The organism is Streptomyces sp. NPDC001056, from assembly GCF_053598955.1.
On record NZ_JBSFLI010000030.1, the window covers coordinates 1 to 57,671 of the forward strand.

Consider the following 57,671-nt stretch of genomic DNA (forward strand, 5'->3'; position numbering starts at 1 on the left):
GCACCCGAACGGAAGACCTCGATCAGCTGGTCCTCGTCGGTCGGGGTCGCGCCCGCCGCGGCACAGGCGCGGGCGCTGTCACGAGGGGCTCCGCCGCGCGGGCGCGAGCCGGGCGCGGCGAGGGCCCGTGAGCCTCCCCCGGCCTCACCACGCGTCGCCGGCGACGGCCGGCCGCTCCTCCTCCCCCAGTGCCGCCAGGACGGCGTCCACGACGGCCGGGTCGAGTGCCGTGCGCGCCGCCGTGTCCGCCGTACGACCGAATCCGGCGTCCTCCACGGCGACGGCGAGGGTGTAGCGGTCGCCGAGCGACGACGTGCGCAAGAGCCATCTGCCCATCGAGGCCGGGGTGCCGTCGGGGCGCAGCACGTCTTCGGGCGCCCGGTCCGGGGTGAAGCCGAAGTCGGTGAAGCGGAAGCGCAGGCCGAGCCCGCGGGCCTTGCTGTAGGCCTCCTTCAGGGTCCACAGGCGCAGTACGGCGGGGTTGCGTTCGGCGGGCGGGAGGGCCTCGATCCGGGCCAGCTCGTACGGGGTGCACACATGCCGGCCCAGTCCGGGCCCGTAGAGGGTCCGTGTGCCGGGCTCGGCGTCGACGCCGATCGCGCCGCCGGTGGCCAGACCGACCAGCAGCAGGCCGTCGGTGTGGCTGAGGCTGACGTGGACGCCGTCGTAGCCGCGCAGCTGGGGGCGCCCGCTGAGGCCGTAGCCGATCTCGACCGACTCGGGGCGCACGCCGAGCGCCGCCGCCGCCGCGAACCTGAGCAGGACGCGCGAGGCGGCGAAACGGCCGCGGACCTGCGGATGCGTCAGCTCCAGATAGCGCTCCCAGTCCCGGCCCAGGAGCACGCGCAGCCGCGGCAGGCCCGCCCGTTCCGGGCGCCACGCGTCCTGGTGGGCGAAGAGCACCGCGGCCCCGTGCCGGTCCAGGTCAGCGCGTACCCTGCCCCAGTCCCCCGACGGGCCGCGGATCTCGATCGGCTCCCCGAGCGTCCGCGCCGACGGCCGGCTCGTGGGTACCGGCCGTGCCGTCGCCGCCGTCATGGAAGGCCTCCATCGTGTCGTGGAGATCGGACAGCACATCGGCCGCGGTGGCGCCGTCGATCACCCGGTGGTCGAAGGTGAGGCCGAGCCGCATCACGGGCGCGGGCACCACGACGCCGTCGCGCACCACCGCGCGGTCCACGACCCGGCCCGCGCACAGGGTGACGGCGGTGCCGCCGGCCGAGTGGAAGCCGTCCACGCTGCGATGGCCGAGCGAGCTGACCGAGACGGTTCCGAACGTGGCGGCGCGTCGGCGCGGGTCGCGCAGCGCCGCGGCGAACGCGGCCCGGCCGACCGTGACCGGGAGCCTGCCCAGCATCCGTACACCCTTGAACTCGGGTAGTTCCGCGGCCTGTTCACCCCGGTAGCGGTCGACGCGCTGCTGGATCTCGCCGAGGGTGGCCGTCTCCAGGCCGGGCAGGAGCGCCGAGAGCACGGTGCGCTCGCCCTCGACGGGCCGGTCCAGGGCGAGCTTGGCGGTGACGCCCTCGTAGCGCACGGTCCTCGGGCGCCGCAGCGGTCCGGGCCAGCCGGGGGCCATGGCGGCGTTGGCCTCGGGGTGGCGGTCGAGGACCCGGCCGGTGGCGTACAGCAGATAGCTGACGATCGAGTAGCGCAGACCGTTCTCACGGGCGGCGGCGCGGTGCGCCAGGACGCGGGTCATGTCGATGTCCGTGTCCAGGTGCACGGGCCGCTGGGCCGCCGCCCACTCCAGGAAGTACAGGGTGTGGCGGCGGCGCCGTTCGGCGGTGACGGCGGGTGTCACCCGAGCACCGCCAGTTCGTAGATCTCCTTCAGGCTGCGGGCCTCCAGCACCTTGCCGACGGGGACCCGGCGGCCGATGGCGGGTTCCAGGGCGGTGACGAGCTTGAGGAGGTGCAGCGAGTCCCAGTCGGGGAGTTCGTCGAAGTCGGCGGCGACCTGCTCGGGCGCGAGCGGCATCCCGATCTCGTCGGTGACGAGCCGAACGTAGTCGTCGAGGGTGAAGCCGCCGGTGGCGGACACGGACGCGGGGGCGGTGCTGTCGGCAGTCATATCTTCTCCAGGGCGAAACCGGCCTTGATCCACTTGCTGGACTCGACGGCGACCGCGAGGGCCCGCTCGCCCGCGGACATCCGTTCCAGCAACTTCTCGATCTGCAGGAAGGGCAGGGCGTTTCCGTTGTTGCCCGTGTCCGCGACGCAGCTGACCTCCCGCGCGGTGGGCACGTCGAGTTCCTCGGTGATGCGGCGGGTCATGCGGCCGGACAGCTGGGGCGGCAGCAGGTAGTCCAACTGGTCGGTGTCCCAGTCGAGTTCGCCGAGCAACTCCCAGAGGATCTCGACGGCCATGACGGGCACGGACTCCTCGATGGCCTTGTAGTCCTCGACGAGGGCCTGGCGGTCGTCGTACCGGTCGGCGAGCCCGAACCACTCGATGACCTGGCCGGGCTTGCGGCCGAGACCGGTGAAGCGGTTGAGGACATGGCGCAGGGCGAGGCGCTCGCCGCGCGGCTCGTCGGTGACGACGGCCGCGCCGGCGCCGTCGCCGAACAGGACGTAGTTGACGAGGTCGCCGGGGGCGGCGCCGGCCACGTCCCGCTGGAGGTCGAGGTGCTTGCTGCACACGTCGCCGCCGATGACGAGTCCCGTCCGGTACTGACCGGAGGCGATCATCGTCTGTGCGACGCCCAGGGCCTGTACGGCACCGGCGCAGCCGGACTGGAGCTGGAAGGTCGGCACCTGGTCCAGGCCGAGCTGGTCGGCGACATGGTTGACGGTGGCGGGCATCAGGGTGTCGGGGGTCGCCGTGCCGAGGACGATGAAGTCGATCTCGGACGGGTCCACGTCGGGCGCCGCGAGTGCCCGCTGCGCGGCCTGGGCGCACAGGTCGGCGAGCGACCAGCGGACGACTCCGGTGCCGAGGTCCCGGGCGAAGTGCCGGGTCCTGGTGCCGATGAAGACCTCGATCCAGTCCTCGTTGATGCCCAGCACCTTGGACAGGGTGGCGTTGTCCACCGGCTCTCCGGGCAGAGCGGTACCGAGGGAGGCGAGGTAGGTGGTGGCGGCCGTCGGGGTGGTCATGCCGTCCTCTCTTCTTCCATGAGCGTCCGCTGATGTGCCTCTTCCCGCGGCGTCCGCTGGTGCGCGGCGTCGCCGAAGCCCGCGGAGGGGGGCGGCGCCGCACCGCTCTCGCGCAGGAAGGCGACGAGGTCGCCGACGGAGGAGAGGCGGGGCAGGAGGTCCTGCACCGAAAGGGTGGCGATGCCGGTGAGCCGGGACTCCAGCCGGTTCTTCAGCTCCATGATCATGACGGAGTCGAAGCCGAGATCCTCGTACAGCCGGTCGTGCGGGCCGACCTCGGCGTCGGTGTAGCCGCCGACCGTCCGGACGGCGCCGAGGACGGCGTCGGCGAGCGGGTCCGGCGGGCCGCCGGGCCGGTCCAGGGTGAGGACGGCGGCGGGTGCGGGCGTCTGTTCCACCGGTTCGGCGACCGTTCCCCGGCCGTGCACCGGATTCCTCGACCAGTAGCGGTGTTCCGTCGAGAAGGCGTAGGGCGGCAGCGGGTGCGGCACCCGGTCCTCGGGCGGGTGGACGGCGTCCCAGTCGGGATCGACGCCGCCCCGGTACAGCGCGGCGAGGGCCTCGGCGAGGTCCCGGCCGGCGGACTCGGGGCCGCGCACCGGCAGGACGTGCGCCGGGCCCGCGCCCGAGGCGGGGCCGGCGAGCCGGCGCACCATCCCGGAGAGCACCGGCTGGGGGCCGGTCTCCACCAGGTGGGTCGGGCCGTCGGCGAGCAGGGCGCCGGCCGCGTCGGCGAACAGCACGGGGGCGCTGACGTGTTCCACCCAGTACGCGGCGTCCATCGCCTCGCCGTCGAGCACCCGCCCGCGGACGGTCGAGTACAGCGGGATCTCGGGCGCCTTCCCGCCGACCTCTTCGGCGATCACGGCGAAGCGGTCCAGGACGGGCCGCATCAGCGGTGAGTGGAAGGCGTGCGAGACCTGGAGGCGGCGGGTGCCGATTCCCCGCTCCGCCAGCTCGGCGCCGATCTTCTCCAGGGTCTCCAGGTCGCCGGACAGGACCGTGGACGTGGGGCCGTTGACCGCCGCGACGCCGACCAGGGGTTCGTGTTCGATCCGTGCCTCCAGGACCGCCCGGGGGGCCCGGACGGCCAGCATGCCGCCGCCCTCGGGCAGTTCCTGCATCAGGGCGCCGCGGGCGGCGATCAGCCGGGCGGCCCCGTCCAGCGGGAGGGCGCGGGCGAGGACGGCGGCGGCGAACTCGCCGACGCTGTGCCCGAGGAGCAGGTCGGCACGCACGCCGAGTTCCGTCAGGGTCCGGCCGAGGGCGTAGCCGACGGCGAACAGGGCGGGCTGGGTCCACCGCGTGCTGTGGACCGCCTCGTCCCCGGCGAGGAGCAGATCGCGCACGGAGGCGCCCGTGTAGGGCAGCAGCGCGGCGTCGGCCTCGTCCAGGAAGTGCCGGTACAGCGGCGCCTGTGCGTACAGTCCGGCGGTCATCCTCGGGTACTGCGAGCCCTGCCCGGTGAACAGGAACGCGGTGCGGGGCCGCTGGGCGGGCCGCGCGGACAGCCGGTCCAGCAGCCCGGGGTCGGCAGCCGACTCCCGCAGTGCGGCGACGAGTTCACCGGTGTCGGTCGCGGCGGTCGCGAAGCGGTGGCGGTGTCCCGCCTTGACCCGGTTGCTCGACCTCGCCAGCGGGCCCAGCGGGACCCGGCGGGCCGCCGCCGCGTCCGCCTGGGCCAGCAGGTTGCGGCGCAGCGCGTCGGCGGTGGGCGCGGTGAGGGTGAAGACGGCGGCGCCGATGCCGGCCGGTGCGGCGGCGTCGGCTGCCGGTGCGGGGCGGGCCGCGGGCGCGGGCGCGGATTCCAGGACGGCGTGGGCGTTGGTGCCGCCCATGCCGAAGCTGCTGAGCCCGGCGACGGTGGGCCCCGCGGGCAGCCGCAGGGGTGCCTTGAGCAGCCGCAGCCCGTGCTCGCGCAGTTTGAGCTGCTTGTTCTCCTTGGCCGCGAAGCGGCTCGCGGGGACGACCCGGTGGTGCAGGGACAGGGCGACCTTGATGAGTCCGGCGATGCCGGCGGCCCCCTCGGCGTGGCCGAGGTTGCCCTTGACCGAGCCGATCGCCATGGGCTTCGCGGCGCGGTCGGCGTGGTGGTGGCCGAGCGCCCTGACCTCCATCATGTCCCCGAGCGCGGTACCGGTGCCGTGCGCCTCGGTGAAGGCGACGTCGGAGGGCTCGACGCCGGCCCGGTGGTAGGCGGCGGCGATCACCTCCTGCTGGGACCAGCGGTTGGGGGCGGTGATCCCGTTGCTGCGGCCGTCCTGGTTGACGGCGGTGCCGCGGATGACGGCGTACACGCGCTGGCCGTCCGCGACGGCGTCCCGCAGCCTGCGCAGCACGATCACGCCGACGCCCTCACCGCGGCCGATACCGTCGGCCGCGGCGCTGAAGGGCTTGCAGCGGCCGTCGGGGGCGGACAGCCCGGCCTGGGTGTAGAAGATCGACAGGGCCGGGGTGAGGGCCACGTTGACGCCGCCGACGAGCGCGGTGTCGCACTCCTCGGCCAGCAGCGCGTTCGCCGCGAGGTGCGCGGCGACCAGCGAGGACGAACAGGCGGTGTCGACGGCGAGGCTGGGGCCCTTGAGGTCGAGGTGGTACGAGATCCGGTTGGCGGTCATGCAGTAGCCGTTGCCGGAGCCGACCTGTGCCGTGACATGGGCGTAGTCGGTGAGGTGCAGGTGCGCCCACTCGTTGCCCATGATGCCGACGAAGACGCCCGTCCGGGTGCCGGCGAGGGTCCGGGGCGCGACGCCCGCGTCCTCGACCGCCCGCCACGCGCACTGGAGCAGCAGCCGCTGCTGGGGGTCCATGGCGGCCGCCTCGCGCGGCGAGATGGTGAAGAACTCGTTGTCGAAGGCGTCCGGGTCGGCGATGAAGCCGCCCTCCATGGTGTTGGAGTGCCCTTCCTCCCCGGCCGCCGAGTGGAACTCCTTGGCGTCCCACCGCTGCCGGGGCACCTCCCCCACCCCGTCCGCGCCGCGCATCAGCAGGTCCCAGTAGGCGCCGGTGTCGGGCGCCCCCGGGAATCTGCAGTCGATGCCGACGATGGCTATGGGCTCCATCAGGCGCCGCCCTCCTGCGCGGCCAGCTCCGCCACGAGGTGGTCGGCGAGCGCGTGGACGGTCGGGTAGTCCCAGGCGGCCGTCGGCTCGATCACGAGGTCGAAGTCGTCCTCGATGTCCCCGCACAGGCTGAGGGCGGCGACGGAGTCCAGGCCGTACTCGGCGAGGGGCACGTCCGGGTCGATCTCGGCGGGCCGCCGCTTGAGATAAAGGGCGATGCGTTCGGCCAGCCATGTGGTCAGCGACTCGGTGGTGTGTCCGGCGGTCGGAACGGTCATGGTGCACTCCTCGCGGGGGTGAGCGGTTGTCGCGTGCTGTCGTGGTGGGGGCCGGCCGTCGGCGCGGACGGGACGTTGGCCGCGCCGGCCGGCGCCGTCAGCCGGCGAGCGGGGTGTCGTACAGGTCGTAGCTGGTGCGTTCGTGGAATCGGCGCAGCACTTCCTCGTGCAGGCGCGCCGCCACGGACGGCGGGAGGTCGGCGGGCCGCCGGCCGAGGCGCCGGGCGAGCCGGTGCAGTACGGCGGCGAGCCAGGCGGGGTCGGCGAGGAACGCGTCGCCGCCGTCGCGGGCGGCCTGCTGCCACACGCCGGTCGCGGCGGCGGCCGCGAGCAGGACGGCGTACCGGTCGGCGAGGGCGAAGACGGCGGGTCCGGCGAGGGCCGTGCGGTCCTCGGGTGCGAGCGCGCGGCTCGCCTCCTGGACCTGCCGCAGCTCGTCCACCAGGTGGAGCGCGAGCCCCTGGACGGCCCGCTCCTCGGGCGAGGCGCCGGGCAACCGGTCCACGGCGGCGACCAGGGTGGCGCTGAGCGCGTCGCGCCCGCTCGCCAGGGTGAGCCGGTCGTAGGGGAGACCGGGCAGGCCGGTACGCGGCTGGAAGAGTTCCGCGGGGGCGGGCTCGTCGCTGAACCAGGAGCGCCGGGCGAGCCGGGACAGCTGCGGGATGATCGTGGCCTGGCAGGCGGCCGAGCCGGCGTGGCCGAGGCTGAGCACCGGCAGGTCGCGCAGGTGCTTCTGGAAGATGCCGTGCTCGCCGTCGCGGATGTAGAAGCGGGCCCCGAGCACGACGGACAGCTCGTGCATCGCCTCGGTGAGCACCTTGGGGACGAGGTACTTGGTGGCGGCGGCGAAGACGCTGGTCTGCTCGGGCAGCAGGTGCACCGCGCGGGTCGCGGCCAGCGAGAGGCTGTCGCAGGTCAGCAGGTCGGTGAAGGCACCGGACAGGGTGTCCCTGGCGTGCGGGATGTCCATGACGGACCTGCGGTAGAGCTGTCGGCCCAGCGCGAAGCGCACGACGGTCCGCAGCGCCGTGTCGGTGGTGCCGACGGCCATGCCGGGGAGCGCGGACCGGGTGATCTGGAAGGCGCGCAGGGCCGTCTCGACGCCCTTGCCGCGCTCGCCGACGAGGGCCGAGTCGGGTACGGGCGTGCCGTCGAACCGGAGGCCGGACAGATGGCAGCCGCGCACCCCGACGGCGTCGTAGCGGGGCAGTACCCGCCAGCTGTCCGGGTCCAGGCCGGCGCGCTCGACGAGGAGCACGGAGTGGCTGCGGCTGCCGGGTGCGGGGCTGGTGCGGCTGAACAGGACCCAGGCGTCGGCGCGTCCGGCGTTGTTGATGACCTGCTTGGCGCCGTGCAGCCGAAAGCCGCCGCCGTCGGCGGGGCGGGCCTCGAACTCGTTGCGCACGAAGTCGTTGCCGTGCGCGAGCTCGTGGTAGGCGACCGACACCTTGCCGCCGCCGGTGAGAATCCGCGCGAGCCTCTCGCGCTGCGCGTCGTCCCCGGAGGTCCACACGTTGACGGCGGCCATGAAAGAGGTCACGCCGTGGCCCAGGCCGAGGGCGACGTCGCGGCGGAACACCTGGCGCATCACCCGTACCAGGGTGTCGAGCCGCTCCAGGCGGCCGCCCTGGTCACGCGGCACGAAGTCGGCGCCCAGGCCCAGTTCGTCGAGGGCGCGTTCGCCGGCCGCGGACAGTTCACCGGCCTCGTCCGCCGCCAGCAGCCCGGCGTACGACAGCTCGTTGTTCTCGTCGGTGGGGTCGCCGAGCCGCCGCTCCAGCTCCGCGACGCGGGCCGCGGCCCGCGCTTCCTGTCCGGTGCCGTCCTCCACGGCGCCCCGGGGCTCTGTGCCGATCAGCATGACGTCCTCTCACTCCCCCCGGCGGCCCCGCCGGTCGTCGCGGGCTGCCGCTCCGGGGTCCGCTGGGGCAGCAGCGAGAACAGCCGGCCCTCGGCACGGGCCGCCCGCAGGGCGCCGAGCAGGTCTTCGTACGTCTCCTCGCCCGCCGCCGCCGGTTCGCCGAGGCGGAGCAGCAGCCGGTCGAGGACGGTGTGCAGCCACAGGCCGTCGCGCCACAGCCGCCCGGTGTCCGGGTCGTCGCGCATGTGGTCGGTGCTCTGCGTCCACAGGCCGAGGCAGGCCGCGCCCGCCCAGCACAAGGTGTAGCGGCGCGCGGTCTCGAAGGCGGCGGGCGGGACCTCGGTGAGGACGCCCTGGTACTCCTCCATCTCGGTGTGCACCGCGGTGGTGACGACGAGCAGCCGCCGCGCGGCCTCGGCCACCGGGGCCAGTGCCTGGTCCTGCGCCGCCCGCCGGGTGATCTCGTCGACGGAGGCGGACAGGGACGCCGTCATGCCGCTGCCGTGCCGGGCGACCAGCGACAGCCGCGACGGGTCGAGGGGAGGCAGGGACGCCGTCAGGTCGCAGGCCATGCCGGCGCCCGCCGTGTCGCCGGTGCCGCGCCGGAACCCGCGGACCAGGGAACGGAACTGGTTCACCAGGGAGTTGAGGTTGACCAGGGTGTTGCCGTCGAAGAGTCCGACGAGCCGGTGGTCGCGCACGAGTTTCTGGAACCGGCCGTCGGCGTGGACGCCCTTGAGGAAGGCGCGGGCGCCGAGCAGCCCGGTCAGGTCGGCGAGGACCCGGTCGGTGCCGGTGGGCAACAGGTACTTGGTGACGGCCGAGGTGACGCCGAGTTCGGCGGTCTGGGCCTGTACGGCGCGGGCGGCGACCAGCGCGACCGCCTCGTGCAGCAGGACGTCGGCGGCGGCACCCGCCAGCACGTGCCGGGCCTGCGGCAGGTCGATGAGCCGGCGGCCGTACAGCTCGCGCTCCTCGGCGAAGTCCAGGCCGAGCCGCAGCCCGTGGTCGCCGGCGCCGAGCGACAGTGCCGCGCACATGGTGCGGGTGAGCTGGAGCGCCTTGAGCACGATCTCCAGGCCGGCGCCCTCGGCCCCGACGAGGGCGCTCTTCGGCACCCGGGCGCCGTCGAAGGCGATGCCGGAGATGTCGGCGCCGCGGATGCCGAGGGTGCGGATCTTCGGGAGGTGGCGGTAGGTGTCCGCGTCGAGTTCCCGCTTGTCCACGAGGAGGACGCTGAAGCCGCGCGGGCCGCCGTCCGGGCGCGTGCGGGTCAGCAGCGACAGCACCGAGCCCCGTGTGGCGTTGTTGATCAGCCACTTCTCGCCGCTGACCAGCCAGTGGCCGGCGTCGTCCGGTGCCTTGTCGTCGGTGCGCACGTCACCGGCCAGCAGGTCGCTGCCGTGGGCGCGTTCGGTGAGCCCGAGGGAGACGGGGACCCCGGCGATGATGTCGGCGCCGAGCCGGGCGCCCTGCTCCGCCGAGCCCGCGACCCAGACGCAGACCCCGCCGAGGTAGGTCTTGCCGTGGCCGATGGCGCAGGTCAGATCGCGGCGGGCGACGGCGCGCACGAGCTGGAGCACCTGCTCGTAGTCGCGCAGCCGGCCGCCGTACTCGACCGGCACGTACTCCTCGGGCAGACCCCATTCCTCGAAGCGGCGGCAGATGGCGGCGGGAAACTCCTCCCTGTCGTCCAGGTCCGCGCAGCGCGCGTAGGAGAAGACCTCACCGGGGTCGTGGGGGTCGCCGAGGTAGTGGTCGAACTCCTCGGCGAGCCGGTAGGGCCGGTGTTCCATGTCAGACCACCGTTTCCAGGGACGGGGCCGCGTCGGCGGCGGGGGCGATCAGGTCGCGGACGGCGGGGTCCAGCACCTCGTGCAGCGCGGTGATCCCGCCCTCCAGGAAGAGCCGGCGCATCAGGGTCCGCTGGATCTTGCCGCTCGTGGTCTTCCGGACGGTGCCGGGCCGTACGAGCACGACGTTGCCGGCGGGGACCGCGAACTCCGCGCTGATGAACCGCTGGACCGCGGAGGCGAGGGTGGGCAGGTCGGTGGAGACGGCGCCGGGGCGGACCTCCTGGACCGCCACCAGCTGCTCGTGGTCGGTGTCGACGGCGAAGACGGCGCCCGCGCCGGTGCCGAAGGCCGGGTCGACCGACTGCACGGCGCGTTCGACGTCCTGCGGGTAGAGGTTGCGGCCCGCCAGGATGACCACCTCCTTGAGCCGGCCGGTGACGTAGAGTTCGCCGTCCTTCAGGACGCCCAGGTCGCCGGTGCGCAGCCAGCCGCCGTCGTCGTCCGCGCCGGTGCCGTCGCGGACCGCCGCGTCGAAGATCTCCTTGTTGGTCTCGGGCCGCTTCCAGTAGCCCCGGGCCACGCTGTCGCCCTTGAGCCAGATCTCGCCGACGTGTCCCTCGGGCTTCTCGGTGAGGGTCTCCGGGTCCACGACGCGGATCTCGAAGTCCCGTACGACTCCGCTGCTGACGAGGGAGCGGCTGGGGTCGTCGCCGCGCGGGCCGGCCAGTTCGCCGCGCTCCAGGGCCGCGGCGTCGACGTCGAGCACGCGGGGGCCCGCGGTCCGCGGGATGCCGGAGACCAGCAGGGTCGTCTCGGCCATGCCGTAGCACGGGAAGAACGCCTCGGGACGGAAGCCGGCGGGAGCGAAGCGCTCGGTGAAGGCGCGGATCGTCTCGGCCCGCACCGGTTCGGCACCGTTGTTGGCGGTCGTCCAGCTGGACAGGTCCAGCGTCGCCAGCTGTTCGTCGGTGACCCTGCGCACGCACAGGTCGTACGCGAAGTTGGGACCGCCGCCGGTGGTCACGCCGTAGTCGCCGATCATCTTCAGCCAGCGGTAGGGACGCTTGAGGAAGGTGAAGGGAGCCATCAGGACGGCGGGGGTGCCGAGGTAGAGCGGGTGGAGGATGTGCCCGATCAGGCCCATGTCGTGGTAGAAGGGCAGCCAGCCGCCGCAGACGGTGTCCGGGCCGGTGCCGATCGACCGCTGGATCGCCGCCTCGTTGGCGAGCAGGTTGCGGTGCGAGACCGCGACGCCCTTGGGTTCGCTGGTCGAGCCGGAGGTGTACTGGAGGAAGGCCAGGCTCTCGGGGGTGAGCGAGGGCGCGTGCCAGGCGTTCGCGTCGCCGTGGGCGGGGTCGTCGGTGGCCAGGCAGGGCACGTCCGTGCGGCCCTCCGCGGCCAGCCAGGCCGAGATCTCCGGGGCGCTCGCCGAGTCGGTGAGCACGGCGACCGCCTCGGCGTCGCGCAGGATGCCGGAGACCCGTGTGAACTTCCGGCCCTGTTCCGTGGGCACCGGCGCGGGCACGGCGACCGCACCGGCGTACAGGCAGGCGGTGAACGCCTTGATGAAGTCGAGGCTGGACGGGTAGAGCAGCAGGACCTGGCGGTTCGCCGCGCCGCGCGCCTGGAGCCAGGAGGCGATCCGGCGTGCCTCCTGGTCGAGCCCCGCGAAGGTGAGGTGTTGCGGCACCGAGCCGCGGGCGTCGTCGGGCAGGAAGATGAAGGCATCCGCGGCGCTGCGGGCTTCGGTGCGCTCCAGAACCAGTTGCGTGAAGGTCCGGAAGTTCGTCAACGTCTTTCTCCGACCTCTCCGAGATCCGCTGGCGTGGCGCCGGCACGGGTCGCTGTGACATCACGATCGTCGTCCGCGGCGCTAAGGAGACGCTTGTGCGTGTCCGCCCCGCGGCGGTGGGGGATGGGGTTGGGGACAGGGGGGTGCCCGCCCCGGGTGCGTGCAGGGGACGGGCCTTCGGTCAGCCGGCGTCGCGGCGGAAGTCCGTGTCGAGGGTGATGTGCCCGGGGACTTCGGGCAGTTCGGTGAGCGGGTGCCGGAACTCCACCGTGCCGTCGGCCGATTCGCCGGTCCGCTCGAAGCCGAGCGAGGGGTAGAGTCCTGCCACCTTGTGGTTCTTGGCGGTGGGCCGGTAGCTCGCGCGCACCTCGGCCGCGCCCGATTCCCGGGCGTGGTCCAACAGCGCGGCGAGCGTGGCCTGTTCGATGCCACGGGCGAAGACCCGGCAGCTGAGCAGCATGTTGTCGATGCGCAGCGCCTGATCCTCGCGGTGGGCGAAGAGAGCGCCCACGACCCCGTTGTCGCCGAAGCGGTCGCGGGAGCGCACGGCCAGCACCAGGTGGTCCGGGGAGTCGAGCCGTTCGCGGACGTCGGGCACCTGGAGCCGGCGGGTGGTGAGGTTGAACTGGTTGGTGCGCAGCGTGATCTGGGCGAGTCGGGCCACCTCGTGGTCGCGCACCGGGGTCACCTCGACGCGCACGCCGAGAGCGTCCAGGTACTCCTCCATCGAGCCGGTGGCCTGCTGGAGGTCCTGCCGCTTCGCCTCCTGGTGGTACTGCGCCGCGCGGCCCCGGTCCGCGGTGGTCAGTTCCCGTACGTCGAACCAGCCGTCGGCGAGCAGCCGTTCGATGTGCAGCGCCGGCTCCTCGTCGAGCGCGATCAGGGCGACCTCCGGGAGCGAGGAGGCGACGAGACCGCGTTCGAAGGGCGAGTCGTCGGCGAAGACGAAGCTGTCGGTCCCGAGATTGAGCCGGTCGGCGATGGCGCGCAGCCGGCCGTCCTTCGGCTCCCAGTCGGCGCTGATCCGCACGAAGTCGTCCTCGCGCAGGATCATGTCGGGGTGGGTGCGCAGCACGTCGAGGACCGGCTCGTGGTCGTTCTTGCTGCACGCCGCGAGCAGCACGCCCTGGCCGCCGATCTGCTTGACGACCCGCTGGAACCGGCCGAACGCCGCACCGCGGTAGGTGGTGGCGGCGGCGATGCCGTCGGGTCCGTCGTCGCCGAGGATGCCGTCCCACAGGGTGTTGTCGAGGTCCACGACGAGGACCTTCCTGGTCCGGCCGCGCAGCGTCCGCAGCAGATGACCCGCCTGCCGCGCGTACCGGCCGAGCAGTTCCTCGCCCAGGTGGACCTCGGCATAGGCGGCGAGCCGCGGGTCGCGGACGGGTCCGCCCTCGGCGATCAGCGGTTCCAGGTCGACGACGTGCAGCCTCGGGTGCGCGGCGGCGAGCCGCAGCAGGCCGATGTTGAACTCGCGCCACACGATGGACAGTTCGGTGCGGGAGCGGTGGTCGACCAGTTGCCGCGTGTGCTCGGGCAGCAGCGGCAGCGTGTTGAGCACGAGGGTGCCGGTGCCGTGTTCGTCGTAGCGGGCGGCGAGCGCGTCGAGGAGGTCGAGCTTCCCGGCGACGGCCTTGGCGACGTCCTCGGTGCCCCACGGCAGGGGCAGTTCACCGAAGACGACCTGGGCGTCGAGCAGGCACAGGGCGAGTTCGGTGCCGGGGGCGTACAGATGGCTGCCGGTGTCCTGGAGATCGCGCAGCCATGCGTCGTGGTCGCCGACGCTGACGCGCAACGGTACGCCGTGGCGGGCGAGTTCGGCGGTGAGCGGTGCGGTCAGCCCGTCGATCGTGCCGTGTCCGGTGACGGCGACGGCGGCGGGTTCGATGCCGGGGTGGCGCTCCGCGATGTCCTCGGGGGAGACCTTCGCGAGCAGCCGGCCCGCGCGGGACAGCTGCGCCGGACCGTCGTCCTGTCGCGCGAGTTCGGCGAGCAGCGCGGGCACCGCCGGGTAGGCGGCGGCGATCCTCTTCTCGCCGTACAGCGCGCGCAGCCGGTCGAGGGGGCCCTCGGGGCCGGTGGGCTCCGGGCCGGACGGCGTCGTCACTGCTGTGCTCACGGTTCGTTCGCCTCTCTGACAGGGCGGGCGGGCTCCTCAGAGGGTGCGCCCCGGCCCTAAAGACGGGCTTGCGCCGGGCGCCCGCCCGTTCGGCGGGCCGTTCCGCGCGCCGCGCGTGCGGGCCGCTCCGTGTCTGCCCGTGCGGGCCGCTTCGTGTGCCGTCCGAGCGGGCCGCTGTCGTCCGCAAGAGCTGCTTTAGGCGCGGTGTGGACCATCGGCGCAGGATGACTCCTTCTGAAAGGCAGCGTTGATGACGACAACTGAGCTGACCGCAGAGGTGTGTGTGGTCGGAGGAGGCCCGGCGGGACTCACGCTGGCCGTAGAGCTCGCCAAGCGTGACGTCTCCGTCGTGGTCCTGGAACAGAGCGGGCACTTCGACCGGTCGTTCCGGGGCGAGTCGGTCTCTCCCGACTCGGTGTGGTTGCTCGACGAGTTGGGCGTCCTCGACCGGCTGAACGGCGCCTACCAGCAGATGCACAGAATGGAGATCGTCGATTCCGGAAGCACCGTGCTGAGCGCCGACTTCCGCCGCTTCCGGTTCCCGCATCCCTACCCGGTGGAGATGCCCCAGCCGGCGCTGCTCTCGGCGCTGGCGGCCCTCGGTCAGGAGGAGCATCCGGAGCACTTCGTCCTGGTGCGCCGGGCGACGGCCACCCGGCTGTTGCGCTCGGCCGACGGCGGCGGGCCGGTCACCGGGGTGACGGCGCGCACCCCGGAGGGCGAGATCACGGTGCGGGCGGCGCTCACCGTGGCGGCGGACGGCCGGTTCAGCAAGGTCCGCGAGATGGCGGGGCTGCCGTACACGAAGCTGCCGCTGGACCGTGACGTGGTGTGGCTGAAGCTGCCGTTCCCGCCCGAGTGGGACGACCGCACGTACCGCATCCGCATCCGCGGCGACCAGCACGGGCTCTTCATCCCGACCCACCCGAACAGCGTCCGCGTCGGCTTCAACATCCCCAAGGGGGGTCTGAAGGCGCTGCGCGCCCAGGGGCTGCCCGCGCTGTACGAGCGTCTCGACCTGCTCGCGCCCGAGCTGTCCGGATCGGTGCGCAGCGAGATCCGTTCGTGGTCCGACACCTCGATGCTGGACATCTTCACCGCGCTGGTGCCGCGCTGGTCGATGCCCGGCCTGGTCCTGATCGGCGACGCGGCGCACACGCTGACACCGATCCTCGGGCAGGGCGTCAACCACGCGATCATCGACGCGGTGACCCTGGCTCCGCTGGTGCGCGAGGCGATCGACGCGGGCGGGGACGAGGCGGCGCTGCTGCGGGCGTGCGAGGAGTTCCAGCGGGCACGCGAGGAGGCGGTGGGCAGGTCGCGCGGGCTGCAACTGCGGCAGGAGCGGCTGTTCGCCCTGCACGGCGCCGGCGGGGTCCTCCGCCGTTCGCTGTACCGGGTGGTCGACCAGAGCCAGAAGCTGAAGGAGAAGGTGCTGGGAGGTGCGTACTTCCAGCTGCAGAAGCCGGGACCGCACGCCGTGGAGGCGCAGGTGCCCGCCACCCGGGTATGACGCCGCGGCCGGGTGAGGGCGGCGGACGGCACGAAGGCCCTGGACCGTACGGGAACGTACGGTCCAGGGCCTTCGTCGGGCTTGCCGGAACACCCCCCGGCCGCCGGCTGGTGACGGCGGGGTGGCGTTCCGGCGGGTCGGTCACCAGGTGACGGGCAGGCGGGTCAGGCCGTGCACCATCATGCCGGTGGTCAGTTCCAGGGACTCGACGTCCTCCGCGAGCCGCAGGCCGGGGAAGCGGCTCAGCAGCGAGCTGAGGACGATCTGCAGCTCCGCCCGGGCCAGCGCGGCGCCCAGGCAGAAGTGCGGGCCGTGGCCGAAGGCCACATGGTGGACGGCCTCGGGCCGCGCGGGGTCGAACTCGTCCGCCTTCGCGCCGGGGAACCGCGCGGGGTCCTGGTTGGCGGAGCAGACCGCCGCCAGGACCGCGCTGCCCTTGGGGATGACGGTGCCGCCGACCTCGACGTCCTCCAGGGTGATCCGCAGCGGGCCGCCGTCACCGATCGGGTTGACGCGCAGCAGTTCCTCGATGGCGTGCTCCATCAGCTCGGGACGTTCGCGCAGCGCGGCCATGTGCTCCGGGTGGCGCAGCAGGGTGAGCACCATCTTGCCGATCATGCTGACGGTGGTCTCGTGACCGGCGACGAGGATGGTCGCCGCCATGACGATCAGCTCGTACTCGTTGAGGCTTCCCTCCTCGTCGTGGGCGGCGACGAGCGCCCCCATCAGGTCGTCCGTCGGCTCCTCCCGCTTGCGCCCGACCAGGGCGGCCAGATACTCGATCATCTGCTGGCGCTGCGCGGCGGTCTCCTCCGCGGTGTGCGCGGTCAGCGAGACGAACGCGTCCGACCACTCGCGGAACCGGTCGCGGTCCTCGAAGGGCACACCGAGCAGTTCGCAGATCACCATCACGGGCAGCGGGAAGGCCAGCGCCGCGTTGAGGTCGACGGGCCCTTCGGCCTTCGCCATCTCGTCCAGGAGACCGTCCGTCAGCTCCTGGATGCGCGGACGCATGTTCTGCACACGGCGGGCGGTGAACTCGCGCGAGACGAGCCTGCGCAGCCGGGTGTGCTCGGGCGCGTCCGTGGTGAACAGGCTGCCCGGCACGGGAGGCGTGCCGGTGAGCTGCGGCGCGTCGGGCGCGATGGTGGCGGCCCGGCTGAACCTGGCGTCCGCGAGCACGGTGCGCACGTCGTCGTAACGGCTCACCACGTAACCCTCGTCGCCGCTGGGCAGCCGGACGTGGGCGACGGGGCACTTGGCCCGCAACTCCTCGTAGACGGGAGGGACTTCGACGGCCGAAGGACGGTGGAACGGGTAGGTGAGGAGGGACTGGTCCGTCTCCGGTCCGCTCCCCCGCGTCTCCGTCGCCTCCGTCGCCTCAGTCGTCTCCGTTGTCTCCGTCGTTTCCATACGCTTCCTCCGGCAACAGGTGGTCAGGGTCGCTGATATGCGGTGGTCCGTCTCCGGGAGGCCGCGAGGCCCGCGCGCCGGGGACCCGACGAGCCTCGCAGCAGGGGCTTGCGCGGGGGCAAAGCGCGCCCCCGCCTCCTCCGGGATCGCCCCGGGTCAGCGCTGCCAGCCGTCGGCCGTGCGCAGGCCGTAACCGAAGGCCCGGTCGGAGGCGATGTGCTGCAACCAGACCAGACCGAAGTTGAACAGGGGAACGGCGACGGCCGGCGAATCGGGGATCAGACAGGAGAGCATGACGAGGACGGCGACGACGGGCCGGTGCAGGAGGTTGTAGAGGGGGACGGCCTTGGGGGACAGCCGCCCGTGCTGCTGCGGCCCGGACAGGCCGGCCAGGAACGACAGGTCGGGTACGACGAGGCCGGCGACGACCGCCGCGATCACCCAACCGCCGTACTTCACCGCCTCGAACACGGCCCAGGTCAGCAGGAAGACGGACAACACCCCCCAGGCGATGCGGACCTGCCGGGAGGCCGAGCTCCTGATGGCGCCCTGCGTGGCGTCGTGGGTCACGGCGCTGGTTCCTTTCGCGATGGTTCCGTGAACACTCCGGGGCACCGCCGTGAGGGGCGTGACGGCACCTGCGGCGTGGCCCCGGTATGGCATGTCAATGGCAACGGAGCGGGAGCCTCACGCCCCGGCCGCGGCCGGCACCTGGTGCGCCGGGACCCGTTCCGTGGCGTACCGGCGGGTCAGGGAGGCCAGTTCGCGCAGGAACACGTCCTCGTCCGACCTGATGAAGAAGTGGCCGCCGGGCATCGTCCGCACCGCGCAGCCGGCGCCCGCGTGCCGCCGCCAGGAGAGCATCTCGTCGACGCCGACGAGCCGGTCCGCCACCCCCGCGAACAGGTGCAGCGGCACGCGCAGCGGCTCGGTGGGGACGGCGGTGCTGCCGAGGCACAGCCGGAGGTCGTCGCGGGCCACGGGGAGCAGCGCCAGGAGGATTTCGGGATGGTCGAGCAGCGTCCGCGGGATGCCGCCGAGCCCCACCAGGGCGGCGAGGAGTTCCTCGTCACCGGCGTCGGGATCGGCGATCGCCGGGGGCGGCAGGTGCGGGGCGCGGCAGGCGCTGAGCACGAGGGCCCGGGGCAGGGTCGCGCCGCGCCGCTGCCGGCGCCGGGCGAGCGTGTACGCGATGAGCGCGCCCATGCTGTGGCCGTAGAAGAGGTGGGGCTCGGACAGCTCGTCGTCGAGCTGCGCGTCCATGTCCTCGATGAGGGCGTCGAGATCCGTGAACCTGGGTTCGCCGAAGCGTTCTTCACGGCCGGGCAGTTGCACGGGCATCACCCGGACTCCGGCGTCCAGGGCGTCGAGGCCGCGCTGCCATCGCCTGTACGCCGACGCTCCGCCGCCCGCGTAGGGGAAGCAGAACAAGCGTGTCGCGGGGGCCGGTTCGTGATCCGGGCGCTTCCGGGACAGGTATCGCGTCATGGTGGTCCGTCTCGGTTCCGTCCAGGGGCGGGTGGGGGGTATCCCGGGTCCGGTCCAGACACCCGGGGTCGTGGGGCCGGGTCCGGCGGATGCCGGCCAGACTGTCCGGGAGTGCTAAAAGGCTGCCAAACTCGGTGTCGTGAGGTCGAGTTGGGGATCACCGGCAAGGATAGCCCGGTGTAAACGCTGGATGCGCAGGGAAGGTTCTATACCCAGCTCCTCGACGGTCGACGCGCGTAGCTTTCGGAAAATCTCAAGCGCCTGCCACGAACGACCGCTTCGGTAGAGCGCGAGCATCAACAGCGCGTGCAGATTCTCCTCAAGAGGCAACCGCTCGGTGAGCACCAGGAGTTCGCCGATCACCGCGGCGTGTCTGCCGAGCCGCAGGTCCGCGGTGATCCGCCCCTCCAGCGCGGAGCGCCGGGTCTCCTCCAGCCGGAGCGACTCGACGCGCAGGGCCGGTCCGATCCGCACGTCGGCGAGGACCGGCCCGCGCCACAGGGCGAGCGCCTCGCCCAGCACCCTCGACGCGGTCTCGTCGTCCCCGCCCGCCAGGGCCCGCAGCCCGCGCGCGGTGAGCTGCTGGAAGACCTCGGCGTCGATCGCGCAGGTGGGCATCTTCAGCACGTACCCGGCGTAGCTGCGGCTCAGGACCTCCTTCGGCGCGCACTCGTGTCCCGGTCCCAGAGCCAGGGCGATGGCCCGGCGCAACTGCTTGACATAGGTCTGTACGACGCCCGCGGGCCCCTTGGGGGGACTCGCGTCCCACAACTCCTCCGTCAGGGTCGTCACCTTCACGTCCCCGCCCGCGTTGACCGCCAGCACCGCCAGCATCTGGCGAGGCTTGGCCGCGCTCGGCACCACGGAGGTGCCGCAGATGTCCACCACGAGCGACCCCAGAACCCCGATCTTCATGCCAATCCTCCTTCCACTTGGCGGAACAGTGACACGTTGCCGCCTGCGACGACACTCAGCCGATCATGATCGCGTCTAGGAATCTGGCCGGGTCCGGGCATGAGATTTTCATGCCCCGTCGGCTTTAAGCGACGCTTCAGGCCGGCCGGTGACCATCAGGCCGGCGGGGTCGTCCCGCCACGGCCTCGGGACCGGATCGAAGGAGGGGCCTGTATGAGCTCGAAGGAGGGGCCCGCGTGAGACTGAGGATCTGGCTCGGCAGGACCGGCGCCGTCGCGGTGAGGGAACTGCTCGTCCAGCTCCGCGGCCTCGGCATCTTCTTCACCGGCCCCCTGCCGGGGGTGCACTACGACGACCTCGGCGGCGACGCCGGCCATGCTCGCCGTGAAGCCCTGCCGGGCCCTCCGCCCGGCCACCCGGAGCGGTACTGCGCGACCCCGCCGAGCCGGCAGGAGCGGGAGCTGTGGGCGTCACTCGGCATCGACACGGAGCGAACCGGAAGCTGACACCGGGGACCCCGCCGTGGACCGGCGTCCGGGCCCGGCGTACCGTCCAGCCATGGACAGAGCACTGCGCCGGGACCTGGCCCTCGTCGCCATGGGCGTCGTCGCCGCGGCCGTGGCCAAGGAGCTGCGCAAGCCGCCGGGGGCCCGCACCTGGACGGGGACCGTCCTGGGGCTCCCGTACGACTTCCGGTGGCCCACCGCGCGACGGATCGCCCGCGAGTTCTGGGATCCCGGGAACGACGCCTTCTTCACGCCGCACACCTTCGGCGTCGGATACGGGGTGAACCTGGCCCGGGTGGTGCGTGAACTGCGCCGTGCACCGTGAGGAGCGGCACCCGGGTCGGCGGTCGCCCGAGTGCGCCCGCCGTCCACCGGTTGCCCGGCGCACGGGTTTTGGGACACTTTTTGCACGGCACCCGCAACTGTGGCCCGCCTTCTTCCTGTCTGGCAGGGAGTCGGGGCCGACAGGGCCGAAGAGCGAGAGAGCGGGGCAGGCAGTGGGACGGCGCAAGGGCGGCATAGCGATCGCACTGGTCACGGGCGCGTTGCTGATGGGAGCGAGTGCCTGCGGCGGGGGCGGGGGCGCCAAGGCGGGCGGGGACGACGCGAAGGCACCGGGCAGCTCGACCGCGAGCGCCTCCGCGTCGCCGACGAAGCCCGCGGGGCCGCCGATGCTGCTCGACACGATCACCCCGCAGACCGGGGCCACCGTGGGCGTGGCCATGCCGATCTCGGTGGTCTTCACCGACCCCGTGGCGGCCAAGGCACGCGCCACGGTGGAGAAGCACATGAAGGTGAGCGCCTCCCAGCCGGTGGCCGGCGCCTGGCACTGGTTCGGCGACAGGCGGGCCGACTGGCGGCCGAAGACCTACTGGCCCTCGGGTACGAAGGTGAGGATCGACGCCGACATGAAGGGCGTCGGCAACGGCGCCGGACGCTACGGCGTGCACGACTACACGCACACCTTCACCGTCGGCGACGACGTGCGCGCGGACGTCTCGGTGACCGGCCACACCATGAGGGTGACCCGCAACGGCAAGCTGGAACGCACCCTGTCCATCAACGCGGGCAGCGCCCAGTACCCGACGTGGAACGGCACGATGGCCGTCATCGACAAGCAGGAGAAGGTCCACATGACCTCCTGCAGCGTCGGCATCAGCTGTGACAAGGGCAGCCCCAACTACTACGACCTCACCCTGCCCTGGGACGTGCACCTGACCCAGAGCGGCACCTACGTGCACTACTCGACCGGCGACCCCAGTCCGGGCAGCGGCAGCGCCCGCGGCTCGCACGGCTGCGTCCACCTGTCCCTGTCGGACGCCAAGTGGTTCTACGGCCAGGTCGAACAGGGCGACCCCGTCACCATCACCGGCTCGCCCCGTGCCAAGGCGGCGCCCGACAACGGCTACGCGGCCTTCAACCTGAGCTGGGACCAGTGGCTCGCGGGCAGCTCCTCCGGAGAGGCGACGACCGGGACCCTGTGACCGCGGCCGGAAAGCGGCGCCGCGGTCGCGTCGGCCGAGGATCGTCCGGAGGAGGCGCGGGCGGCGTCGACGCCGTGCCGGCCGGGAACGCCGCGCACTGGTCGGCCACGGCCCTCGGGTGACCCTCGATCGTCCCGGGCCCTCGCGCCCGGCGGCGTCACGGCCGACGGCATCGCGGCGGGCGGCGTCACGGCCGGCGGTGAACGCCAGGGACGACGGGGCCGAGCGGGTCTCCGGGCTCGCCCGCCCCGCTCACGGCGCCGGCCGCCGCGGGCCGTCGGCCGTCGTCGAGACGGCCTTCTCCGCCCGGCAGGAGGGGCCGGGCTCCCGTCATTCACCCAGCCCTCCGTCGCCCCCCGTGCGGCTCGCGCGGGCGGCGAGTGTCCGATAACAGATCTTGCCCGTGGGGCCGAGGGGCATCTCGTCCAGCAGCAGGAGCCGTTCGGGGTGCTTGCGGCGGCCCAGGCCGCGGGCCAGCAGGTGGGTGGTGAGGTCGGTCAGCGTGGGGGCGGGGGTGCCGGGGGCCGGGCGGACGCAGGCGCACAGGCGTTCCCCGAGGTCCGGGTCGGGCACCGGGACGCACACCGCCTCCGCGACGGACGGATGGCCGCCCAGTTCGTGTTCGACCTCGGCGAGGCTGATGTTGAGGCCGCCGCGTACGACGACGCGCTTGAGCCGGCCCAGGACGTGCAGCCTGCCGTGCTCGTCCAGCCGGCCCAGGTCACCCGTGCGCACCCAGCCGCCGGGGGCGCGGTAACGGGCGTTCAGCTCGGGCGAGTCGACGTAGCACATCGGCGTCATGGGGCCCAGGGCCTCGATCTGGCCGCCGTGCCCGGCGGGCAGCGGTGTGCCGTCGGGGCCGGTGATCCGGATGCGGGCGACCGCGGGGTCGGGGGTGCCGACGCTGTCGCCCGGAGGGTGACTCTCTCCCGCGGTATGGCAGTTGACGCCGTCCGAGGAGCCGTAGACGGTCACCACCGGGCGGCCGAAGCGCCGGCGGCAGGCCTGTGCCACGGCGGGCGGCAGGGCGGCGCCGCTGGAGACGACGGCGCGCAACGACGAGGTGTCCTCGCCCGGTCGGGGCGGCAGTTCGGCGATGCGCCGGAGCATGGTGGGCACCGCGAACAGGTGGGTGGGCCGGTGCTCGGCGACCAGCCGCAGCGCGCCCGCCGGGTCGAACCGCGACGCCACGATCAGGGTCCCGCCGAGGACGGCGAGGGTGACCGGGGTGCCGAGGGAGCCGAAGGAGGAGGCCAGCGGGACGAGGACGAGGTGGCGTGGCGGCGCGGCGGGGTCCGGGTGCAGGGAACGGACATAGCGGGCCCGGCCGCCGGCGAGGGCGACCGCCGCTCCTGTCGGGCAGCGGTCGCGCTCGTACCGGTCCGTCTCCGAAGCGGACGGTGAGGTCAGTGCTGGACCGGCGGGCAGTAGCCGGTCTGCTCGCCGATGGAGTTGATCTCGGCGTTGGACCGCGGGTCGCCCGCGTAGTCGATCTGGTTGGTGCAGCTCACACCCGGCTTCTTCGGGGTGCCCGCCGGCTTGGTGCCCTTCTCCGGCGCGGGGCAGTGACCCGTCCGCTCCCCGATGCTGTTGATCTCCGCGTTCGACCGCGGGTCGCCCGCGTAGTCGATCTGGTTGGTGCAGCTCACACCCGGCTTCTTCGGGGTGCCCGCCGGCTTGGTGCCCTTCTCCGGCGCGGGGCAGTGACCCGTCCGCTCCCCGATGCTGTTGATCTCCGCGTTCGACCGCGGGTCGCCCGCGTAGTCGATCTGGTTGGTGCAGCTCACACCCGGCTTCTTCGCGGTGCCCGCCGGCTTGGTGTGGGTCGGGCCCTGGGCGGACTTGGAGGCGGAGGGCGCGGGCTGTGCGGTGCTCGTGGACGTGGACGATGCGGTCGAGGAGGGCGAGGCGCCGTCGGAGCCGCTGCCGCCGCCACAGGCCGTGAGCGAGAGGCCGAGAGCCACACCCGCGACAGCGAGCACCGAGATCTTCTGAACGCGCATCAATTCCCCCTGAGGTCGGGCCCCGCTCCTGGTGAGCGGGCCTTGCGACTATCGAGACAGAACCCCCGTCCCCCCGGTTGCCCCGCACCCGCCCCTGAGACATTCCTGTGACACGAATGGCCAATACACATATCAACTGACTGAATCCTGAGCGAGGTTGAAGTACCGTCAGCACTTCTCGGACACCCCGCCGGCGGCGGATTCCCGTCCTGCTATGGTGCGCCGATGTCATCGATCAAGCAGTTCCAGGTCACCTTCGACTGCGCCGAACCCGAGCGCGTCGCCCGCTTCTGGTGTGAGGTGTTGGGGTACGTCGTGCCGCCGCCACCGAAGGGGTTCGCCACGTGGGACGATTTCGATCGCTCGCTGCCGCCCGAGCGGCAGGGTTCGTCGTTCGCCTGCGGTGACCCCTCGGGCGTGGGCCCGCGGCTGTACTTCCAGCGCGTTCCCGAAGGGAAGGTCGTCAAGAACCGGGTGCATCTCGACGTGCGGGTCGGCACCGGGCTCATAGGCCGGGAACGCCTCGCCGCACTCGAAGCCGAGTGCGCACGGCTGGTCGCGCTCGGCGCGACACACGTGCAGACGCTGTTCGCCGACGAGCACAACGAGTCGTGCATCGTGATGCAGGACATCGAGGGCAACGAGTTCTGTCTCGACTGAGCACCCTCCCGGCGGATGCGGAGCGCCGCGGCGGGGCTCCGCACCGCGGAAATTCGATGGCGTGCGCGAAAAGGTGTGACCACTCTGGTCCCCGTGACAGAACCCGAATACCGAATCCGAGCCGTGTACACCGACTCCACGGTGACCGTCTACCAGGCGTACACCCCGGAGATCGGCCTGCCGGCGGCCCGGGACGGCCGTTTTCCGGCGGTGTGGAAACGGGACCGGATGACCTGGGTCAAGCCCTCGTTCCTGTGGATGATGTACCGCTGCGGTTGGGGCACCAAGGAAGGGCAGGAGACCGTCCTCGCCATCGAGATATCCCGTGCGGGCTTCGAGTGGGCGCTGGAACACGCCTGCCTGTCCCACTACGAGCAGGGGCTCCACGCCGACCGCGCCACGTGGAAGAACGGGCTGAAGCGGGCTCCGGCCCGGGTCCAGTGGGACCCGGAACGCGACCTGCGCCTTCAGCCGCTCGCCCACCGGTCGCTCCAGCTCGGCCTCGCCGGTGAAGCCGCGCGTCTCTACGCCGACGAGTGGACCGTCTCCATCACCGACGTCACCCCGCTCGCCCACACCGTCCACGCGCGGGTACGGGACGGAGATCTCGACGCGGCGCGGCGACTCCTGCCTCCTGAACGTCCCTACCCCGTGGAGGAAGGGGTCCTGGCTCATCTCCACCGATGAGCCTCGGCCTCACCAAGCACTCCCCCGCGAGACCCGCGTGACGCCCGCACGACCGGCGTGGCTCAAATCCTTCGGACACGTCGGCGATTTCCGGCTCGGCGGGTTCAATTGGGTCCGCACACGTCGTGATCAAGAAGGAGTGCCATGACCACCGCGTCGACCCCTGATGTCGACCTCGTACGCCGACTCGACTCCCTCGGGAAGTACTTCCGGCCCCTGGAGGTGCCGGACCCGGAAGAGCTTCCGAAGGTGCGGGAGTTGTGCGGCGTCTCCGACCCGTTTCGCGCCGATGAGGCCGCCGACGAGTTGTTCGTCGCGGCCATGCGGGAGATCAATGCGTGGCATGCGCTGCGCAACCCGCTCTACGGGTCCGTGTGGAAGGAGGCGGGGGCACCGGATATGGACAGTATCGGGCGGATCACCGACCTTCCCTATATACATGTGAACTTGTTCAAGCGGCATGCGCTGAGTTCGATCGCGGACGATGCCGTGGCCCTGCGGCTGACGTCGTCGGGGACGGGTGGTGAGAAGACGGAGATCGGTTTCGACGCCTGGTCGATCGGGGCGGCGCAGCGGATGGACGCCTGGACGATGAAGGCGCTGGGGCTGATCGACGTGGAACGTCCCGCCAACTACCTCGTCCTCGGCTACGAGCCGGACCCGCGGCTCACCGTCGGTGCCGCGCACGGCCTCAGCGAGCTGTGCGACTTCGCGCCCGTGGCCTCCGTGGTGCACGCGCTGCGGAACACCGGTGACGGGCACGAGTTCGATCCCATGGGCTGTGTCGACGCCCTGCTCGATTTCGCGGCGCGTGCGGAGCCGGTGAGGATCGTCGGGTTCCCGGCGCTGTTGCACGCCGTGCTCGAACGGATGGCGACGATGGGGGTGCCGCCGCTGCGACTGCCCGAGGGATCGCTCGTGCTGACCGGGGGCGGCTGGAAGAGCCATGCCGATCGGGCCATCGGACGCGTGGAGTTCCGGGAGGCGATCGAGCGGCGGCTGGGCATCGCGGGCGAGCGGGTCCGGGACTGTTACGGCTCGGTCGAGCACTGCCTGCCGTACATCGAGTGCGCGGAGCATCACTTCCATGTGCCGGTGTGGGCGCGCTGTGTGGTGCGGGACGTGCGCACCCTGGAGCCGGTGGGCCACGGCGCCCGCGGCTATCTGCAGTTCGTGTCGCCGTTCGTCACGGCGCTGCCCGCCCACAGCATCCTGATGGCCGACCTGGGCACCCTGCGTCCGCCGGGCGACTGCGGGATCGCCACGCCGTGGTTCGAGGTCCACGGGCGGGCCGGGGTCCGCCGCAACCGTACCTGCGCCGTCGCCGCGGCGGAGCTTCTGGAGGTCCGATGAAGGCCGTCGCGCAGACCACGCCCTACTTCTGGCAGGGTGAATGGGTCGACGAGGAGGAGGCCGGACGCCGGCTCGACGGGCTCGGGGACGTGCTTCCCGCCCTGTCCGGGCCGCTGGACGTCGAGCATGTCCTCGCCGCGTGCGGGAAGTTGGCGGCGGTCCTCGGCGACCCGGACGGTGCCGGGTACCGCCGGCTGTTCGCCGACCTGACCGACCCCGCCACGACGGCGCTCCCCGCCGAGGACGCGGAGTCCGCCCTCGCGGGGCTGGCCGCCGCCCTCGACCCCAAGCCGCTGTCCGCCCAGCTGACCGCCGAACTCGGTGGCACCGCGCCCTACCAGCCCGTCCCGTCGGCCTTCGGGGAGGGCGCGGCCGAACTGTGGCAGCCGATCGGGACGTTGGTCCACATCGCCCCGCGGAACGTGGCCGTCGCCGGTGTGCTCAGCGTCGTCGAGGGGCTGCTCGCCGGGAACGTCAACGTTGTCAAGACCAGCGGTACGGAAGGCATGTTCACCCAGCACGCGCTGGCGGCGCTGGCCGATGCCGATCCGTCGGGGCAGGTGCGCGAGCGGCTGGTGGTGCTGCGGTTCTCCTCCCGGAACACCGAGTGGCTGCGCCGGTTGTGCCGCCCGGCCGACGCGGTGGCGGTCTGGGGCACCGAGGAGGCGGTCGAGGGGGTCGCGCGGTTCCTCCCGTCCGGGTGCCGGCTGGTCGAGTGGGGGCCCAAGATCTCCCTCGCCTATCTCGACCGTACGGGCGACCGGCGGGACGGGCGGGCGCTGCGGGCGCTGGCGCGAGACATCCTGCGGAACGGCCAGCGCACGTGCACCAGCCCGCAGGTCGTGTACGTCGACACGGACGACACGGAGAACGCTGAGGCGCTGTTCACCGAGGCCCGCGCCCTCGCCGACGCGTTGTCGGCCGAGGCGGGCGGTTTCCCCGAGTTTCCACGGGAGTTGGCCGAACAGGCGGAGGTCACGAACGTCGTCGCGGTCGCGCGGCTCGAAGAACACCTGGGCCTCACCCGGACCTTCAGCGGACCCGGAGGCCGCTGGCACGTCCTCGCGGACAAGCGTCCCGGGCTCACCGCCTCTCCCCTGTTCGGGACCGTCTGGGTCAAGCCGCTGCCGCGCGAGGACATCGTGCGGGTCCTCCACCCGATGCGCCGCTATCTGCAGACCGTGGGCCTGCACGCCGCCGACGACCGCGTCGTACCGCTCGCCACCGAGTTCTTCCGGGCGGGCGCGCTGCGGGTCACACGGCTGGGGTCCATGCTGGACGGCTACCCGGGTGAGCCGCACGACGGGCAGCTGGCGCTGCAGCGGTACAGCCGCAGGGTCAGCATCGCCGCGGTGGGGGCCGGGGCGGGAGCGTGACGGCCGCGGGCGTCCGGACGCCGTACGCCGGGCCGCCGGGTCCCGGAGCCCCGCCGACCCTTCCCGCGGGCGAGGTGCTCGGCGTGGACGGCGGTCCTCCACGCGTGCCGCTTCGTTGCCCGGTCCCTGGCCTACGAGGTCGGCGCGGCGCCTGAGGTCGCCGACGGCAGGCCGGACGCGCGGAGTCGGCCGGTCGACGCCGGGACCGGTGTGGCGCCGGCGCCCGCCCGTGGTGCGCCGGACCGGCCCGGCGAGGAGGCCCTTACACACGTGGAAGCGCGGCGCGCGCACGCCGAGGCCGGTCCGGTGCGACCGCCGTCGTGACCCGGGCCGCCGCGGACCCGGTCCGGAGACCGCCCTTCGCCCGGCGGACGCGGGGGCCGGGTCGTCGAGCCGGCCGACCGTCCCGGCCCACCGGCACGCCCTCGCCGCGCACCTCGTGCGGGCCGGACGCGTCGACGAGGCCGTGGCCCGGTTCCGCCGGCCGCCGGAACGCGGGGCGGCACATCCGTGGCGCAACGAGCGGTGACACGGGGATTCAACGATCGATTGACCAGCCGAAAACGATCGTTGACAGTGCGTGTCCGTCCGTAGCACGATCATGCGGTGGGGCGGCGGCTACGGGGGTACCGCCGCCCCTGCCCCGATACCGGCGAAGCCCCGGTGCCCTGGCTCGGTGCGGTTCCGCCGCCTCCGACACTCAGTCGTCCGCGATGCCGAGCGCGGAACGGATCACGCCCGCCAGTCGCGCGTCCAGGCCCGGCACGGTCATGCGGTTCTTGACCAGTGCGAAGGAGAACCGGTGCGCGGGGTCGGCGAAGGCCGTGCTGCCGCCCGACCCGCTGTGCCCGAAGGCGCCCGGCGGGCGCACCGGCTTCGCCCCGCTGTCCCCGATCACGAATCCGCCGCCCATCGTGCAGGTGGTGCCCATCATCCTGTCCACCCCGCTCACCCACCCCCTCGTCGCCTCCTTCAGGGTCGCCGCCGACAGCAGCCGCACGCCCGCCGACTCACCGCCGCAGGCCAGCACCGCGTACAGCCGGGCGGCCCCGCGCGCGGTCATGATCCCGTTGGCCGGCAGGGCCGTGCGCCGGAAGTCGTCGCGGTTGCCCAACTCCGCCACCGGCAGCACTCCCCGGGGAACGCACGTGAAGAACGGCGCCCCGGGCGGCATCCGTTCAAGGCGGGCCGCCCAACCGCCGTCGTCACAGGTGGCCACCCGGGACGCCAGGTGCCCGGGGACGTGGAAGAGCAGTTCGTCACCGATCCCGAGCGGGCCGGCCAGTTCCTCGCGCAGCAGCCGGTCGCAGGTCCGGCCGGTGGCCCGGCGAAAGATCTCGGCCAGCAGCACCCCGTAGGTCCAGGCGTGGTAGCCGAACGCGCTGCCGGGCTCCCACCGCGGCCGCTGCCCGGCGATCCAGTCGGCCATCGCGGGCAGGTCGAGCAGCCGCTCCGGCGTCACGTCCGCCGGCAGGTGGGGCAGCCCGGCCGTGTGACCGAGCACCTGCCCCACGGTGATCCGCGCCTTCCCCGCCGTGGCGAACCGCGGCCAGTACCGTGCCACCGGTGTGTCGTACGCCAGCACTCCCTGGTCCACCAGGACGGCGACCAGGGCGGCCGCCACACCCTTCCCGGTCGACCAGGCCGGCACCAGGGTGTCCGGCCGCATCGGCCGGCCCTCGGCGGCGTCGGCCGTCCCGGCCCAGGCGTCGACCACCGCCTCGCCGTCGTGCCAGGCCGCCACCTGCACGCCGGCCTCCACTCCCGATCCCGTCAGCTCCGCCAGGATCTCCTCGACGCGCCGCTGCGCCGGGGTGTCCGGCGCCGTGCCGGGGTGCACGGCGCCGCTGTCGTCCGCGACGTGCCCAGGGGCCGGGTGGGCGGCTTCGGGGGGCGTTTCCATGGTGGGGGCACCTTCCCGGTCAGTTGTCGGCTGCCGTGATCCGGGCGATCCCGGCCGCGAGTTCGCGCACCGTGGAGTAGTCGAAGAGCAGCTCGACGTCGAAGTCGGTGCCCAGTTCGGCCTGGATGCGCGCGGCCATGCGCATGGCGCGCAGTGAGTCGCCGCCCAGGTCGAAGAAGTCGTCGTCGGGCCCGACTTCGGGCAGCGCGAGCACCTCCCGGAAGAGGCGGGCGACCAGTTCCTCCAGGTCGTGCGGGGTGCTCGGGTCCGCGGGGGCGGCGGGGGCGGGCTCGTGGGCGGGGACCGCGAGCGCGAGGAGGTCGGTCTTGCCCGCCGGGGTCAGGGGCAACTCGTCCAGTGTGACGAGGACTTCGGGGATCATGTAGGACGGCAGGCGCAGCCGCAGCCGTTCGCGCAGCTCCGCCGGGGTGGCCGGGGCCGCGCGGTCGGCGGGCACCGTCCAGGCGACGAGGCGGTCGTCGCGGGCGTCGACGACGGCGGCCGCGATGCCGGGCACGTCGAGCAGCACCTGTTCGATCTCGCCGGGCTCGATGCGGTAGCCGCGGAGCTTGAGCTGGCGGTCGATGCGGCCGAGGACCTCGATCCGGCCGTCCGGCAGCACCCGGGCGTGGTCGCCGGTGCGGAACATCCGGGAGCCGGGGGCGTAGGGGTCGGTGACGAACCGTTCGGCGGTGAGGTCGGGGAGGTTCCAGTAGCCCTCGGCGACGCCGTCGCCGCCGATGCACAGTTCGCCGACGCAGCCGACGGGCACCAGCGCGTCGTCGCGGTCCAGGACGCGCAGGGTGGTGCGGGAGATGGGCCGCCCGACGGTGACCCGGGTGGTACCGGCGTGGATCTCCTCGACGCTGGAGTAGACGGTGGTCTCGGTCGGGCCGTACATGTTCCAGACGGACCGGCCGCGCTTGGCGAGCGGTTCGGCCAGGTCCGGCGGGAACGCCTCCCCGCAGCTGTACAGGCGGGGGCTGCCCTGGCCCTGCCAGCCGGAGTCGAGCAGGGCCCGGTAGCGCGAGGGGGTGGCCTGGAGGGCGGTGATGCCGTGCCGGGCGAGGTAGGCGTCCACGTCGCGGCCGCTGAGTCCGAGGGTGCCGCCGCCGATGTGGACGGTCGCCCCGACGGCGAGCGGGACGAGGAGTTCGGCGAGGGAGGTGTCGAAGGTGAGCGTGGTCAGGGCCAGGAACCGGTCCTCGGGGGTGAGGCCGGGGTGGCGCAGGGCCAGGCTGTCCACGAGGTTGGCGAGCGCGCGGTGGCTCACGGCGACGCCCTTGGGGCGGCCGGTGGAGCCGGAGGTGTGGATGACGTAGGCGAGCCGGTCGGGTGCGCAGCCGGGCAGTGTGGCGGCCGCCGCCGGGTCGGCGGGCGTGAGGGGCTCGTCCGCGAGGTCGAGGACGGTGCCCTCCCAGCCGTCGGGGCGCAGGGCCACCGTGGCGTCGGTGAGCAGCAGGGCGGGGGCCGCGTCGGCGAGGACGTAGGCGATCCGGTCGGCGGGGTGCGCGGGGTCGAGGGGGACGAACGCGGCGCCGGCCCGGGCGATCGCCAGCAGGGCGGTGACCAGGTCGGTGCCGCGGCTGAGGCAGACGGCCACCCGGTCGCCGGTGCCCACTCCGTGTGCGGTCAGGCGAAGGGCCAACGCCGTGGCGCGGTCGTCCAGTTGCCGGTAGGTGTGGGTGGCGTCGTCGCCGACGACTGCGGGGTGCCCGGGGCGGGTGCGGACCGCTTCGGCGATCAGGTCCGCGAGCAGGGCGCGCGGCGGGGTGCGGTCGATGTCCGTGCCGTTCCAGCGGTCGAGGAGCAGGGCGCGCGTCTCCTCGGGCACGGCGAGGAGTTCACGGACGGGCCGGGCCGGGCGGTCGGCGAGGCGTTCCAGTACGGCGGTGAAGTGGCGGAGCACGCCCTGGGCCTCGTCCTCGTCGAACGCGGCCGAGTCCACGATCAGTTGGACGCGCAGATCACCGGCGGCGCGGACCACGAGGGTGGCACGGTAGTTGGTGCGGGTCTCGTAGCGCACGTCGGTGGTGCGCAGCGCCCCGTCGGCGAGGACGGCCTGGGAGGCGTCCGGGTAGTTCTCGAACACCACCACGGTGTCGAAGAGTCGGGCCCCGCGTTCGGTGCCCGCCCAGCGCTGGACTTCGGTGAGCGGGGTGTGCTGGTGCTCCAGGACGGGGTGGCGGGAGGAGGCGTAGCGGGTCAGCCACTCCTCGGCGGGCAGGTCGTGCTCGACACGGGCGCGCACGGGCACGGTGTTGATGAACATGCCGATCATGGCGTCGGCGCCCGGCAGCGGGGGGCGTCCCGCGACGGTGACGCCGAAGACCACGTCGTCGCGGCCGCAGTAGCGGGCGACCGTGCCGGCCCAGGCGGCCTCCACCAGGCTGCCGAGGGTGGTGGAGCGGGCCGCGGCGAGGGTGCGCAGCCGTCCCGCGGCCTCGGCGGGCAGGGTGGCGTGGACGGTGCGGAACTCCCCCGACGGCTTCGCGCCCGGCCGTACCCGCGGCAGGGTGAACACGGCCGGCTCGTCGTAGCCGTCCAGGTAGGAGGTCCAGAACGCGCGGTCCCGCGCCGGGTCCTGGCGCCGCAGCCAGGCGATGTGCTCCCGGAAGGCGGGCGGCGGGGGCGGGATGGCGGCGTCGGGTCGGGCGAGGCGGGCGGTGACGTCCGCCAGCAGCAGGGCCGCCGACCAGCCGTCGAGGATCATGTGGTGGTACGTCCACACCATCAGGTGCTCGTCGGGGCCCAGCCGCAGGGCGAGCAGTCGCATCAGCGGCGCCCGGGTCAGGTCGAACGGCTCGGCGCGGCGGCGGGCGATCTCCGCGTCCACGGCCCGGTCGCGGGCCGCGCCGTCCAGGTCGGTGAGGTCGCGGACGTCGATACGGACCTCGGCGCTCGGCAGGACGACCTGGCGCGGGGCGCTGATGCGTTCGTGGACGAAGGCGGTGCGCAGCACGGGGTGCCGGGCGACCGCCGACCGCCAGGCCGCCGTCAGCGCGTCGAGGTCGAGGGCGCCGAGGAGGCGGAAGGTGGTGGTCTCGACGTAGAGGCCCTGGTCCGGGGAGGTGGTGGTGTGGAAGAGCATCCCTTCCTGGGCGGGCGAGAGGGGGTAGATGTCCTCGATGTCGTTCACTGGGTGTCCTCTCCGGACCGGAACAGGTTCATGACCTGGGCCAGGTCCTCGGTGCTGAGATCCGCGTCCGGGAAGGGATCCGGGTCGGGGGCGGTGGTGGTGGCGGAGGCGGTGGGCGCTTCGGGGGCGGCGGACGGGTCCGGCTCGTTCGCCGCGAGCCGGGCGGCGAGGGCGCCGGGGGTGGGGTGGGCGAAGATGTCGCCGGGTGAGACGGGCAGGCCGGCCCCGCTCATCTCGCCGGCGATCTGCACGATGGTCAGCGAGTCGGCGCCCAGCTCGAACAGGTTGTCGTCCGCGGTCACGGCGGGCAGTCCGAGCATGTGGGCCCAGATCCCCGCGATCCGGGAGGGGATGTCGTCCGGGCCCTGGCTGCCGTCGGAACGGTGCCCTGGTGCGGGGCGCGTGGGAGCGGCGGCGGGCCGGGGCCGGGTCGCGCGAGGGGTGACCAGGACGTGGGCCAGGTGCGGGTTGTCCAGGACGCGTTCCAGGGCGTGCAGGCCCTCGCGGGTGGGGATGCCCTCCGCGGGGTGCTCGGCGGCGGGCCGCGCGCCCGGGGCGTGGCGTGGCGCGGACGCGGCGGGGCGCAGGACGAAGCCCTCGACGGTCACGGTGGGGTGCCCGTCCGGGTCGGTGAGCGTCACGTCGGCCACGAGGGTGTCGTTCTCGGCGGCGGGGTCGCCCGAGCGCAGCACGATCCGGGCGTACGCCTGCGCACCGATGTCCTGATGCACCATCACCTTCCGGTAGGCGACGGGTAGGTGGCGTCCGGTGGTCTGGGCGACGGCGCCGGTGGCCGCGTCCAGGAGCGCCGGGTGCAGGGGGTGGGCCCCGGTGTCGTCGTGGTAGCGCTCGGGCAGGCGCAGGGCCAGCAGCAGGTCCGGCCGGCCCTGCTCCCGGCCGCCGGGTACGGCCCGTTCCACGCACGCCCAGCGGGGGCCCGTCTCCAGGAGTCCCCCGGCCTCGCGCACCGGCGCCACGGTGTCCTGGCCGGGTGCGCCGAGGGGGGTGAGGTCGAGGCGCTCGGGGCGCGGGGCGCCGTCGTACCGGATGCGGCCCTGGGCGTGGGGCCGGGTGGGCGCGGTGGAGGACCGCACCTCCCAGTCGTGGCCGCCGTCCGGGTGCGGGCGCAGCCGTACGACGACGTGTTCCGCCGGCATGTGCAGGGGGCCGGTGAACACGGCGTCGAGGACGACGGGTCCGGGGCCGGTGCCCCCCGTGTCCGGCAGGAGGCGGTGGGCGGCCACGGCCAGGTCGAGGAGGGCCGTGCCGGGCAGCACCGGTTCGCCGGACAGGCGGTGTTCGTCGGCGGGCCAGGAGGTCTGGGGGCCGTACCGGAGCAGGAGTTCGTGCCAGCCGTCGGAGGTGTCGCGGCGGGCCGCGAACAGCGGGTGGTCCAGCGGTTCGCCCGCGTCGGCCGTCCAGCCGAGGGTCGTACCGCGTACGGCCATTCCGGTCTCGGACCAGCGGTCCCAGCCGATCGAGACGGCCGTGTCGGTGGTGTGGGCGTAGCTGTCGAGGAAGGCGTTGGCCGCGGCGTAGTCCGCCTGGCCGGGGCCTCCTGCGACGGCGAGCACCGAGGAGCACAGCACCATGACCGGGCGGTCCGGTGCGGTCAGCCGGTGCAGCAGCACGGTACCGCGGACCTTCGGTTCCAGGACGCGGGCGATGTCCTCGGGGGCGCGCAGCGCCATGACGGAGCCGCCCGGGACGCCCGCGGCGTGGACGACACCGGCGATCCGGCCGTGGCGTGCGCGGACCTCGGCCAGGGCGGCGGCGAGGCCCTGTTCGTCGGAGACGTCGCACTGGACGACGCAGACCGCCGCGCCCTGGTCGGCGAGCCGGGTCAGGGAGTCGGCGAGGGCGGGCGGGCACTCCGGCGCGGGGCCGCCCCCGGCCCGGATCACGTGCCAGGCCGGTCCGTCCGGCACGGGGCGGCGGGTCAGCAGGACGAGGGTGCGGCCCGGTGCGGCCAGCCGGTTGGCGACGGCGGCGCCGATGCCGCCCAGACCTCCGGTGATCAGCCAGGTGCCGGTGGGGAGTTGGGCAGCCGGCGGGTGTCCGTCGCCGTGGGGGGTGAGGACGGGGCGGGTCGGCTCGGGGACGAGTCGGGTGCGTCCGCGCAGGGCGACGACGGGGGCGGCGGGGCCGGGGTCGGTGCCGCCGAGCGCGGACAGTTCGGCGACGACGGCTTCGGCCGTCCGGGTGAGTCCGGGGCCGGAGCGGGGGAAGCGGTCCAGGTCGAGGACGCGGACCGCGCAGCCGGGCAGTTCCTGGGGCAGGACGCGGGCGGGGCCGGTGGCCGCGGCGGCAGCCGGGGTGCGGGGGCGTTGCCCGCCGACGGCCAGGGCCTCCTCGCTGACCAGGAGCAGGCGCGGCGGCCGGCCGGGGAACCGGTCGCCGAGGGCCCGGCCCAGCGCGGCGGGGACGGTCACGGCCCTCAGCGCGGACCGCGCCATGTCGTCGGGGCTCGCCTGGTCGACGCAGGAGTCGTCCAGCGCCCAGCAGGAGACGACGGCTTCGGGCGCCGCACCGGCGGCCGCGAGCGCGGCGGCCAGGGCGGGGAACGACGCGGGGTCGTCCGGGTCGATCCGGTGGCCGTCGTCCTCGGCCACCAGGCCGGACCCCGGGTCGCCGGGGCTCACCCGGTGGACGCGGGCGCCGGCACCGGTGAGGCGTGCCGCGATCTCGTCGGCGAGGCCGGAACGGTCGGCGAGGAGGAGGACCGTTCCGGGTACGGAGGCGGGAGCGGGGGGCAGGGTGGGCGACCAGGTGAGGACGTGGAGCCAGTCGTCGATCCGGGTCGTGGCGGCCGGTTCGCTCGTGTCCGGTGCGGTGCGGAAGGGGCTGGGCGGCGCCGCGGCGGGGAAGACGGTTCCGGGTCCCGCGGCCGAGTCGGGCCGCGTCGGCCCGGGGGCGGCCGTCGGCGTGGCGGCCGGTTCGAACCAGTGGCGGGTCCGGGCGAACGGATACGTCGGCAGGGGAATCCGGCGGCGGCCGGTCCGCTCCCCCAGTGCCGTCCAGTCGAGGCCGGCGCCGTGTTCCCACAGCCGGGCCACGGTGGCCAGGCGGGTCGGGGGTTCGGCGCCGGGGCGGCCGAGGCCCGGGAGGGCGGTCCGGCCGGTCCCGAGGGTGCGGCGGGCGAAGCCGGTGAGGGCGGTGCCGGGTCCGGCCTCCAGCAGGACCACGCCGTCGGGCAGGGCGCGCAGGGCGTCGGCGAAGCGGACCGGTTCCCGCAGCTGCCGGGCCCAGTACCGCGGTGACGTCGCCTCCTCGGCGCTGAGGGGCCGCCCGGAGACAGCGGAGATCAGGGGGATGACGGGCGGGCGCATCGGCGTGGCGGCGACCAGGGCGGCGAAGTCGTCGAGCAGGCCGTCGGCGTGGCGGGTGTGGAAGGCGTGCCGCACGGACAACAAACGGGCCGGCACGCCCGCGTCGGCGAGCATGTCCGCGAGGCGGGCGATCGCGGCGGGGTCTCCGGCCGCCACGCAGCGGTCGGGCGCGTTGACCGCGGCGATCCCGGGCGCGGCCGCCCCGTCCTCCTTCCAGTCCGCGAGGAGGGCGCGCAGTTCCGTCTCGGGCAGCGGTACGGCGAGCATGGCTCCCTCGGGCATCGTGCCCATCAGGGCGCCGCGCCGGGCGACGAGCCGGGCCGCGTCCGGCAGCGTGAACACCCCCGCGGCGCAGGCCGCGACGAGTTCGCCGACGCTGTGCCCGGCCAGCGCGGTCGGCCGCAGGCCGAGCGCGGTCCACCACTCGGTCAGCGCGTATCCGAGCGCGAACAGGGCCGGCTGGGCCGCCTCGGTGCGCTCGATGCCGTCCACGTGCGCCGGATTCAGCAGGAGTTCGCGGAGCGAGTCGTCGGCCCAGGGCCGCAGGGCGTCCAGGCAGCGGTCGAGGGCGGCGCGGAAGACGGGCTCGTGCGCGTACGGTTCGGCGGCCATGCCGGGGCTCCCGGCGCCCTGGCCGGGGTAGAGCAGGGCCACGCCGGGGAAGGTGTCCGCCGCACGCACGGGCGCTTGGGACGGGTCGGCGCCGAGGGCTTCCGGCCGGCCGGGCCCCACCACGACCGCCCGGCGCCACGGATGGGGCTCGCGGCCCGTCTGCACGGTGTGAGCGGCATCGGCCAGGTCCGGGGCGTCGGGGCCGGCCAGCGTCTCGCGGAATCGTTCGGTGAGGCGGTCCAGTGCCTCGGGGGCACGGGCGGACAGGGGCAGTACCTGCCAGGTGCCCGCGCCGCCGGCGCGGGGAGCGGGACGGGCGGCGGGCGGGGCGTCCTGGAGCACCACATGCGCGTTGGTGCCGCCGATGCCGAAGGAGCTGACGCCCGCCACGCGGGTGCCGTCCGCGCCGGGCCACGCTTCGGGGGCGGTGAGGACGCGGAAGCGTCGCGGATCCAGGTCCTGGGACGGCGTCTCGAAGTGCGCGGTGGGCGGCAGCGTGCGGTGGTGGAGGGCGAGCACGGTCTTGATGAGCCCGGCCATGCCCGCGCAGGTGTCCAGGTGGCCGACGTTGGACTTGACCGCGCCGAGGACCCTGCGGTCGTCCGGGGCGTTCTGGAACACCCGGTTGAGTGCGGTGAGTTCGATGCGGTCGCCGAGGGCGGTTCCGGTGCCGTGCGCCTCGATGAGGGAGATGTCGGCGGGTTCGACCCCGGCGACGGCCTGGGCCGCGGTGATGACCCGGACCTGCCCGTCCAGGCCGGGTGCGGTGAAGCCGACCTTGCGGTCGCCGTCGTTGCTCAGCGCGGAGCCGAGCAGTACGGCCCGTACCGTGTCGCCGTCCCGCACCGCGTCCGCGAGCCGCTTGAGGACGACGACGCCGACCCCGCTGCCGAAGACGGTGCCGGTCGCGTCGGCGTCGAAGGGCCGGCAGCGGCCGTCGGCCGACAGGATGCCGCCCTCGGCGTGCAGATAGCCGAGCCCCTGGGCGACGCCCGCGGACACCGCTCCCGCGAGGGCGACGTCGCACTCCCCGCTGAGCAGCGCCTCCCCGGCGAGATGGACCGCCACCAGCGCGGAGGAGCAGGCGGTCTGCACGCTGAGGCTCGGACCGGTCAGACCGAGCCGGTACGACGTCTGCGTGGCCAGATAGTCCTTGTCGCCGCCGGCCAGCCACTGCACGTCGGCACGGTGGCCGAGCTGCGCGGCGTGCGGCAGCAGATGGTGGGTCAGGTACGAGTTGAAGCCGGCCGACGCGTAGACCGCGACGTCGCCCGCCGTGTTCCGGGTGCGCTGCCCGGCGTCCTCCAGCGCGGTCACCGCGCACTGGAGGAACAGCCGCTGCTGGGGGTCCATCAGCGCGGCGTCGGCGGGGGTGATGCCGAAGTACTCGGCGTCGAACTCGTCGATGCCCTCCAGCACTCCCCCGGCGGGCACGAACCGGGGGTCCGCGAGGCGGTCGGCGGGCACGCCGAGGGCGGCCAGCTCGTCGCGGTCGCGGACGGTGATGCTGTCGCGGCCGGCCAGCAGACCGGCCCAGAAGGCCGTGGCGTCGGGCGCGCCGGGGAACCGGCAGGCGAGTCCGGTCACGGCGATCGCGTCCGGCAGGTCCGCCGAGGTGTCGGGACCGTACCCGGTGTCCTGACTGGTCATCGAAGTCTTTCTCCTATCGGGGCGGTACGGGCCGCGTGCCATGGCGGTGCGGGCCGCGGTCGAGGGCCGCGCGGGCGGGCGGCGGTGCCGTCCCGCCCGCGCGGTGGGCCTCAGTCGGCGGACGGGGCTTCTGGTCCGCCCGGGCGGCGTACGGCGCGCCGCCGTTCGTGGTGCCTGCGCCGGCCGGCGGCCGGTTCCGTGTCCTGGGCCTGCGGGTTCGCGGCCGGGGTGACCGGAGCGGCCGGGGCTGCCGGGGCGGGGACGGTGTTCTCCAGCAGCTCGGCGAGAAGCCGTACCGTCGGGCGGTCGAACATGTCCACGACGGACAGTTCGACGCCGAACCCCTCGGTGACGCGCCGCTGGACGCGCACGAGGTGGAGTGAAGTGGCGCCCGCGTCGAAGAAGTTCGTGTCGATCGCGAGTTCCTGGCCCTCCATCACCTCCCGCCAGAGGGCGGTGAGCCGTTCCACCGCGGAGCCGGACCGGACCGTCGGGGCGGACGCGGGAGCGGCAACGGGCGTGGGAGGCAAGGCCGTTGCCGGTGCCGGTGCCTGTGCGGGGGCGGCCGGGACCGGGTCGCCCAGCCGGGCCAGCGCCTTGCGGTCCACCTTGCCGTTGGCCGACAGGGGCAGCGCGTCGGCGATCCGGATGTGCCGGGGGACCATGTAGGCGGGGAGCTGCCGGGCCAGTCCGGCACGGAGCGTCTCCTCCCACGGCGTCGCGTCGGCGGCGGTGACCGCGCCCGCGAGGGGGCCGCCCAGGAGGGTGTGCAGGACCGTCTGGTCGTCCTCCAGGCGCAGTACCTCGTGCAGCGGCTCGGCGTACACGTCCCCGATCGGGCACAGGCCGATCCGGCAGTCACCGGCGCGCTGCCGCAGCAGCTGCGCCATGGCGCCGGCCTCCAGCAGTCCGAACCTCCCCGCGAGTCCGCCGTAGACCGGGGTCACGGCGGCATTGCGGGCCACGAGGTAGACGGCGAAGCCCGCCGCGCCCGCCAGGGCCCGGTTGGACTCGTCGAACAGCAGGGGTTCCAGGGCGCGGCCGGCGCCGTCGGGGCCGTCCAGCGCGACCAGGGCGGGGCCCGCCGGGTCCAGGTAGTAGGTGCCGGCGGGGATGCCGTCGATGCCGCCCGGCGCGACCGCGACGTACGTCTGGACGGGGTACAGGCCCCCGGCCGAGCCGTAGGCGTAGCGGGGCACTCCGTCGGCGTCCTGGCGGGCGAGCACGGTGAGCAGCGCGTACAGGTCGGCGGCGGAGACCGTTCCCGTGCCGAAGCCGGTCGCGGCGCTCCACGCGGCGGAGGCGGCGCGCAGCTGTCCGGTGTCGGCGGGCAGGGCGACGGGGACGATCTCCCGCCCGGCCAGGTCCTCGCGGCGGCCCGGCTGGCGGAGCCGGGTCTCCAGCCGGCGCACGCGGGTGGCGTCGAGGGCGGTGGGTGCCGCGGCGCCCATGGGCCGCGGCACCTGAGCCTCGGGCACACCGGTCGGCCGCGGCACGTCCCGCACCACGTACGCCGCCAGCTGCGCCGTCATGCCCGCCCCTTCGACCAGCGCGGCCGCCGCGCGGACCCCCTCGGCCCGCAGCAGCGCCGACTCGATCTCGCCCAGTTCGATGCGCATGCCGCGCACCTTGACCTGGGAGTCGGCGCGGCCCAGGAACTCCAGGTCGCCGTCGGGCAGCAGGCGGGCCAGGTCGCCGGTGCGGTAGAGGCGTTCGCCGGTGACGGGGTGGACCGGGAAGGCGCGGTCGGTGAGGTCCGGCGCGTTGCGGTAGCCGACGGCGAGGCCCACTCCCCCGATGAACAGGGCGCCGGGCACGCCGGTGGGGCGCAGCCGGAGGGCGTCGTCGAGGACGTACATGCGCTGGTTGCGCATGGGGCGGCCGTACGGGATACTCGGCCGCTCCGCGTCGACGGTGCCGACCGGGTGCAGCACCGACCAGATCGACGCCTCGGTGGCGCCGCCGAGGCTGATCACCTCGGCCTTCGGGGCGACCGCGCGGATGCGGTCGGGCAGGCTGACGGGTATCCAGTCGCCGCTGAGCATGACCAGGCGCAGCCCGCTCACGTCCACGGCCGGGTTGCCGGCGGCGTGCACGAGGAGCATCTCCATCAGGGCCGGCACGGAGTTCCACACGGTGACCCCGTGGTCGGCGAGGAGCCGGGCCCAGCGGACCGGGTCGCGCTCCTCGCCCGGACCGGGCAGCACGAGCGCGGCGCCGGCGGCGAGGGTGCCGAAGATGTCGTACACGGACAGGTCGAAGCCGAGCGAGGAGAGGGCGAACACCCGGTCCTCGGCGCGGACTTCGAAGCGTTCGTTGATGTCGGCGACGGTGTTCAGGGCGCCCCGGTGGTCGGTCATCACACCCTTGGGGTCGCCGGTGGAGCCGGAGGTGTAGATGACGTACGCCAGGTCGCCCGGGGCGGTGGCGGGGCGCGGGTCGTGGTCCGCGCCGAGGGCGGTGCCGCGGGCGACGGCCTCGGCGAACCGCAGGACGGTGACGCCCTCGGGCGCCGCGTCCTCGACCGCCGTCCGCTCGGGCGCGAGCAGGGCGACCGCCCCGGCGTGTTCGAGGGAGCGGCTCACCCGGGCGGGCGGCAGGCCGCTGTCGAGGGGCAGGTAGGCGGCGCCGGCGCGCAGGACGCCGAGGGCGGAGGCGACCTGTTCCCAGCCGCGGTGCGCGAGGACGCCGACGAGGTCGCCGTCCTCGACGCCGGACGCGCGCAGGGTGCGGGCGACGGCCAGGGAGACCCGGTCCAGTTCGCCGTAGGTGACGGTGCCGGTCGCGGAGACGACGGCGGTGCTGTCCGGGGTGCGCCGGGCGCGCTCCAGGAACGGCTCGTGCAGCAGTCCGCCCGGGAGCGGTCCCTCGGTGGCGTTGAGGGCGGTGTAGCGCGCGGCCTGCTCCGGCGGCAGGATCTCGCGGTGCGGGTCGGACCAGGCGACGGGTTCCCGGGCCAGTGCGGTGAGGAGCGCCGTGTACGCGCCGAACATGTCGTCCAGCGTGCCGGGCGCGAAGAGCGCCTCCACGGCGTCCCAGGTGAGCCGGAGCCTGCCGCCGTCCTCGGCGATCTGGTGGTCGAGCCAGACCTGGGGTGTCTGGGTGATGGTGTACGCGACCCGCGCGCCCAGCCCGGCCGGGGGCGTCGCACCGGCGTCGGCGGCGCCGAGTTCGCTGGTGAAGACGACCGGCATGACGGCCTCGGCGACGCCGCGACGGCGGGCGAGTTCACCGGCGACCCATACGCCGCTGACGAGTTGGTGGTCGAGGTCGTTCCAGAGCCGGTCCTGGATGCGACGGGCCCGTGCCTCGAACGCGTCCTCGGTGGCGCCGTCGATCTCCAGCATGGTCAGCGCGGTGAAGTCACCGACGAGGTAGGGGAGTTCGGGGTGGTCGCCGACGCGGTTGAAGAGGGTGAGGTTGAGGGTGAAGCGGTCGGTGCCGGACCAGGTGCCGAGGACGGTGGCGTAGGCGGCCAGGGCGAGCGCGGACGGGGTGATGCGGGCCGCGGCGGCCCGTTCCTTCAGCCGGGCCCACAGGTCGGCGTCGAGATGGGCCTCGCGGCGCCGGAAGCGGGTCTCGGTGAGCTGCTCGGGGCGCTGGGCCAGGGGCAGTGGCGGAGCGGGCGGCAGGGTGTCGAGGCGGTCGCGCCAGTAGGCGAGGTCGCGTGCGCGTTCCGGTCCCTCGCGGCGGGCGCGCTCGGCGACGACGTAGTCCCGGAACGACAACTCCATCGGCCGTGGGTCGAGTTCGCCCCGGTAGACGGCGAGGAGTTCGCGCAGCAGGATCTGGACGCTGCCGCCGTCGGCGATCAGGGTGTCGATGCCGAGGTGGAGGCGGACGGCGCTGCCGGTGGTGCGGCTGGCGCGGATGTCGAACAGGGGCCAGGTGTCGGAGGGCAGTACCTGGTGCGACATGGCCTGCCGGGTCGCCTCCAGGCGCCGTTCCCGGTCGGCCGCGTCGAGGTCGCGCAGGTCCTCGGCGCCGATCCGGTAGTCGGGCACGTCGGCGAGGACACGCTGTTCGCCGTCCTCGTCCACGACGATGCGCAGCGCGTCGTGGCGCCGCACGAGCGACTGCCAGGAGGTCTCCAGGCGCTTCACGTCGACGTCGTCGATGTCGAGTTCGACGTACAGGTGGCAGGAGACGTCGCCGCCGACGGCGCCGCTGCGCCCGATCCAGTAGGCCCGCTGCACGTCGGTGAGCGGGAACGGGTCGTGGCGGTGCCCGGGGTCCGGCTGGAGTCCGGCCGGGGCAGCGGTGTCCTGCTGTCCGGCGGCGGTCCCGGTGTCGGTGTCGTCCACGGCGCGGGCGAGGGCCGCGACGGTGGGGGCCTCGAAGAGGGTGCGCAGCGGCAGCCGTACCCCGAGGGCGCGGCGGATGCCGGCGACGACCTGGGTGGCGAGCAGCGAGTGCCCGCCCAGTTCGAAGAAGTCGTCGTGGACGCCCACGCGTTCGGCACCCAGGGCCTCGCGCCACACCCGCGCGATCGCCTCCTCGGTGGGGGTGGTGGGTGCCGTGAACGCCGTGCCGTCCTCGCGGCCCAGCGGGCCGGGCGCGGGCAGCGCGGCGCGGTCGATCTTGCCGTTTCCGGTCAGCAGCAGCGCGTCGAGCAGCACGTAGTGCGAGGGCACGAGGAACCCGGGCAGACGGCGGGCCAGTTCGGCGCGCAACTCGGCCGGGGCGGGCGGCTGTTCGGGGGTGGTGGGTACGACGTAGGCGGCGAGCGCGGCCCGGGAGGTGCCCGGCGCGTGGGCGGTGACGACGCACTGGCGCACGGACGGCAGGGCGGTGAGCGCGGCCTCGACCTCGCCGGCCTCGATGCGGAAGCCGCGGATCTTGAGCTGGTTGTCGTTGCGGGAGAGGTACTGGAGCCGGCCGTCGGCGCGGACGCGCACGACGTCGCCGGTGCGGTAGAGGAGTCCGCCTTCGCCGGTGGTGACGAAGCGTTCGGCGGTGAGTTCGGGGCGGCCGAGGTATCCGGCGGTCACCCCGGCGCCGCCGATGTGCAGTTCACCGGGGACGCCGAGGGGGACGCGGCGCCCGTGCGGGTCCAGGACGCGGACCGCGGTGCCGGTGATGGGCCGCCCGATGGTGACGGTGCCCTCCGCCGGGTCGACGGTGTCGGTCGTGGACCACACCGTGGTCTCGGTCGGCCCGTACATGTTGCGCAGCGTCCCGCGCAGGTGTCCGGCGAGGGCGCGGACGAGGTCGGCGTCGAGGGGTTCGCCGCCGAGGAGCAGTTCGCGCAGGGTGCCGAGGGCGGCGGTGTCCTCCTCGTCGAGGAGGGTGCGGGCCTGGGAGGGGGTGCACTGGAGGTGGGTGACGCCGTGCGCGCGGATCAGGGCGGTGAGATCCGCCCCCGCCGCGGCGGGTTCCGCCCCCGCCGGGGTGCCGGGGTCCGACGCCGCGGCCGTGGCGGCGCGGGACCTCAGCTCCGCCAGCGCGGGCCAGGCCGCCGCGGCGGCGCCCGCGTCGACGCCGAAGTCGACCAGGCAGGCGATCTCGTCCACGCCCGCCCCGGTCAGCCGCCGTACGAGCGGCAGCCGGTCCTCGACCGTGCCGATGAGGGAGCTGTCGGCCAGGTAGCGGGCGCAGGCGTGGTCGAGCAGGGCCTCCTGGTCGTCGTCCGTGAAGTCGTCCGCGGTGATGTCGACGCCGAGGGCCCGGGCCATGTTCTCGATCAGGCCGACCGAGGACCGCAGATACTCGCGGAACGGCCCCCAGGCGTGCGCCCGGACGTCGTCGGCGTCGGCGCCCACGAAGGTGTGCAGCATGAGCGTGACGTGCGGTTCGCCCGCGTGGCCCGCGCTCCGCCAGGCGTCCCGGTAGACCGCGATGCGCTCGGCGAGGTCCTCGACGCTCTGCCCGAGCAGGTGCGTCAGCAGCCGGGCGCCCGTCTCGCCGGCCCTGCGGCAGGTCTCCGGGCTGCCCGACGAGGTGAGCCAGACGGGCAGTTCACCCTGGACGGGCCGGGGAAGGACGCCGACCTCGACGGTGCGTCCGGCGGGTCCCTCGAAGGGCACGCGTTCGCCGCGCCACAGTCGGCGGACCGTGTCCAGGCCCTCGACGGTACGGCGCTGGCGGTCGTCGTAGGCGTCCTTGGCGAGGACGAAGTCGTCCGTGTGCCAGCCGGACGCGAAGGACAGGCCCACCCTGCCGCCGGACAGGTTGTCGACCACGGCCCACTCCTCGGCCACCCGGACGGGGTGGTGCAGGGGCATGACGACGCTGCCGGCGCGGATGCCGATCCGGCGGGTCGCGGTGGCCACCGCCGCGGCCAGGACGGAGGGCGCGGGGAACGGGCCGCCGAACGCGTGGAAGTGCCGCTCCGGCAGCCACACGGCGCTGAGCCCGTGCTCGTCGGCGAAGCGCGCGCCGTCCATGAGGAGCCGGTACTGGTCGGGTCCGGGGAGGGTGTGGCCGGTGTCGCTGGCGAAGTAGAACAGGCTGAACTCGGGGGCGGAGTCCGCGGCGGCCGGGGTGGTCCCCGTGGCGGCCGGGGTGGTCTCCGTGGCGGCCGGGGTGGTCTCCGTCGTGACCGGTACGGCGGTGGCGGCGTCCTTGTCGGGGCTGATCACCACCCGGTGTCCCCGGCTGACGGTCCACAGCAGTTCGAGGACGGAGATGTCGAAGGAGACGCTGGTCACCGCGAGCCAGGTCACCGGCTCGCCACCGGTCACCACGACCCTGTCCATCGCGGCGAGGAAGGCCGTGAGGTTGCGGTGCAGGACCACCACACCCTTCGGCCTGCCCGTGGAGCCGGAGGTGTGGATGACGTACGCGGGGGCCTCGGGATCGACCGCCGCGTGCGCGGGCGCGTTCCCGGCGGCGTCCGGCGGCCCCGCGTCGATGTCGACGTCCACCAGCGCGACCCCGTCGGGGACGACGCCCGAGACGAACGCCTCCCGGGTCGGGGTGTGCACCAGTACGGCGGCGGGGGTGGCGTCGTCGCACACGTAGCGCAGTCGCTCCGCCGGGTAGTCCGGGTCGAGCGGCACATAGGCGGCGCCGCTCATGAGCACCGCGAGCAGCGCGGCGGGCAGATCGGCGCCGCGCCGCAGCCCGACGCCGACGCGGTCGCCGGGGCGGACGCCCGCGGTGTGCAGGTGGGCGGCGATGCGCCGGGCGCGCTCGTGCAGGGCGCGGAAGGTGAGGGTGGCGCCGCCGGAGACGACCGCCTCGGCGTCGGGGCGGGTGCGCACGGCCTCGGCGAACGAGGCGAGCACGTCCGGCGTGCCGTCCGGTAGGGGCCCGCCGTCCCCGGCCGCGTCGAGGACGGCCTGCTCGGCGGGGGTGAGGGCGAGGAGTTCGGACAGGCGCAGCCCCGGGTCGGCGGTGGCGCGCCGCAGCACGCGTTCGAGCGCCCCGGTCAGGGTCTTCGCGGTGGTCGCGTCGAACAGGTCGCGGCTGAACTCGCAGATGCCCTCGGTGACTTCGCCGCTGCGGGCCAGTTCGAGGCTGAGGTCGGTGCGGCACAGGCCGTTGTCGAGGTCGACCGGCTCGACACGGACGCCGGGCAGGGACAGCTCACGCTCCGGCACGTTCCGGTAGCCGAACTGCACCTGGTACAGCGGGGCGTGGCCGAGGGCCCGGTCGGGGCTCAGTTCGCGCACGAGCCGTTCGAACGGCACCTCGGCGTGGGCGAACGCGCCGAGGGACGTCTCGCGCACCTGGGCGAGCAGTTCCTCGAAGGTGGGGTCGCCGGACAGGTCGGCGCGCAGCACCAGGCTGTTGACGAACATCCCGGCGAGGCCCGCGAGTTCCGGCCGGTCGCGGCCGGCGGTGGGCACGCCGACGACGACGTCCTCCTGCCCGGAGTGCCGCATGAGGACGGCCTGCCAGGCGGCGAGGGTCACCATGAACGGGGTGGCGCGGGCCTGCCGCGCGGCGCTCTCCACGGCCTCGGTGAGCCGTGCGTCCAGGGTGAACCGGGTGCGGCCGCCCCGGTGGGTGGGTACGGCGGGACGCGGCCGGTCGGTGACCAGGTCGAGCAGCGGCGGTGTGCCGGCGAGGCGCTCCCGCCAGTAGGAGAGGTGGTCGGCGAGGTGCTCGTCGGTGAGTTCGCGGCGCTGCCAGGCGGCCCAGTCCCCGTACCGCAGGGGCAGGGGGGCGGGCGCGGCGCCGTCCCCTTCCAGGTGGTCGCGGTACCCGGAACACAGCTCGTCCACCAGGACGGCACGGGACCAGGCGTCGCCGACCATGTGGTGGTTGACGACGAGCAGCAGGGCACGGTCGGGCGCCGAGCGGATCAACACGGCGCGGAACAGGGGGCCTTGGGCGAGGTCGAAGGGCCGGGCGGCCTCCCGCTCGGCGATCGAGCGCTCGGCGGTCGAGCACGCGGTCGCCAACGCGCCGTCGGTCCCGCCGCCGTCGGCTTCACCGTCGTCGGCTTCACCGTCGTCGGTCCCGCTGCCGTCGACCTCGACGACATCGAGGACGGACCGCCCCGGCGGCAGTACCCGCTGCACCGGCACCCCGTCGGCCACCTCGACCACGGTCCGCAGCGCGTCATGGCGGTCGGCGAGCCGGGTCAGGGCGGCGTCGAGCGCCGCGAGGTCGAGCGCGCCGGTGAGCCGCAGCGCCACGTACTCGTTGTGGACCCCCAGGCCGGGGGCCAACTGCTCCAGGAACCAGAGCCGTTCCTGTCCGAAGGACAGCGGCACGGGCCCTTCGGCCGGGGTGATCGCGGACTTCTGGTCGGCGCCGGAGGACGCGGTGGCGTTCGCGACGGCGCGGCCGCGGGTGCGTGCCTCGAAGGCGGCCCGCTGTTCGGGGGTGAGCCGGGCGAGTCGGTGCTCCCGGCCGGTCGGCTTCGTCACTGGTTCTCCAGTTCGGCGAGGATGCTGTCCTCGATCAGCTCGGCGAGGTCGGCCACCCGGCCGCCCTCGAAGAACGCGCGGGCGGGCACCTCGACGTCGAACTCGGCCCGCAGCCGCGCCACGACCTGCGCGGCGAGCAGGGAGTGGCCGCCGAGATCGAGGAAGTCGTCGTCCACGCCGACCCGGTCCAGGCCGAGCATCTCGGCGTAGATCGCGGCGAGGCGCTCCTCGGTGGGGGTGCGCGGGGCGACGTACGGGGTGGTGAGGTCGGGTCGGGGCAGCGCGACGGCGGCCGGGCGGGCGACGGCCGGCCCGTCGGTGAGGCGCAGGGCGCCCTCGGCGACGACCGCCGAGGCGCGAGCCACCACATGGCGGCCGGCAGGCCCGTCGAGGAGCGCCGCGAAGGCGCGGGCGCCCTGGTCCGGAGTGAGTGCCCCGGCGAGCATCCGTTCCTGCAACGCCTTCAGGTCCGCGGGGACTTCGGCGTCCGCGGCCATGCCGACCTCGCGCCACATGTCCCAGTCGACGGCGAGGACGTGGCGGTCGCCGTGCCGCGCCTCGGCCTCCGCGGCGGCGGCGAGGTAGGCGTTGGCGGCCGCGTAGTCGGACTGTCCGTAGGTGGGGACCAGGGTGGCGAGCGAGGAGCACACCAGCAGCACGCGGGCCTCGTCGGGCCGGAGCGCGGCGAGCAGGTTGCGCATGCCGGTGATCTTGGGGGCGAACACGGCGCGGGCCTCGGCGTCCTCCCGCAGCGCCACGGAGCCGCCGCCGGGAGTCCCCGCTGCGTGCACGACGCCGTCGATCCGGCCGAAGCGGGCGCGCACCTCGTCCAGCGCCGCGCCCAGGGAGCCGGCGTCGGTGACATCGGCGCGCAGGGCGATGACCTCGGTGCCCGTGTCGCGCAGCTCGCGCGGGACGCCGGCCTCGGCGGCGGTGCGGCCCAGCAGGGCGAGGCGGGCGCCCCGGGTGCGGGCCAGTTCGGCGGCGAGGGTCCGGCCGATGCCGCCGAGACCGCCCGTGACGACCCAGGTCGCGCCGTCGGCAAGGCGGTCGGGGACGGTCGGGGCGGTGCGCTCGGTGACGGCGCGGGTGAGCAGGGTGCCGTCCCGCAGGGCGAGGAGCCGGGCGGGCGTGGTCAGGACGGCGCCGAGGACGGTCCCGGCCGTGGCGGTGTCGAGCGCGGCGCCGGGCGCCAGGTCGATCTGGGCGCAGCGCAGGTTGCCGTACTCCTCGGGGAGCACCTGCACCGGACCGCTGAGCATCGCGGCGGCCGGGTCGGGGTGTTCGTCGTCGCTGGTGCGGAAGGCTCCGGTGGTGACGACGCCGACGCGGACCTCGTTGACGACGCTCTCCTCGGCCATGGCGCGGGCCAGCCGGACGAGCCCGAAGTAGCAGGCGGTCTCGTCCGGTTCGCCGTCCTGCGCGGAGTCCAGGCCCCAGGCGTACAGGACGGCGGTCGGGGTGCGGACCAGGGCGCGCAGGTCGGCCATGAGCTTGGCGTACTGGGCGGGGTCGCGGGGGTCGAGTTCGTACACGCCCCGGCGCACGCGCCGGTACTCGGTGCCGGGCTGCACCACCGTCACGATCTGGCCGCGCGCGGTGAGCAGGTCCACGGCGGGCTGGGCGGCGCCGGCGCGGTCCATGAGGACGAGCCAGGTCTGCCGGCGGCCGCGCAGCGGCTCCCCGCCGTCCGCGGCGGTGTCCAGGGGGCGCCAGACGAGACCCGCGAGCACGGCGTCGGCCGACTCCCGCGTCTCCGGCTCCTCGGCGGGAGCGGTGCCGGGATCTATCCAGTGGTCGAGGTGCTCGAACGGGTAACCGGGCAGTCCGGTCACCCGGCCCTCCTCGCCGACCGGTTCCCAGGTCACGGCGGCGCCCCGCGTCCACAGCCCGCCCAGCGACAGGACGGCGCTCGCGGGCTCGTCCCCGGGACCGCGCCGCCCCCGGACGGGCAGCGGCGCGGGGGCCGTGTGCGGCGCGCCGCCGCCGGGGCGCACCGCGCGCACCAGGTCGCTGAGGACGCTGCCGGGACCGTTCTCCACCAGCACGAGGCCGTCGTCCAGGGCGGCGAGGGTGGCGAGGCCGCGGTCGAAGCGGACCGGCTCGCGCATCTGCCGGGCCCAGTAGCCGGGGTCGGTGGCCTGGGCGTCGCTGATCCAGTCGCCGGTCACTCCGGACACGAACGGGACGCGGGGAGCGCTGCGGGCGGTCTGTGCCACCGCCTCGGCGAACCGGGCCGCCGCCTCGTCGCACAGCCGGCTGTGGAAGGCGCGGTCGACGGGCAGCCGGAGGGTGCGCAGGCCGCGCTCGCCGAGGGCGCGGGCGGCGCGTTCGACGGCGTCGAGGGGGCCGGCCAGCACGGCCGCCTCCGGTCCGTTCACCGCGGCCAGGTCGAGGCCGTGGGCGGCGGCCTCCGCGGCCGCCGCGTCCTCGGCGAGCGGCACGGCGAGCATCGCCCCGGGCTCGGTGTCCGCCATGAGCCGGCCGCGTTCGGCGGCCAGCCGCAGGGCGTCGGGCAGCGCGAAGACCCCGGACAGGGCGGCGGCGGTGAACTCGCCGAGGCTGTGCCCGAGCAGCGCGGCCGGCCGGACGCCCCAGTGCGCCCACAGCCGGGCGAGGGCGTGGCCGATGGCGACGACGGCGGGCTGGAGCAGGTCGGTGCCGCGCAGCTCCTCCTCGCCGTCGCGCAGCAGCTCGATCAGATCCCGGCCGAGGACGGGCCGCAGGTGCTCCGCGCACTCGTCCAGGGCGGCGCGGAAGGCGGGGTGGGTGTCGTACAACCCGATGGCCATGGACGGCAGTTGGCTGCCCTGTCCGGGGAGCAGGAAGGCGACCGGCGCGTCCACGCGCTCGGTGCGGGCCGCCACGGTGTCGCGCCGCCCGCCCGCGCGCAGGGCGGCCACGGCCTCCGCCGTGTCGTGGGCGAGCACGACACGCCGGTGGTCCAGTTCCCGGCGGCCGGTGCGCAGGGTGCGGGCGACGTCCGCGAGCGGGACCTCGGGGTGTTCCTCCAGGTGCGCGGCGAGCCGTTCGGCGAGGGTGTCCAGGGCGGTGGCGGTACGGGCCGACAGCGGCAGGGCGACCGGCACGGCGGGCCTGCCCGGCGCGGGGCGGCGGGCGGGCACCGGCGCCTCCTCCAGGATGACGTGCGCGTTCGTGCCGCCGATGCCGAAGGCGCTGACGGCGGCCCGGCGGGGCGTCTCGCCCGCGGGCCACTCGGCGGACCGGCCGGGCGCGTGGAACGGCGTCCCGGACAGCGCCTCGCCCGGTGTGTCGGCGTCGCCGCGCAGGGTCGCGGGGATCCTGCCGTGGCGCAGCGCCTGCACGGCCGCGATGAACCCGGTGACACCGGCGGCCGCGTCGAGGTGGCCGACGGTGGACTTCACCGAACCGAGGGCGCACCAGGCCGCGTCGTCGCCCGCCGTGCCGGCGGCCCGGTAGGCGCGGGTGAGGGCCTCGATCTCGATCGGGTCGCCGAGCGCGGTGCCGGTGCCGTGGCCCTGCACGTAGCCGATCGTGCGCGGCGAGACATCGGCGACGGACAGCGCCTCGCTGATCACCGCCGTCTGCCCGGCTACGCCCGGAGCGGTGTAACCGGCCTTCGCCGACCCGTCGTTGGTGACGGCGGAGCCGAGGATCACGGCGTGCACCCGGTCGCCGTCCGCGAGGGCGTCGGCCAGCCGCTTGAGGACGACGACGCCGGCGCCGTTGCCGAAGACCGTGCCGTCCGCGTCCGCGCTGTAGGGGCGGCAGCGGCCGGTCGGCGACTCGATGCCGCCCTCGACGGGCAGGTACCCGGAGCGCCGCGGCACGGTGACGGTGACACCGCCCGCGAGGGCCACGTCGCACTCCTGCCCGAGCAGGCTCTGGACGGCCAGGTGCACGGCGACGAGCGAGGTGGAGCAGGCCGTCTGCACGGTGATGGCCGGACCGCGCAGGTTCAGCTTGTAGGCGGCGCGGGTGGCGAGTTGGTCGGGCTGGTTGCTCTGGAACAGCAGCGGCACGCCGAGGGACGCGCGCAGGTCGGCGCGCGGCAGCAGGTTGCGGATGAGGTAGGTGCTCAGCAGCGAGCCCGCGTACACGGCGATCGGTCCGCCCGCGCGGTCGGGGTCGCAGCCGGCGTCCTCCAGGGCCGCCCAGGCGCACTCCAGGAAGATGCGCTGCTGGGGGTCGATGACCGAGGCCTCCAGCGCGCCGTAGCCGAAGAGCCGGGAGTCGAAGCCCGCGATGTCGTCGAGGGCGCCCTTGGCCGGCACGTAACCGGGCGCGGCCGCCTCGCTCGCCGGCACACCGGAGTCCCGCAGCTCCCGCGGGGTGAACCGGGTGACGGCGTCCGCCCCGGAATCCAGCAGGCGCCACAGCTCGTCGGGCGTGTCGGCACCGGGGAAGCGGCCCGCCATGCCGACGACGGCGATACGGCCCTCGACGTCGTCCGGGTCGGGCTGGACTGGCTCTGCGTTCACGTTGGTCTCCGTTGGTGGCTCGGCGCGGACACCGCGCGGCGGCGGACGAGGAGGGCGGGGGCGGGGCCCGGGTGGGTCGGACGGTCGTCGGGGAACCGGTACGGCCCCAGCGGCGGCGGGTCGGAGCGCCGTCGGGTGGCCGGTGCCCGTACGGCCGTGTGCCGCACGAGGCCGGTCCCGGCACGACGGCGACCGCTCGCGCGTCCCGGCGGCTGCTTCCCCGCGACGGCGGCTGTCAGACCGCCATCAGATAGCGCTGGAACCGCGGCATGAGGTGCTCCAGCGCGCGGACCTCGGTCTCGGTGAGTTCGGGGTGCCAGACGTCCCAGAGCAGGACGGCGCGCTGCCGGCTGCCGCGGTTCCACGCCTCGTGGATGAAGCTGTCGTCGAAGAGGATGACCTTGCCCTCTTCCCAGCCGCGCTCGTCGTCGCCGACCTTGATGGCGCAGCCGGGCGGCACGATCAGCGGCAGGTGCGCGGTGAGGAGCAGGTTGACCCCTCCGGTGTGCGGGGTGATGTGCACGCCGGGGTTGAGGATGGTGAACATGCCGTCGCGGGGCCCGTGCGGGGTCGCCGCCAGCGCCTCGCACGTCTTCGGGCAGCGCTCCCGCGCCTCGTCGCGCCACTTGCCGTCGCGGTAGATCTGGTACGTGTCCCAGCCCTGCCAGCCGAGTTCCTTGGTGTACAGGTCCTCGTAGGGGGCGAAGCGGGCCTGTGCCTCGCGCAGGGCGAGGAACTCGGCGCGGATGTCCGCGAAGGCCGCCTCCACGCCGGCCGCCCACGGCTGGGCGGCGGTGTCGTGCCAGGGCAGCGCGCTGATCCCGGGGAAGAAGAGCCGGGTGGGCTCCTGGTCGTCGTGCAGGTATTCGGGGGCCTTCTCGCCGACGAGGATCGCCAGGCACTCCTCGACCCGTTCCAGGCCTTCGCCGCCCACGGCGTCCCGCAGCTCCGTCATCACGCTCTGCACGTCCATGTCAGTCTCTCCCTGTCGGTGTGTCGGACCCCGTGGGCATGCCGGAACCTGCCGGTGTGTCGCCCCCTGGCCGCGTGTCGGATCTCCCGGCCCGGCCGCGGGCGCGGGCGCGCACGGCGGAGCGTCGTCGGGTGCCGCGCGCCGCGGCATCGTCCGCGGGGGCGTCGGGGGCTCCGGGTCCCGGCCCGGCGGGGCCGTCCAGACCGGCGACGAACTCGGCGATCGTGGGCCGGGCGAAGACGTCCACGAGGCGGACCGGGCGGCCGAGGCGGTCGGCGAGGTCCAGCTGGAGCCGGGCGGCGAGCAGTGAACTGCCGCCCGCCTCGAAGAAGTTGGTGTGCCGGCCGATGGGACGGTCGGCGCCCAGCACCTGCCGCCACGCGTCGGCGACCAGCTGCTCGGTGGCGCCCCTGGGCGGCGCTGCCGCGTCCGGGGCGGCGTCCTGCGGCGCCGGGAGCCGGGCCCGGTCCCGCTTGTTGGTGCGGGTGCGGGGCAGGGCGTCCAGGAGCAGCACGCGTTCCGGTACGACGGCGGCGGGCAGCCGTTCCGCCAGCCGCGCCCGGAGTTCGGCGCCCGTGACGTCGCCGCTCACCACCGCGTACCCGATCAGGCGGGGCGCGGCGGCCGTGCCGTGCAGGGCGGCCGCGGCCTCCCGTACCGCCGGGTGGGCCTCCAGCAGCGCCTCGATCTCCTCCAGTTCGACCCGGTTGCCGTTGATCTTGACGAGGCTGCCGGTGCGGCCGGTGAAGGCGAGTTCGCCGTCGGGCAGCCAGCGGCCCAGGTCGCCGGTCCGGTAGAGGGTGCCGCCGGGCACCCAGGGGTCGGGCACATAGGCCCGCGCGCTCTCCTCGGGGCGGCGGTGGTAGGAGCCCGCCAGGAAGCCGCTGCGCAGATGGATCTCGCCGACCGCCCCGACCGGGCAGGGCCGGCCGCGATGGTCGAGCACCAGGGCCTGCCGTCCGGGGATGGGCCGCCCGATGGGGACGGAGGAGGAGAAGCGTTCCCTGGGCGCGAGTTCGCGGTAGGTCGCGAGGACGCACTCGGTGGGCCCGTACAGGTTGTGCAGACGGGGGCGCACGGGGCGCTCGGCCCAGGCGGCGGCGAGGGACGGCGGCAGTACCTCGCCTGCGAGCAACACGTGTTCCAGGTCCGGCAGTTCACCGTCGGAGCGGTCCAGCGCCTCGGTGAGGACGGCGAAGAAGCCGGGCACGGTCTGGATCTGGGTGACGCGTTCGGCGCCGAGCCAGTCGGCCATCGCGACCGGGTCGCGCCGGACGTGCTCGGGCGGGATGGACAGCGCCGCGCCGTGGCACAGGGCGGCGAACACCTCGGTGTAGGCGGCGTCGTAGGTGAACGGCGCCCACTGGGCGACGCGGCTGTCTGGCCTGATGCCGAAGTACTCGCCCTGCCAGTGGGCGAACTGCGCGAGCGTCGCGTGCGGCAGCGCGATGCCCTTCGGGGTGCCGGTGGAGCCGGAGGTGTACACCAGGCACAGGGTGTCGTCGCCGGTGACGGCGGGCGCGGGCACGGCCGCCACGGCTCCCGGCTCCGGCACTCTCCCTTCGAGCGGCTCGACGGGAACCCGGCCGAACGTTCCCCGCCCGGCGTCCCACAGGCCCGGCTGGGCGGCCAGGCACTCCTCGGCGGCCAGGACGCACACCGGCTCGGCGTCCGCGAGGACGGCCCGCAGGCGCAGTTCCGGCGAGTCGGCGTCGAGGACCGCGAACGCGGCCCCGGTCTTGGCCACGCCCAGGATCGCCGCGGTCTGCGCCGGTCCGGTGGGCAGCAGCACCGACACGAAGCGGCCGGGCGCGGCACCGCGGTCGCGCAGGCGCAGGGCGATCCGGTCGCTCCAGGCGTCCAACGCGCCGTAGCTGACGACCTGTCCTTCGTGGCGGACGGCGGGGGCGCCCGGGTGGGCGGCCGCGCGGGCGCGGAACAGCTCGTGCACGGGCACCGCGTGGCTCTCGCGGCCGATGTCCGCCGGGCGCGGGGACGGCGTCTCCCGCTCGTGCGGGTCGACGGGGGCGCGTGCGGCCTCGGCGTCCGGGTCGTCCAGGGCCGCGTGCAGCAGGGTGCGCAGGTGGTGCGCGAAGCGGGTCGCCCAGGCGGCGGTGAAGCGGCCGGTGGCGTACTCCAGGACACCCTCGATCCGGTCGGGGTGTTCCTCCAGGGCCACCGTCAGGTCGTACTTGGCGGTCCGCGTGGACACCGGCCGCAGCACGCCGGAAGCGGCACCGAGCCGGAGCCGGTCCTCGGGCGCGTCCTGGAGGACGAGGGTGGCCTGCGCGAGGGCGGGGCGCCCCGGGTCGCGGGCCACGCCGAGGGCGTCCACCAGCCGGTCCAGCGGGACGAGGGACCGGTCGAGGTCGGTCGCGAGCAGGGCCGCGGTGCGGTGCGCCAGCTCGGCGAAGGAGGCGCCGCCCGTGAGGTCGACGCGCACCGGCAGGGTGTTGACCAGGGAACCGATCAGCCCGTCGAGACCGGGTGCGCCCCGGTTGGCGGCGGCCACCCCCACCACGATGTCGTCCGTGCCGCCGTACCGGCCGAGCAGGGACGCGTAGGCGCTGAGGAGCAGGGTGAACGGGGTGACGCGCAGCCGTGCGGCCACCGTGCGCAGCCGGGCGGTGAGGTCGGGCTCCAGGACGAACGGCACGGTGGCGCCGGCGCCCGCGGGGGCCGGTTCCGCGTCGGGGTCGGCGGGCAGCTCCAGGACGCCGGGGTGGCCGTCGAGGCGGTCGCGCCAGTACGCGAGGTGCTCGTCGCGGACGGCCTGGGCGGCGGGACGGGCCTGGGCGGCGGCGTACCGGAGGAAATCGACCGCGGGAAGCGGGGGTCGGGGCCCGCTGCCGGTGTGCTGCGCGTACAGCGCGGCCAGTTCGCGGACGGCGACGCCGATCGACCATCCGTCGACGGCTATGTGATGGGCCGTCACGATCAGGCGCACCTCGTCGCCGTCGACCACGGTGACCCGCAGCAGGGGCCCCTCGGACAGGTCGAAGGGCCGTACGGCCTCGGTCTCGACGACGTCGTCCGGGGCGCGACGGGTCTCCCCGGACACGACGCGGGGGCGCACCGAGTCCGCGGGCAGCCGGAGCAGGACGGGGCCCTCGTCGGTGAGGGCGCAGCGGGCGGCGAGGACGGGGTGGCGGGTGGCCAGGTCCCGCAGGGCGCGGGTCAGCGCGGCGAGGTCGACGGGGTGGTCGAGGCGGACGGCGGCGGCGAGGTTGTAGGCGGCGGACTCGGGCGCCAGGCGCTGGGTCAGCCACAGTTGCCGCTGCTGGTCGGTGAGCGGGACGGGACCCTCGGGAACCGGCTGCTCGTCGACGGGCGTGTCCCGGACCTCGGCAGCGTCGGCCGCGCGGGCCAGGCCCTTCGGGGTGGGGTCGGCGTAGAAGTCGGCGAGCGAGGGCGTCCGGCCCAGGGTCTCGCGGAGGCGGCCGAGGAGCCGGGTGGCGACGACGGAGTTGCCGCCGGCGGCGAAGAAGTCGTCCGTGGTGCCGACGGATTCCGGTGCCGCGCCGAGGAGTTCGGCCCACAGCCCGAGCACGGTCCGCTCGGTGTCGGTGGCCGGCGCCGTGGGCGCGGCACGCCCGTCGATCGTCCGGGCCCTGCGCGCGAGGGCCGGACGGTCCGCCTTGCCGCTGGTGTTCAGCGGGAGTTCCGCGACCGCGGCGAAGACGGCGGGCACGACGGCGGCGGGCAGCAGGGTGCGCAGATGGCGGCGCAGCTCGGCGGTCATGGCGTCGGGTCCCGCGGCCGGCGCTCCGGTGCCGTCGGGTGCGCCGGGTACGACGAAGGCGACGAGCCGGGGTGCGGCGGGCCGCTCCCGGTCCACCACCACGACGGCGGCCCGCACCAGCGGGTGGGCCGTCAACCCGGCCTCGATCTCGCCCAGTTCGACGCGATGGCCGAGGATCTTGACCTGCTGGTCGGAGCGGCCGAGGACCACGATCCGCCCGTCGGGCAGATAGCGGGCCAGGTCGCCGGTGCGGTAGACGAGGGCGTCCGGGTCGCCGGTTGCGAGCGGGTCGGCGGCGACCGGGTCGGGGACGAAGGCGGCGGCGGTGAGGTCGGGTCGGTTCCAGTACCCGGCGGCGACACCGGCGCCGCCGATGACGAGTTCGCCGACGGCGCCGAGCGGGACCGGGCGGTCGTACCGGTCGAGGATGTGGCAGTAGGTGCGGGCCAGCGGGCGGCCGACGGTCACCGGTTCGCCGGGCAGGACGCGTCCGGCCGTGGACCAGATGGTGGTCTCCGTGGGGCCGTACAGGTTCCACAGTTCCGCGCAGCGCTCCAGCAGCCGACCGGCGAGCGCCTGGTCGAGGGGCTCGCCGCCGCTGAGCGCCCGCAGTCCGGGCAGCCCTTGCCGGCCCTCGTCGAGCAGCGCCCGCCACAGGGACGGGGTGGCCTGCATCAAGGTGGCGCCGCGCTCGCGCAGCAGCGCGGCGAGCCGGCGCGGGTCGCGGACCGTCTCGTGCGCGGCGATCACGACGCGGGCGCCCGCGACGAGCGGCGCGAACAGTTCGAGCACCGAGATGTCGAAGGTGAGCGCGGTGACGGCGACCAGCACGTCCTCGGCGCCGATGCCGGGCTCGCGGACGACGCTGTGCAGGAGGTTGGCGACGCGGTCGTGCGGCACCGCCACGCCCTTGGGGCGGCCGGTGGAGCCCGAGGTGTACATGAGGTAGGCGAGCGAGTCGGCCGGGGGGCCGTCGGGGAAGGGGACGGCCGGGAGGGCGTCCCCGGCCGGCGAGAGCTCGTCCGCCTCGGCCAGCAGCGTCCGGGCCTCCACCCGGTCCGGGCCGTCGGCCGCCACCGGCCGCTCCCCGGACCCGGTCACCACCCACCGCGCCCCGCTGTCCCGCACCACGTACCCGACCCGTTCCCCGGGCAGGTTGGCGTCCAGCGGCACGAGCACCGCCCCGGCCCGCCACAACCCGACGACCAGGGGTACGAGCGCTGCGTCACGCGGCACCAGCAGGGCCACCCGGTCCCCCGGGCGCACGCCGCACCGGCCGGCCAGCCGGGCGGCGACCCGGTCGGCCGCCCGGTCCACCTCGGCCCGGGTCAGCACCCGGTCCTCGTCGGCCACGGCCGGGGCGTCGCCCTCGCGCGCGGCGAGGAGCCGCAGCGCGTGCGAGACCGTCGGCCACGGCGGCGGGGTCCGTTCCGCCGTGTTGAAACCGTTCACCACCCGGTCGTGAGCGTCCGGCGTGGTCACCGGCAGATCGGCGAGGCGGCGCCCGGGGTCGGCCACGGCCGCCCGCAGCAGGCGGAGCAGTCCGTCGGCGATGCCCTCGACGGTGCTCGCGGCGAGCGCGGCCGTCCGGTACTCCAGGGCCGCGTCGAGGTCGCCGGAGGGCCGGGGCC

Annotated in this window: 31 protein-coding genes (1 of these 31 running past the window's edge); 8 read left to right on the top strand and 23 right to left on the bottom strand. The window is 74.5% G+C overall.

Annotation, left to right across the window (positions count from 1 at the left end):
- Positions 1 to 144: 144 nt before the first annotated feature.
- From ACWDD7_RS28915 to ACWDD7_RS28960, 10 genes are all read right to left on the bottom strand, one after another.
- Positions 145 to 1,038, bottom strand: coding sequence for a 4'-phosphopantetheinyl transferase family protein (locus ACWDD7_RS28915; RefSeq protein ID WP_450459552.1), 894 nt, complete (start codon positions 1,036 to 1,038; stop codon positions 145 to 147).
- Positions 926 to 1,804: a 2-oxo acid dehydrogenase subunit E2 gene (locus ACWDD7_RS28920; RefSeq protein ID WP_450459553.1), complete on the bottom strand. Its 879-nt coding sequence runs from the start codon at positions 1,802 to 1,804 to the stop codon at positions 926 to 928. Before ACWDD7_RS28920 ends, ACWDD7_RS28915 begins: the two co-directional genes overlap by 113 nt.
- A complete protein-coding gene (locus tag ACWDD7_RS28925) occupies positions 1,801 to 2,073 on the bottom strand; it encodes an acyl carrier protein (RefSeq protein WP_450459554.1) in 273 nt (90 codons plus the stop codon). The genes ACWDD7_RS28920 and ACWDD7_RS28925 overlap by 4 nt, the downstream gene beginning before the upstream one ends.
- Positions 2,070 to 3,101, bottom strand: coding sequence for a 3-oxoacyl-ACP synthase III family protein (locus ACWDD7_RS28930; RefSeq protein WP_450459555.1), 1,032 nt, complete (start codon positions 3,099 to 3,101; stop codon positions 2,070 to 2,072). Before ACWDD7_RS28930 ends, ACWDD7_RS28925 begins: the two co-directional genes overlap by 4 nt.
- A complete protein-coding gene (locus tag ACWDD7_RS28935; protein ID WP_450459556.1) occupies positions 3,098 to 6,163 on the bottom strand; it encodes a type I polyketide synthase in 3,066 nt (1,021 codons plus the stop codon). The genes ACWDD7_RS28930 and ACWDD7_RS28935 overlap by 4 nt, the downstream gene beginning before the upstream one ends.
- Positions 6,163 to 6,441 carry an acyl carrier protein gene (locus ACWDD7_RS28940; RefSeq protein WP_351878265.1) on the bottom strand — a complete coding sequence of 93 codons (279 nt, stop codon included), beginning with the start codon at positions 6,439 to 6,441 and terminating at the stop codon, positions 6,163 to 6,165. The genes ACWDD7_RS28935 and ACWDD7_RS28940 overlap by 1 nt, the downstream gene beginning before the upstream one ends.
- Positions 6,442 to 6,538: 97 nt before the next feature.
- On the bottom strand, positions 6,539 to 8,302 hold the full coding sequence (locus ACWDD7_RS28945) for an acyl-CoA dehydrogenase family protein (protein WP_450459557.1): 1,764 nt from the start codon (positions 8,300 to 8,302) through the stop codon (positions 6,539 to 6,541).
- Positions 8,296 to 10,098, bottom strand: a complete 1,803-nt coding sequence (locus ACWDD7_RS28950) for an acyl-CoA dehydrogenase family protein (protein WP_450459558.1) — start codon at positions 10,096 to 10,098, stop codon at positions 8,296 to 8,298. The genes ACWDD7_RS28945 and ACWDD7_RS28950 overlap by 7 nt, the downstream gene beginning before the upstream one ends.
- 1 nt (position 10,099) lies before the next feature.
- Positions 10,100 to 11,890, bottom strand: a complete 1,791-nt coding sequence (locus tag ACWDD7_RS28955; protein ID WP_351878274.1) for a fatty acyl-AMP ligase — start codon at positions 11,888 to 11,890, stop codon at positions 10,100 to 10,102.
- A gap of 181 nt (positions 11,891 to 12,071) precedes the next feature.
- A complete protein-coding gene (locus ACWDD7_RS28960; protein ID WP_351878277.1) occupies positions 12,072 to 14,009 on the bottom strand; it encodes an HAD-IIIC family phosphatase in 1,938 nt (645 codons plus the stop codon).
- A 250-nt stretch (positions 14,010 to 14,259) separates the two neighbouring features.
- On the opposite strand from ACWDD7_RS28960, the gene ACWDD7_RS28965 reads away from it, so the two are divergent.
- Positions 14,260 to 15,522: an FAD-dependent oxidoreductase gene (locus ACWDD7_RS28965; protein WP_450459559.1), complete on the top strand. Its 1,263-nt coding sequence runs from the start codon at positions 14,260 to 14,262 to the stop codon at positions 15,520 to 15,522.
- Positions 15,523 to 15,663: 141 nt separating this feature from the next.
- Here ACWDD7_RS28965 and ACWDD7_RS28970 read toward each other — a convergent pair whose 3' ends face one another.
- The 4 genes from ACWDD7_RS28970 to ACWDD7_RS28985 all read right to left on the bottom strand — a co-directional run bounded on the left by ACWDD7_RS28970 (position 15,664) and on the right by ACWDD7_RS28985 (position 19,338).
- On the bottom strand, positions 15,664 to 16,935 hold the full coding sequence (locus tag ACWDD7_RS28970) for a cytochrome P450 (protein WP_450459560.1): 1,272 nt from the start codon (positions 16,933 to 16,935) through the stop codon (positions 15,664 to 15,666).
- Between the two features lie 156 nt (positions 16,936 to 17,091).
- On the bottom strand, positions 17,092 to 17,505 hold the full coding sequence (locus ACWDD7_RS28975; RefSeq protein ID WP_351879908.1) for a DUF4260 family protein: 414 nt from the start codon (positions 17,503 to 17,505) through the stop codon (positions 17,092 to 17,094).
- 117 nt (positions 17,506 to 17,622) lie between these two features.
- On the bottom strand, positions 17,623 to 18,423 hold the full coding sequence (locus tag ACWDD7_RS28980; protein ID WP_450459561.1) for a thioesterase II family protein: 801 nt from the start codon (positions 18,421 to 18,423) through the stop codon (positions 17,623 to 17,625).
- Positions 18,424 to 18,537: 114 nt separating this feature from the next.
- A complete protein-coding gene (locus ACWDD7_RS28985; protein ID WP_351879902.1) occupies positions 18,538 to 19,338 on the bottom strand; it encodes an AfsR/SARP family transcriptional regulator in 801 nt (266 codons plus the stop codon).
- A gap of 236 nt (positions 19,339 to 19,574) precedes the next feature.
- Between ACWDD7_RS28985 and ACWDD7_RS28990 the strand changes: the two genes are divergently transcribed.
- The 3 genes from ACWDD7_RS28990 (at position 19,575) to ACWDD7_RS29000 (ending at position 21,328) form a co-directional block, all read left to right on the top strand.
- Positions 19,575 to 19,844: a DUF6059 family protein gene (locus tag ACWDD7_RS28990; RefSeq protein WP_351879899.1), complete on the top strand. Its 270-nt coding sequence runs from the start codon at positions 19,575 to 19,577 to the stop codon at positions 19,842 to 19,844.
- A gap of 52 nt (positions 19,845 to 19,896) precedes the next feature.
- Entirely contained in the window at positions 19,897 to 20,169 is a 273-nt protein-coding gene (locus tag ACWDD7_RS28995) for a DUF5808 domain-containing protein (RefSeq protein WP_351879896.1), read from the top strand.
- A gap of 172 nt (positions 20,170 to 20,341) precedes the next feature.
- Positions 20,342 to 21,328, top strand: a complete 987-nt coding sequence (locus tag ACWDD7_RS29000) for a L,D-transpeptidase (RefSeq protein WP_450459562.1) — start codon at positions 20,342 to 20,344, stop codon at positions 21,326 to 21,328.
- Positions 21,329 to 21,658: 330 nt separating this feature from the next.
- On the opposite strand, the gene ACWDD7_RS29005 is transcribed toward ACWDD7_RS29000, so the two are convergent.
- Both ACWDD7_RS29005 and ACWDD7_RS29010 read right to left on the bottom strand, forming a co-directional pair.
- Entirely contained in the window at positions 21,659 to 22,834 is a 1,176-nt protein-coding gene (locus ACWDD7_RS29005) for a class I adenylate-forming enzyme family protein (RefSeq protein ID WP_450459595.1), read from the bottom strand.
- Entirely contained in the window at positions 22,735 to 23,331 is a 597-nt protein-coding gene (locus tag ACWDD7_RS29010; protein ID WP_450459563.1) for a hypothetical protein, read from the bottom strand. The genes ACWDD7_RS29005 and ACWDD7_RS29010 overlap by 100 nt, the downstream gene beginning before the upstream one ends.
- A gap of 225 nt (positions 23,332 to 23,556) precedes the next feature.
- On the opposite strand from ACWDD7_RS29010, the gene ACWDD7_RS29015 reads away from it, so the two are divergent.
- The 4 genes from ACWDD7_RS29015 (at position 23,557) to ACWDD7_RS29030 (ending at position 27,407) form a co-directional block, all read left to right on the top strand.
- Complete coding sequence (locus ACWDD7_RS29015) at positions 23,557 to 23,991, top strand: VOC family protein (protein ID WP_351876580.1); 435 nt, start codon at positions 23,557 to 23,559, stop codon at positions 23,989 to 23,991.
- 93 nt (positions 23,992 to 24,084) lie between these two features.
- Entirely contained in the window at positions 24,085 to 24,678 is a 594-nt protein-coding gene (locus ACWDD7_RS29020; RefSeq protein WP_450459564.1) for a DUF4291 domain-containing protein, read from the top strand.
- 144 nt (positions 24,679 to 24,822) lie between these two features.
- Entirely contained in the window at positions 24,823 to 26,031 is a 1,209-nt protein-coding gene (locus tag ACWDD7_RS29025; protein ID WP_450459565.1) for a LuxE/PaaK family acyltransferase, read from the top strand.
- Complete coding sequence (locus ACWDD7_RS29030) at positions 26,028 to 27,407, top strand: acyl-CoA reductase (protein WP_450459566.1); 1,380 nt, start codon at positions 26,028 to 26,030, stop codon at positions 27,405 to 27,407. Before ACWDD7_RS29025 ends, ACWDD7_RS29030 begins: the two co-directional genes overlap by 4 nt.
- Positions 27,408 to 28,107: 700 nt before the next feature.
- Here the strand turns inward: ACWDD7_RS29030 and ACWDD7_RS29035 are convergent.
- From ACWDD7_RS29035 to ACWDD7_RS29065, 7 genes are all read right to left on the bottom strand, one after another.
- Positions 28,108 to 29,310 (bottom strand): serine hydrolase domain-containing protein, encoded by a 1,203-nt coding sequence (locus tag ACWDD7_RS29035; protein WP_450459567.1) that lies wholly within the window; start codon positions 29,308 to 29,310, stop codon positions 28,108 to 28,110.
- A gap of 19 nt (positions 29,311 to 29,329) precedes the next feature.
- Positions 29,330 to 32,449, bottom strand: a complete 3,120-nt coding sequence (locus ACWDD7_RS29040; protein WP_450459568.1) for a non-ribosomal peptide synthetase — start codon at positions 32,447 to 32,449, stop codon at positions 29,330 to 29,332.
- On the bottom strand, positions 32,446 to 38,040 hold the full coding sequence (locus tag ACWDD7_RS29045; RefSeq protein ID WP_450459569.1) for a type I polyketide synthase: 5,595 nt from the start codon (positions 38,038 to 38,040) through the stop codon (positions 32,446 to 32,448). The genes ACWDD7_RS29040 and ACWDD7_RS29045 overlap by 4 nt, the downstream gene beginning before the upstream one ends.
- 110 nt (positions 38,041 to 38,150) lie before the next feature.
- Entirely contained in the window at positions 38,151 to 46,862 is an 8,712-nt protein-coding gene (locus ACWDD7_RS29050) for an amino acid adenylation domain-containing protein (RefSeq protein WP_450459570.1), read from the bottom strand.
- Complete coding sequence (locus ACWDD7_RS29055) at positions 46,859 to 51,325, bottom strand: SDR family NAD(P)-dependent oxidoreductase (RefSeq protein ID WP_450459571.1); 4,467 nt, start codon at positions 51,323 to 51,325, stop codon at positions 46,859 to 46,861. The genes ACWDD7_RS29050 and ACWDD7_RS29055 overlap by 4 nt, the downstream gene beginning before the upstream one ends.
- Before the next feature lie 235 nt (positions 51,326 to 51,560).
- The gene (locus ACWDD7_RS29060) at positions 51,561 to 52,298 is read right to left on the bottom strand and encodes an aspartyl/asparaginyl beta-hydroxylase domain-containing protein (protein WP_450459572.1); all 738 of its coding nucleotides are present in this window, start codon (positions 52,296 to 52,298) and stop codon (positions 51,561 to 51,563) included.
- Position 52,299: 1 nt separating this feature from the next.
- Positions 52,300 to 57,671 carry the 3' portion of an amino acid adenylation domain-containing protein gene (locus ACWDD7_RS29065; RefSeq protein ID WP_450459573.1) on the bottom strand. The gene runs 1,180 nt beyond the window's last position, so the window shows 5,372 of its 6,552 coding nt (coding positions 1,181-6,552); its start codon lies beyond the right edge, outside the window — the gene reads right to left on this strand; it ends in the stop codon at positions 52,300 to 52,302.

Excerpts from the sequence above, each read along its gene's own strand:
- ACWDD7_RS28915 (WP_450459552.1), bottom strand. The coding sequence starts at position 1,038 with ATGACGGCGGCGACGGCACGGCCGGTACCCACGAGCCGGCCGTCGGCG.
- ACWDD7_RS28925 (WP_450459554.1), bottom strand. The coding sequence starts at position 2,073 with ATGACTGCCGACAGCACCGCCCCCGCGTCCGTGTCCGCCACCGGCGGC.
- ACWDD7_RS28930 (WP_450459555.1), bottom strand. The coding sequence starts at position 3,101 with ATGACCACCCCGACGGCCGCCACCACCTACCTCGCCTCCCTCGGTACC.
- ACWDD7_RS28935 (WP_450459556.1), bottom strand. The coding sequence starts at position 6,163 with ATGGAGCCCATAGCCATCGTCGGCATCGACTGCAGATTCCCGGGGGCG.
- ACWDD7_RS28940 (WP_351878265.1), bottom strand. The coding sequence starts at position 6,441 with ATGACCGTTCCGACCGCCGGACACACCACCGAGTCGCTGACCACATGG.
- ACWDD7_RS28945 (WP_450459557.1), bottom strand. The coding sequence starts at position 8,302 with ATGCTGATCGGCACAGAGCCCCGGGGCGCCGTGGAGGACGGCACCGGA.
- ACWDD7_RS28950 (WP_450459558.1), bottom strand. The coding sequence starts at position 10,098 with ATGGAACACCGGCCCTACCGGCTCGCCGAGGAGTTCGACCACTACCTC.
- ACWDD7_RS28965 (WP_450459559.1), top strand. The coding sequence starts at position 14,260 with ATGACGACAACTGAGCTGACCGCAGAGGTGTGTGTGGTCGGAGGAGGC.
- ACWDD7_RS28970 (WP_450459560.1), bottom strand. The coding sequence starts at position 16,935 with ATGGAAACGACGGAGACAACGGAGACGACTGAGGCGACGGAGGCGACG.
- ACWDD7_RS28980 (WP_450459561.1), bottom strand. The coding sequence starts at position 18,423 with ATGACGCGATACCTGTCCCGGAAGCGCCCGGATCACGAACCGGCCCCC.
- ACWDD7_RS28985 (WP_351879902.1), bottom strand. The coding sequence starts at position 19,338 with ATGAAGATCGGGGTTCTGGGGTCGCTCGTGGTGGACATCTGCGGCACC.
- ACWDD7_RS28995 (WP_351879896.1), top strand. The coding sequence starts at position 19,897 with ATGGACAGAGCACTGCGCCGGGACCTGGCCCTCGTCGCCATGGGCGTC.
- ACWDD7_RS29010 (WP_450459563.1), bottom strand. The coding sequence starts at position 23,331 with ATGCGCGTTCAGAAGATCTCGGTGCTCGCTGTCGCGGGTGTGGCTCTC.
- ACWDD7_RS29015 (WP_351876580.1), top strand. The coding sequence starts at position 23,557 with ATGTCATCGATCAAGCAGTTCCAGGTCACCTTCGACTGCGCCGAACCC.
- ACWDD7_RS29025 (WP_450459565.1), top strand. The coding sequence starts at position 24,823 with ATGACCACCGCGTCGACCCCTGATGTCGACCTCGTACGCCGACTCGAC.
- ACWDD7_RS29030 (WP_450459566.1), top strand. The coding sequence starts at position 26,028 with ATGAAGGCCGTCGCGCAGACCACGCCCTACTTCTGGCAGGGTGAATGG.
- ACWDD7_RS29035 (WP_450459567.1), bottom strand. The coding sequence starts at position 29,310 with ATGGAAACGCCCCCCGAAGCCGCCCACCCGGCCCCTGGGCACGTCGCG.
- ACWDD7_RS29045 (WP_450459569.1), bottom strand. The coding sequence starts at position 38,040 with ATGACCAGTCAGGACACCGGGTACGGTCCCGACACCTCGGCGGACCTG.
- ACWDD7_RS29060 (WP_450459572.1), bottom strand. The coding sequence starts at position 52,298 with ATGGACGTGCAGAGCGTGATGACGGAGCTGCGGGACGCCGTGGGCGGC.